At 64.9% G+C, this 53,910-nt stretch carries 56 protein-coding genes, 2 tRNA genes and 1 pseudogene (1 of these 59 only partly in view); 34 read left to right on the forward strand and 25 right to left on the reverse strand.

The window, feature by feature from the left end:
- Positions 1-249 precede the first annotated feature (249 nt).
- From XI08_RS16630 to adhP, 3 genes are all read left to right on the forward strand, one after another.
- A complete protein-coding gene (locus tag XI08_RS16630) occupies positions 250-639 on the forward strand; it encodes a DUF4189 domain-containing protein (RefSeq protein WP_271575217.1) in 390 nt (129 codons plus the stop codon).
- Between the two features lie 146 nt (positions 640-785).
- Positions 786-1,196, forward strand: a complete 411-nt coding sequence (locus XI08_RS16635; protein ID WP_271575218.1) for a DUF2000 family protein — start codon at positions 786-788, stop codon at positions 1,194-1,196.
- A gap of 146 nt (positions 1,197-1,342) precedes the next feature.
- A complete protein-coding gene (adhP, locus tag XI08_RS16640; protein ID WP_271575219.1) occupies positions 1,343-2,368 on the forward strand; it encodes an alcohol dehydrogenase AdhP in 1,026 nt (341 codons plus the stop codon).
- A gap of 10 nt (positions 2,369-2,378) precedes the next feature.
- On the opposite strand, the gene XI08_RS16645 is transcribed toward adhP, so the two are convergent.
- From XI08_RS16645 to XI08_RS16655, 3 genes are read right to left on the reverse strand one after another with little or no spacing between them, the layout of a single operon-like run.
- Positions 2,379-2,792 (reverse strand): GFA family protein, encoded by a 414-nt coding sequence (locus XI08_RS16645; protein ID WP_271575220.1) that lies wholly within the window; start codon positions 2,790-2,792, stop codon positions 2,379-2,381.
- Positions 2,793-2,804: 12 nt separating this feature from the next.
- Positions 2,805-3,269, reverse strand: a complete 465-nt coding sequence (locus XI08_RS16650) for an SRPBCC family protein (protein ID WP_271575221.1) — start codon at positions 3,267-3,269, stop codon at positions 2,805-2,807.
- Positions 3,266-3,601 carry an ArsR/SmtB family transcription factor gene (locus tag XI08_RS16655; protein ID WP_027548708.1) on the reverse strand — a complete coding sequence of 112 codons (336 nt, stop codon included), beginning with the start codon at positions 3,599-3,601 and terminating at the stop codon, positions 3,266-3,268. Before XI08_RS16655 ends, XI08_RS16650 begins: the two co-directional genes overlap by 4 nt.
- Positions 3,602-3,709: 108 nt before the next feature.
- Here XI08_RS16655 and XI08_RS16660 point away from each other — a divergent pair, with 108 nt between their 5' ends.
- From XI08_RS16660 to XI08_RS16705, 10 genes are all read left to right on the forward strand, one after another.
- Positions 3,710-4,390 (forward strand): TetR/AcrR family transcriptional regulator, encoded by a 681-nt coding sequence (locus XI08_RS16660; protein WP_271575222.1) that lies wholly within the window; start codon positions 3,710-3,712, stop codon positions 4,388-4,390.
- Positions 4,387-5,304 carry an HlyD family secretion protein gene (locus XI08_RS16665; protein ID WP_271575223.1) on the forward strand — a complete coding sequence of 306 codons (918 nt, stop codon included), beginning with the start codon at positions 4,387-4,389 and terminating at the stop codon, positions 5,302-5,304. Before XI08_RS16660 ends, XI08_RS16665 begins: the two co-directional genes overlap by 4 nt.
- Positions 5,301-6,233, forward strand: coding sequence for an ABC transporter ATP-binding protein (locus XI08_RS16670; protein ID WP_271575224.1), 933 nt, complete (start codon positions 5,301-5,303; stop codon positions 6,231-6,233). The genes XI08_RS16665 and XI08_RS16670 overlap by 4 nt, the downstream gene beginning before the upstream one ends.
- Positions 6,230-7,393, forward strand: a complete 1,164-nt coding sequence (locus XI08_RS16675; RefSeq protein WP_271575225.1) for an ABC transporter permease — start codon at positions 6,230-6,232, stop codon at positions 7,391-7,393. Before XI08_RS16670 ends, XI08_RS16675 begins: the two co-directional genes overlap by 4 nt.
- Before the next feature lie 105 nt (positions 7,394-7,498).
- Positions 7,499-8,806, forward strand: a complete 1,308-nt coding sequence (locus XI08_RS16680; RefSeq protein ID WP_271575226.1) for an adenylate/guanylate cyclase domain-containing protein — start codon at positions 7,499-7,501, stop codon at positions 8,804-8,806.
- Between the two features lie 145 nt (positions 8,807-8,951).
- A complete protein-coding gene (locus XI08_RS16685) occupies positions 8,952-9,155 on the forward strand; it encodes a hypothetical protein (RefSeq protein ID WP_135174215.1) in 204 nt (67 codons plus the stop codon).
- Between the two features lie 132 nt (positions 9,156-9,287).
- Positions 9,288-10,019: a GntR family transcriptional regulator gene (locus tag XI08_RS16690; RefSeq protein WP_271575227.1), complete on the forward strand. Its 732-nt coding sequence runs from the start codon at positions 9,288-9,290 to the stop codon at positions 10,017-10,019.
- 49 nt (positions 10,020-10,068) lie between these two features.
- Complete coding sequence (locus XI08_RS16695; protein ID WP_271575228.1) at positions 10,069-11,310, forward strand: MFS transporter; 1,242 nt, start codon at positions 10,069-10,071, stop codon at positions 11,308-11,310.
- 22 nt (positions 11,311-11,332) lie between these two features.
- Positions 11,333-12,226 carry an amidohydrolase family protein gene (locus tag XI08_RS16700; RefSeq protein WP_271575229.1) on the forward strand — a complete coding sequence of 298 codons (894 nt, stop codon included), beginning with the start codon at positions 11,333-11,335 and terminating at the stop codon, positions 12,224-12,226.
- 121 nt (positions 12,227-12,347) lie between these two features.
- Positions 12,348-13,262 carry a PhzF family phenazine biosynthesis protein gene (locus XI08_RS16705; protein WP_271575230.1) on the forward strand — a complete coding sequence of 305 codons (915 nt, stop codon included), beginning with the start codon at positions 12,348-12,350 and terminating at the stop codon, positions 13,260-13,262.
- Between the two features lie 124 nt (positions 13,263-13,386).
- On the opposite strand, the gene XI08_RS16710 is transcribed toward XI08_RS16705, so the two are convergent.
- Together XI08_RS16710 and XI08_RS16715 are read right to left on the reverse strand one after the other, a co-directional pair.
- The gene (locus XI08_RS16710) at positions 13,387-13,848 is read right to left on the reverse strand and encodes a DUF488 domain-containing protein (protein ID WP_271575231.1); all 462 of its coding nucleotides are present in this window, start codon (positions 13,846-13,848) and stop codon (positions 13,387-13,389) included.
- 9 nt (positions 13,849-13,857) lie between these two features.
- Positions 13,858-14,694: a DUF72 domain-containing protein gene (locus tag XI08_RS16715; RefSeq protein ID WP_271575232.1), complete on the reverse strand. Its 837-nt coding sequence runs from the start codon at positions 14,692-14,694 to the stop codon at positions 13,858-13,860.
- A 106-nt stretch (positions 14,695-14,800) separates the two neighbouring features.
- Here XI08_RS16715 and XI08_RS16720 point away from each other — a divergent pair, with 106 nt between their 5' ends.
- The 4 genes from XI08_RS16720 (at position 14,801) to XI08_RS16735 (ending at position 18,356) form a co-directional block, all read left to right on the forward strand.
- Positions 14,801-15,178 (forward strand): hypothetical protein, encoded by a 378-nt coding sequence (locus XI08_RS16720; protein ID WP_271575233.1) that lies wholly within the window; start codon positions 14,801-14,803, stop codon positions 15,176-15,178.
- A gap of 89 nt (positions 15,179-15,267) precedes the next feature.
- Positions 15,268-15,468, forward strand: coding sequence for a hypothetical protein (locus XI08_RS16725; protein ID WP_027548722.1), 201 nt, complete (start codon positions 15,268-15,270; stop codon positions 15,466-15,468).
- Positions 15,469-15,713: 245 nt separating this feature from the next.
- Positions 15,714-16,847, forward strand: coding sequence for a glycosyltransferase family 2 protein (locus XI08_RS16730; protein ID WP_271575234.1), 1,134 nt, complete (start codon positions 15,714-15,716; stop codon positions 16,845-16,847).
- Positions 16,848-16,853: 6 nt separating this feature from the next.
- On the forward strand, positions 16,854-18,356 hold the full coding sequence (locus tag XI08_RS16735) for a glycosyltransferase family 39 protein (protein ID WP_271575235.1): 1,503 nt from the start codon (positions 16,854-16,856) through the stop codon (positions 18,354-18,356).
- 175 nt (positions 18,357-18,531) lie between these two features.
- Here XI08_RS16735 and XI08_RS16740 read toward each other — a convergent pair whose 3' ends face one another.
- Positions 18,532-20,418: a CHASE2 domain-containing protein gene (locus XI08_RS16740; RefSeq protein ID WP_271575236.1), complete on the reverse strand. Its 1,887-nt coding sequence runs from the start codon at positions 20,416-20,418 to the stop codon at positions 18,532-18,534.
- Between the two features lie 56 nt (positions 20,419-20,474).
- Positions 20,475-20,996, reverse strand: coding sequence for a FecR domain-containing protein (locus tag XI08_RS16745; protein ID WP_271575237.1), 522 nt, complete (start codon positions 20,994-20,996; stop codon positions 20,475-20,477).
- A gap of 686 nt (positions 20,997-21,682) precedes the next feature.
- On the opposite strand from XI08_RS16745, the gene XI08_RS16750 reads away from it, so the two are divergent.
- A complete protein-coding gene (locus XI08_RS16750; protein WP_271575238.1) occupies positions 21,683-22,765 on the forward strand; it encodes a DUF2778 domain-containing protein in 1,083 nt (360 codons plus the stop codon).
- A gap of 27 nt (positions 22,766-22,792) precedes the next feature.
- Here XI08_RS16750 and XI08_RS16755 read toward each other — a convergent pair whose 3' ends face one another.
- The 3 genes from XI08_RS16755 to XI08_RS16765 form a co-directional block, all read right to left on the reverse strand.
- Entirely contained in the window at positions 22,793-24,136 is a 1,344-nt protein-coding gene (locus XI08_RS16755; protein WP_271575239.1) for a caspase family protein, read from the reverse strand.
- A 110-nt stretch (positions 24,137-24,246) separates the two neighbouring features.
- Entirely contained in the window at positions 24,247-24,885 is a 639-nt protein-coding gene (locus XI08_RS16760) for a glutathione binding-like protein (protein ID WP_271575240.1), read from the reverse strand.
- Positions 24,886-24,897: 12 nt separating this feature from the next.
- Complete coding sequence (locus XI08_RS16765) at positions 24,898-25,491, reverse strand: cysteine hydrolase family protein (RefSeq protein WP_271575241.1); 594 nt, start codon at positions 25,489-25,491, stop codon at positions 24,898-24,900.
- Positions 25,492-25,619: 128 nt separating this feature from the next.
- Between XI08_RS16765 and XI08_RS16770 the strand changes: the two genes are divergently transcribed.
- The 7 genes and pseudogenes from XI08_RS16770 (at position 25,620) to XI08_RS16800 (ending at position 29,984) form a co-directional block, all read left to right on the forward strand.
- Complete coding sequence (locus tag XI08_RS16770; protein WP_271575242.1) at positions 25,620-26,453, forward strand: LysR family transcriptional regulator; 834 nt, start codon at positions 25,620-25,622, stop codon at positions 26,451-26,453.
- 141 nt (positions 26,454-26,594) lie between these two features.
- The gene (locus XI08_RS16775) at positions 26,595-26,882 is read left to right on the forward strand and encodes a GIY-YIG nuclease family protein (protein ID WP_271575243.1); all 288 of its coding nucleotides are present in this window, start codon (positions 26,595-26,597) and stop codon (positions 26,880-26,882) included.
- Positions 26,883-27,082: 200 nt separating this feature from the next.
- Positions 27,083-27,150, forward strand: a tRNA-Ala gene (locus tag XI08_RS16780).
- A gap of 4 nt (positions 27,151-27,154) precedes the next feature.
- Positions 27,155-27,220: transfer RNA gene (locus XI08_RS16785), tRNA-Asn, on the forward strand.
- Between the two features lie 335 nt (positions 27,221-27,555).
- On the forward strand, positions 27,556-28,719 hold the full coding sequence (locus XI08_RS16790) for a slipin family protein (RefSeq protein WP_271575244.1): 1,164 nt from the start codon (positions 27,556-27,558) through the stop codon (positions 28,717-28,719).
- Between the two features lie 163 nt (positions 28,720-28,882).
- Positions 28,883-29,629 (forward strand): signal peptidase I, encoded by a 747-nt coding sequence (lepB, locus tag XI08_RS16795; RefSeq protein WP_271575245.1) that lies wholly within the window; start codon positions 28,883-28,885, stop codon positions 29,627-29,629.
- A gap of 75 nt (positions 29,630-29,704) precedes the next feature.
- A pseudogene (locus XI08_RS16800) lies at positions 29,705-29,984 on the forward strand (GIY-YIG nuclease family protein).
- A gap of 128 nt (positions 29,985-30,112) precedes the next feature.
- Here XI08_RS16800 and groL read toward each other — a convergent pair.
- On the reverse strand, positions 30,113-31,753 hold the full coding sequence (gene groL / locus XI08_RS16805; protein WP_135174232.1) for a chaperonin GroEL: 1,641 nt from the start codon (positions 31,751-31,753) through the stop codon (positions 30,113-30,115).
- Positions 31,754-31,797: 44 nt separating this feature from the next.
- Positions 31,798-32,112 (reverse strand): co-chaperone GroES, encoded by a 315-nt coding sequence (locus XI08_RS16810; protein ID WP_011088371.1) that lies wholly within the window; start codon positions 32,110-32,112, stop codon positions 31,798-31,800.
- Between the two features lie 378 nt (positions 32,113-32,490).
- Here XI08_RS16810 and XI08_RS16815 point away from each other — a divergent pair, with 378 nt between their 5' ends.
- A complete protein-coding gene (locus tag XI08_RS16815; protein ID WP_011088370.1) occupies positions 32,491-32,778 on the forward strand; it encodes an usg protein in 288 nt (95 codons plus the stop codon).
- An 8-nt stretch (positions 32,779-32,786) separates the two neighbouring features.
- On the opposite strand, the gene XI08_RS16820 is transcribed toward XI08_RS16815, so the two are convergent.
- Complete coding sequence (locus XI08_RS16820; RefSeq protein WP_333927539.1) at positions 32,787-34,913, reverse strand: O-linked N-acetylglucosamine transferase, SPINDLY family protein; 2,127 nt, start codon at positions 34,911-34,913, stop codon at positions 32,787-32,789.
- Between the two features lie 216 nt (positions 34,914-35,129).
- Here XI08_RS16820 and XI08_RS16825 point away from each other — a divergent pair, with 216 nt between their 5' ends.
- The gene (locus tag XI08_RS16825) at positions 35,130-35,657 is read left to right on the forward strand and encodes a cupin domain-containing protein (RefSeq protein WP_271575247.1); all 528 of its coding nucleotides are present in this window, start codon (positions 35,130-35,132) and stop codon (positions 35,655-35,657) included.
- Between the two features lie 149 nt (positions 35,658-35,806).
- Here the strand turns inward: XI08_RS16825 and XI08_RS16830 are convergent, their stop codons facing one another.
- Positions 35,807-37,057: a NupC/NupG family nucleoside CNT transporter gene (locus XI08_RS16830; protein ID WP_271575248.1), complete on the reverse strand. Its 1,251-nt coding sequence runs from the start codon at positions 37,055-37,057 to the stop codon at positions 35,807-35,809.
- A 176-nt stretch (positions 37,058-37,233) separates the two neighbouring features.
- Here XI08_RS16830 and XI08_RS16835 point away from each other — a divergent pair, with 176 nt between their 5' ends.
- Entirely contained in the window at positions 37,234-38,457 is a 1,224-nt protein-coding gene (locus XI08_RS16835) for an MFS transporter (RefSeq protein ID WP_442869833.1), read from the forward strand.
- 212 nt (positions 38,458-38,669) lie between these two features.
- Here the strand turns inward: XI08_RS16835 and XI08_RS16840 are convergent, their stop codons facing one another.
- The 6 genes from XI08_RS16840 to XI08_RS16865 all read right to left on the reverse strand — a co-directional run bounded on the left by XI08_RS16840 (position 38,670) and on the right by XI08_RS16865 (position 44,156).
- On the reverse strand, positions 38,670-39,428 hold the full coding sequence (locus XI08_RS16840) for an SDR family oxidoreductase (protein ID WP_027547017.1): 759 nt from the start codon (positions 39,426-39,428) through the stop codon (positions 38,670-38,672).
- 26 nt (positions 39,429-39,454) lie between these two features.
- Positions 39,455-40,213 carry a proteasome-type protease gene (locus XI08_RS16845; RefSeq protein ID WP_011088363.1) on the reverse strand — a complete coding sequence of 253 codons (759 nt, stop codon included), beginning with the start codon at positions 40,211-40,213 and terminating at the stop codon, positions 39,455-39,457.
- A gap of 107 nt (positions 40,214-40,320) precedes the next feature.
- Positions 40,321-40,728 carry a carboxymuconolactone decarboxylase family protein gene (locus XI08_RS16850; protein WP_271575250.1) on the reverse strand — a complete coding sequence of 136 codons (408 nt, stop codon included), beginning with the start codon at positions 40,726-40,728 and terminating at the stop codon, positions 40,321-40,323.
- Between the two features lie 89 nt (positions 40,729-40,817).
- Positions 40,818-41,660, reverse strand: coding sequence for a transglutaminase family protein (locus tag XI08_RS16855; RefSeq protein ID WP_271575251.1), 843 nt, complete (start codon positions 41,658-41,660; stop codon positions 40,818-40,820).
- 128 nt (positions 41,661-41,788) lie between these two features.
- Complete coding sequence (locus XI08_RS16860) at positions 41,789-42,733, reverse strand: alpha-E domain-containing protein (RefSeq protein WP_027547020.1); 945 nt, start codon at positions 42,731-42,733, stop codon at positions 41,789-41,791.
- Between the two features lie 4 nt (positions 42,734-42,737).
- On the reverse strand, positions 42,738-44,156 hold the full coding sequence (locus XI08_RS16865) for a circularly permuted type 2 ATP-grasp protein (RefSeq protein ID WP_092191572.1): 1,419 nt from the start codon (positions 44,154-44,156) through the stop codon (positions 42,738-42,740).
- 277 nt (positions 44,157-44,433) lie between these two features.
- On the opposite strand from XI08_RS16865, the gene XI08_RS16870 reads away from it, so the two are divergent.
- The 3 genes from XI08_RS16870 (at position 44,434) to XI08_RS16880 (ending at position 46,460) form a co-directional block, all read left to right on the forward strand.
- Positions 44,434-45,171: a competence/damage-inducible protein A gene (locus tag XI08_RS16870; RefSeq protein WP_271575252.1), complete on the forward strand. Its 738-nt coding sequence runs from the start codon at positions 44,434-44,436 to the stop codon at positions 45,169-45,171.
- 38 nt (positions 45,172-45,209) lie between these two features.
- On the forward strand, positions 45,210-45,737 hold the full coding sequence (gpt, locus tag XI08_RS16875) for a xanthine phosphoribosyltransferase (protein WP_027547023.1): 528 nt from the start codon (positions 45,210-45,212) through the stop codon (positions 45,735-45,737).
- A gap of 105 nt (positions 45,738-45,842) precedes the next feature.
- The gene (locus XI08_RS16880; protein WP_271575253.1) at positions 45,843-46,460 is read left to right on the forward strand and encodes a hypothetical protein; all 618 of its coding nucleotides are present in this window, start codon (positions 45,843-45,845) and stop codon (positions 46,458-46,460) included.
- On the opposite strand, the gene XI08_RS16885 is transcribed toward XI08_RS16880, so the two are convergent.
- Together XI08_RS16885 and XI08_RS16890 are read right to left on the reverse strand one after the other, a co-directional pair.
- On the reverse strand, positions 46,457-46,681 hold the full coding sequence (locus XI08_RS16885; protein ID WP_271575254.1) for a hypothetical protein: 225 nt from the start codon (positions 46,679-46,681) through the stop codon (positions 46,457-46,459). The two genes, XI08_RS16880 and XI08_RS16885, sit on opposite strands and share 4 nt — an antisense overlap.
- Before the next feature lie 5 nt (positions 46,682-46,686).
- A complete protein-coding gene (locus tag XI08_RS16890) occupies positions 46,687-47,709 on the reverse strand; it encodes a methionine synthase (RefSeq protein ID WP_271575255.1) in 1,023 nt (340 codons plus the stop codon).
- Positions 47,710-47,843: 134 nt separating this feature from the next.
- Between XI08_RS16890 and XI08_RS16895 the strand changes: the two genes are divergently transcribed.
- The 3 genes from XI08_RS16895 (at position 47,844) to XI08_RS16905 (ending at position 50,262) form a co-directional block, all read left to right on the forward strand.
- Positions 47,844-48,545 carry a glutathione S-transferase N-terminal domain-containing protein gene (locus tag XI08_RS16895; RefSeq protein WP_271575256.1) on the forward strand — a complete coding sequence of 234 codons (702 nt, stop codon included), beginning with the start codon at positions 47,844-47,846 and terminating at the stop codon, positions 48,543-48,545.
- A 131-nt stretch (positions 48,546-48,676) separates the two neighbouring features.
- A complete protein-coding gene (locus XI08_RS16900) occupies positions 48,677-49,285 on the forward strand; it encodes a 2-hydroxychromene-2-carboxylate isomerase (protein WP_271575257.1) in 609 nt (202 codons plus the stop codon).
- A complete protein-coding gene (locus XI08_RS16905) occupies positions 49,285-50,262 on the forward strand; it encodes an NADPH:quinone oxidoreductase family protein (protein ID WP_271575258.1) in 978 nt (325 codons plus the stop codon). The genes XI08_RS16900 and XI08_RS16905 overlap by 1 nt, the downstream gene beginning before the upstream one ends.
- 118 nt (positions 50,263-50,380) lie before the next feature.
- Here XI08_RS16905 and XI08_RS16910 read toward each other — a convergent pair whose 3' ends face one another.
- The 3 genes from XI08_RS16910 to XI08_RS16920 all read right to left on the reverse strand — a co-directional run.
- Positions 50,381-51,271 (reverse strand): crotonase/enoyl-CoA hydratase family protein, encoded by an 891-nt coding sequence (locus XI08_RS16910; RefSeq protein WP_027547030.1) that lies wholly within the window; start codon positions 51,269-51,271, stop codon positions 50,381-50,383.
- Positions 51,272-51,399: 128 nt separating this feature from the next.
- Positions 51,400-52,821, reverse strand: a complete 1,422-nt coding sequence (locus XI08_RS16915; RefSeq protein WP_271575259.1) for an amidase — start codon at positions 52,819-52,821, stop codon at positions 51,400-51,402.
- A gap of 2 nt (positions 52,822-52,823) precedes the next feature.
- Positions 52,824-53,910: the 3' portion of a M20 aminoacylase family protein gene (locus XI08_RS16920; protein WP_271575260.1), read on the reverse strand. It continues 77 nt past the right edge of the window; the window shows 1,087 of its 1,164 coding nt (coding positions 78-1,164); its start codon lies beyond the right edge, outside the window; the stop codon is at positions 52,824-52,826.

Raw genomic sequence — 53,910 nt, forward strand, 5'->3', positions numbered from 1 at the left:
TGGAACACTGAAGCTTCGCAACCTCAGCTTCCTCGGTTCAGACCAGATGGACAACCTCCTGAGACACCAAAGTTAGCGCAGCGTAACCCGCCATGCTTCAGCGATAGCGGAACGAAGTTGGTGGATTACGCTTCGCTAATCCACCCTACGGCATCTCCCAAGCCCGCCGATTTCAACCCTCCGTTCACCATCTGGAAACGACCGCAGCTTAGAGTCGCCTCCACCTGCCTTGGGGGGAGGGGTTTTTCCATGGCTTCGAATGTCGTCGCGCGCCGTTGCGCGATGTTTTTCTTTGCGTTGTCTGTTTGTGTCGCGGGCGCTCGCCACATCACGGATGCACATGCCGCCGGCGCGTTTGCGGTCGGCAAGTGCGGCGCCTATGGCCAGGCTTTCGATTACGGCGCCGAGCACGAGGCCCGCGCCGTGGCGCAGAAGCAGTGCAAGGGCGATTGCACGACGGTGACGATGAAGCGCGCCTGCGCTGCGATGTCGGTCGACCTCGCCAACCCCTGCGGTGCGTACGGCTATGCCGTCAAGCCGAAGATCTCCGCCTCGCTCAATGCCGCCACGCGCGAATGCTACAAGTACGGCGGCAAGGAATGCGTGATCCGCGCCTGGGCCTGCGACGCGAAGGGATAATTCTTCGAGCGCTGAATTTCTCTTGCTGTCATTCCGGGGCGATGCGTAGCATCGAACCCGGAATCCATTCGTCCACCGACTCTGTGGCCCGATGGATTCCGGGCTCGCGCCTTCGGCGCGCCCCGGAATGACAGTTCGAGGTATTCATGCAGTTCGACACCAAGATCGCCGTCGTAATCCGCTCCGATCTTCAGGCCTGGCAGAAGCTCAACGTGGCGGCTTTCCTCACCAGCGGCATCGCCGCGGCTTTTTCCGAATGCATCGGTGAGCCCTATGAGGATGCCTCGGGTACGAAATATCACGCGCTGATCGGCCAGCCGATCCTGATCTACGGCGCCGACGGTCCGGCGCTGTCGCGCGCGCTCGACCGTGCGCTCACCCGCAACGTGGTGCCGGCGGTCTATACCGAGGACATGTTCAAGACCACGCATGATGCCGCCAATCGCGAGGTGGTGAAGGCGGTGGCGCGTGCCGATCTCAACCTCGTCGGTATCGCTGTTCGCGCCGAGCGCAAGGTGATCGACAAGATCGTCGACGGCCTCAAGTTCCATAGCTGACACGTCCCCGCGCCTCGCGCCGCATCGTCATCGCGATGTCACGATGGCGCGAGCGTTTGCGCAAACTTTGTGCGGTTTGATTCCAATCAAAGGGGGAGCCTTGCGGCCTCGCTAGTCTGCGCCGCGTAATGCAAGGGAGCAGACCGATGCCGACCATGAAAGCCGCAATCGTCAGACAATTCGGCAAGCCGCTGGTGATCGAGGACGTGCCGGTGCCGCAGCCCGGTCCCGGCGAGGTTCTGGTCAAGGTCAAGGCCTGCGGCGTCTGCCACACCGATCTGCACGCCGCCTCCGGCGACTGGCCGGTGAAGCCGGTTCCGCCCTTCATTCCCGGCCACGAGGTTGCCGGCATCGTCGCCGCGCTCGGATCCGGTGTGAAAAATCTGAAAGTGGGCGATGCCGTCGGCGTCGCCTGGCTGCATGACGCCTGCATGTCCTGCGAATATTGCGAGACCGGCTGGGAGACGTTGTGCGAGCACCAGCACAACACAGGCTACAGCGTGAACGGCGGTTTTGCCGAATATGTCATCGCCTCGGCTGCCTTCGCCGCCAAACTGCCGGCGACGATCGATTTTGCCGGCGTCGCGCCGATCCTGTGCGCCGGCGTCACCACCTACAAGGGCTTGAAGGAGACGGAGGCAAAGCCCGGCGAGTGGGTCGTGATCTCGGGTGTCGGCGGGCTCGGCCATGTCGCGATCCAGTATGCCAAGGCGATGGGGCTCAAGGTCGCCGCCGTCGACATCGCCGAGGACAAGCTCAAGCTCGCCCGCGAGACCGGCGCCGACCTCGCGGTCAACGCGCTCGCGGCCGATGCCGTGGACAAGGTGTTGGCGACAACCGGGGGAGGGGCGCACGGTGTGCTGGTGACGGCGGTCTCGACCGCCGCCTTTGCCCAGGCACTGAAGATGGTGCGGCGGAAGGGCACCGTCAGTCTCGTCGGCCTGCCGCCGGGCGAATTCCCGACGCCGATCTTCGACGTCGTGCTCAAGCGCATCACCGTGCGCGGCTCCATCGTCGGCACCCGCCGCGACCTCGACGAAGCCATCGCGTTCGCCGCGGACGGCAAGGTCAAGGCCGAGGTGACGAAAGTGCCGCTCGCAGAGATCAACGACGTCTTCGACCGGATGAAGGCCGGCAAGATCGACGGCCGCATGGTGCTCGACTTTGGCTAGTGCCGGCGCCTCACGGCGGCGGCATGGTCTCGAACTTCGGCAGGTCCGGATCGAGACGATCCCATTCATGGCCGCGCGCGGCGTAGGTTACCACCTGCGGCTTGTAGCGGGCGGGCTCGTCGAGGCTTGCGGCGCGGATGGTGAAGATGTCGGGCATGGCGGCAAAGGTCAGGTAAACAGGCACGCCGCACTGGGGGCAGAAGCCGCGCGTCTTCACATTGCCGCTGTCGCCGACCATGTCCCAATGCTTCGCCTCGCCGCTGAGCGTGACGCCGGCGCGCGCGAAGGTCGCGTAGGAGCCGTGGCCGCTGCCGCTTTCCCGCTGGCAGTCCCGGCACTGGCAATGATTGCTGAACAGGGGCTCACCGAGAATCGAATAGCGGATCGCGCCGCAGGCGCAGCCGCCGGTATAGGGCTTGTCCATCGTGATGACTCCTTACTTGTCTTCGCCGCTGATTTCGTCGAGCTGTCGGACGACCTTCTTCCAGCCGCCGCTCATGATCGTGTAGGCACTGTCGTTCCTGGGCAGCACGAAGCCCGCATGAATCAGCTGGATCCGCGTGCCGGCCTCGACCGGGGTGAGGGACCAGGTCACGACGGTGTCGAGCGGTGCGCCATAGCCGGTGTTGCGCTCGTCGCCGCCCTTCCAGGCGTAGACGAGGCGCCTGTTGGCCACGACCTCCAGAACGCGGCAATGAATGACGCCGTCCCAGTCGCCACCCGGTTTGGTCTGGAACGTGAAGGCCTTGCCTTCGACGGCCTCGAAGCCGGTCGGCTGCATCAGCCAGCGCGCGATCAGCTGCGCGCTGGTCAGCGCCTTCCAGATCGTCTCGGCCGTGTGAGGGAAGACCTCGTCGATGACGATGTCTTTGGTTTCAACTTTCAACTCGGCAGCACTCACGAATCGATCTCCTTCAAGAGGTCACGCAGGTTCTGGAAGCGCTCGCGCCAGAAGACGCCGTAATGATCCATCCAGGTCACCAGCGGCTCGAGTCCTTGCGGCGCAGCGCGGTAGTAGACGTTGCGGCCCTCCGCGCGCTCGGCAACGAGGCCGGCCTGCTTCAGCGACTTCAGGTGCTGCGAGATCGCACCCTGCGTCACGCCACTGCCGCGCGTCAGCTCGGCGACGCTGATCTCCTTGCTCTCGAAGACGCGCTCGAACACGGCGCGGCGGGTCGGATCGGCGAGGGCGCGCATCACGGTGGTGACGGGGTTTGGGGCGGCTTCGATCATGCCGATAAATTAGCGAAGGCTAATGCATTAGTCAATGCTAATTTAATTTGGTCGTCCCGGTCCGACTCTTCGATTGACTATGACTGACTAGTCAGTCATGAATTATGAATGACAAAGAAGCCCTCCAAAGCCGCCTCGGCATCTGTGGTTCATGCCGGGAGCCACATGCCCGAAGCCGCGCCCGCCTCGAACCGTGCCATACGCGCGGCGGAGCGGCGTGCGGCGATCGTGGAGGCGGCGATGGAGGAGTTCATCGCGCGTGGCTTTGCCGCGACGCGGCTCGACGACATTGCGAAGCGGGCCGGAGTCGCGAAGGGCACGATCTACCTGCACTTCAAGGACAAGGAATCGATGTTCGAGGAGCTGGTGCGCGTCGTGATCGTGCCTGTGGTGGCGCGGCTGACGACGTTGCCGCCGCCGGTGGGCTCGGTGCGCGACCTCATCGAAGCCTTCGCCGGCAACTTCCTCAAGGAGGTGATCGGCACCAGGCGCGGCGATCTCGTGCGCCTGATCGTGGCGGAGGGGCCGCGCTTTCCCTCCGTCGCCGACTTCTACTATCGCGAGGTGGTCTCGCGCGGGGTCGCCGCCATGCGCGCGCTGATCGAACTCGGCATCGCCCGCGGCGAGATCCGCGAGAAGGACCTTGCGCGCTATCCGCAGATCCTGATTGCGCCTGCGATGATCGCGGTGATCTGGCAGAGCCTGTTTGAGCGTCACGCGCCGCTCGACGCGCGGGACATGCTTCGCGTCCATCTCGATTTGATTTTTGGCGAACGGAGGACGACATGAGGTCGTCGCGAACCATCTCTCACCTCATCCCGTGGAGCGCGGAACGCGCGTCTCGAAGGATGCAGGCCCCACTGTGGCTCCTCGCGCTTCGAGACGCCGCTTCGCGGCTCCTCAGGGTGAGGGGTCGACAGGGGTATCTGCCGCGCCTCTGTTCGATCGCGGTTCTGGTGCTCGCAACCGCTCTGGCGGCTTGCAACGAGAAGCGCGATCCCGGCTTCCAGGGTTGGGTCGAGGCCGACATGATCTTCGTCAGCCCGGATGAAGCGGGCCGGGTGACGAAGCTGAGCGTCCGCGAGGGCGACGAGGTCAAGGTCGGCGACGCCCTCTATTCCATCGATGACGATCTCCAGCTTGCCGATCTCAACCAGAACAAGGCGACGCTGGCGAACGCGCAGCAGACCTATGACCGTGCGGCCTCGCTGAACAAGACCGGTTCGGGCACCCAGGCCAATCTCGATTCCGCCGTGTCCGCCTTGCGCGTGGCGGAAGCGCGGGTTGCGACGTCGGAGACGCGGATGGCGCGGCGCAGGGGCTTTGCGCCGGTCGCCGGCACCATCCAGCAGATCTATTTCCGCGAGGGCGAGATGGTGGCGGCGCAGCGGCCGGTGCTCTCGATCATGCCGCCCGGCAACATGAAGCTGCGCTTCTTCGTGCCGGAGACCGAGCTGCCCAAGCTTGCGATCGGCGACACGGTCCGGATCGGCTGCGACAATTGCGCCGCCGATCTGACCGCCAAGATCTATTTCATCGCGACCTCGGCCGAATACACCCCGCCGGTGATCTACAGCCTCGATGAGCGCAACAAGCTCGTTTACCTGATCCAGGCGCGGCCCTCGCGCCCCGATGCCTTGCGCGTCGGGCAGCCGATCGACGTTTATCTCAATCCAAAAACTCCGATGGCGGACAAGCGATGAACGGCGGCAACGGCATCGCAATCGACGTCAAGGGCCTGACGAAGTCGTTCGGCGGCCGCGAGGTCGTGCACGATCTGTCGATGCAGGTGAAGCGCGGCTCGATCTACGGCTTCCTCGGTCCCAACGGCTCGGGCAAGACCACCACCATCCGCATCCTCTGCGGCCTGCTGACGCCCGACAGCGGCGAGGGCACCTGCCTCGGCTACGACATCCGGCGCGATGCCGAGAAGATCAAGCGCCAGGTCGGTTACATGACCCAGCGCTTCAGCCTCTACCAGGACCTGTCGGTGCGCGAGAACCTCGAATTCGTCGCGCGGCTCTATGGCCTCGCCGATGCACGCGGCGCGGCGCGTGACATGGTCAAGCGGCTCGGGCTCTCGGGGCGCGAGGAGCAGCTTGCCGGCGAGCTCTCCGGCGGCTGGAAGCAGCGGCTGGCGCTCGGGGCCTGCACGCTGCCCAGTCCGAAGCTGCTGCTGCTCGACGAGCCGACGGCGGGTGTCGATCCCAAGGCACGGCGCGATTTCTGGAACGAGATCCATGCGCTCGCCGCCGACGGCCTCACCGTCCTGGTCTCGACCCACTACATGGACGAAGCCGAACGCTGTCACGAGATCGCCTACATCGCCTACGGCCATCTGCTCGCGCACGGCACGGTGGAGGAGGTGATCGCGAAATCCGCGCTCTCGACCTACACTGTGACCGGCGAGGACCTCAACGAGCTCGCGGCTGCGCTCACCGGCAAGCCCGGTGTGGACATGGTGGCGCCGTTCGGCACCTCGCTGCACGTCTCGGGGCGCGACGTTGCCGCGCTCGAAGCCAGCATCGCACCGTGGCATGAGAAGAGCGGCCTGCACTGGCAGAAGTCGAATCCCTCGCTGGAAGACGTGTTCATCGAACTGATGGGCCGGTCCAAGGACAATTTCCAATGAGCGTCGTCGATCATCTGGCTCCCGCACGCGAAATCCGCGAGCGCTTCGGCTTCCTGCGGCGCTCCTATGCGATGCTGATCAAGGAGTTCATCCAGCTCAAGCGCGACCGCGTCTCGTTCGCGATGATCGTGATGCTGCCGGTGATGCAGCTCATGCTGTTCGGCTATGCCATCAACACCACGCCGCACAATTTGCCCAGCGCCGTGCTGCTCCAGGAGGACTCCGATCTCGCCCGCTCGATCCTGAAGGCGCTGGAGAACACCGCCTATTTCCGCTTCCTCTACGAGGTGCACGACGTCGAGGACTTCGACAATCTGCTGAAATCGGGCAAGGTCCTGTTCGGCGTCGAGATCCCGCGCGGCTTCGAGCGGGCGGTGCGGCGCGGCGACAGGCCGGCGCTGCTGGTCGCGGCCGATGCCACCGATCCCGTTGCGGCGAGCTCGGCGATCGGCTCGCTCGGCATGGTCGTGCAGACCGCGCTCAAGCATGATCTCTATATCGGCGATCCCCCGGAGATGCCGTTCGAGATCCGCGCGCATGCGCGCTACAATCCGGCCGCAGCGTCAAGCCTCAACATCGTGCCGGGTCTCGTCGGCACCATCCTCACCATGACCATGCTGATCTTCACCGCGCTCTCGGTCACGCGCGAGGTCGAGCGCGGCACCATGGAGAGCCTGCTGTCGATGCCGATCAAGCCGGTCGAGGTGATGTTCGGCAAGATCATCCCATACGTGCTGGTCGGCTTCGTCCAGGCCTTCCTGATCATCAGCATCGGCGTCGGCCTGTTCGGCGTGCCCGTGTTCGGCAATCTGTTCCTGCTGGCGCTGCTGTCGACGCTTTTCATCACCACCAACCTGTCGATCGGCTACACGATCTCGACCTTGGTGCAGAACCAGCTCCAGGCGATGCAGATGTCGATGATGTTCTTCCTGCCGAGCATTCTGCTCTCCGGCTTCATGTTCCCGTTCGCGGGCATGCCGGCCTGGGCGCAATATGTCGGCGAGGGCCTGCCGCTGACCCATTATCTGCGCATCGTCCGCGCCATCATGCTGAAGGGCGCGACCATGGAGAATTTGCGCTATGACGCGCTGGCGCTGGCGGTCCTGATGCTGATCGCCATGACCATCGCCGTGACGCGCTTCCGCCGTACGCTGGATTGAGGCAAACTGTCCCTTGATGTCATTCCGGGGCGCACGAAGTGCGAACCCGGAATCTCGAGATTCCGGGTTCACGCTGCGCGTGCCCCGGAATGACTGGGGGATGGGATGGTTAGGTTTGCGAGCAGGAAGGCGCGGCAGCACGCCGCCTTGTCGGAGGATTTCGAGCGCGAGCTGACGCGGGAGGTGCTGCGCACCGAGCTGTTGCGGGTGCGGACACTGATCATCACCGGCTGCGTCATGATCTTGTTCCTCACCTCAACCTTCCTGATCGACCCGGCCCTCGTGAACCGGGTCTGGCGCGGGACGGAGGGCCTCGTCCGCGAATACATCCTCTTGGGAGGCTTCATCCTCTTCGAAGTCTGGATCCACAGCCAGATCAGGCGAAACCTCAAGCTCGATCGCGACCTGCCGGTGATCAGGCGCTATATCGGCGCCTTTATCGAAACGTCGCTGCCGACGATCATCCTGATCCTGCAGATCCGCAGCATGGGTGCGAGCCAGGCGCTCGGTTTCGTGCTGCCCCTGGTCTATTTCATCTTCGTCATTCTTTCGACACTGCGGCTCGATTTCTGGCTATCCACCTTCACGGGATTTGTGGCCGCAGCCGAACTCCTGGCCGTCGCGCTGTATTTCAATTCGGCCAGCGACGCAGGCGAACCCCTGATCTACTTCCACGCCGTGCGCAGCACCATCATCCTGATCTGCGGCGTGCTTGCCGGCTCCGTCGGCGCGCGGCTCCGCCGTCAGTTTGCCGCGAGCATCGCGGCCGCCACCGCGCGCGACCGGGTGACGAACCTGTTCGGCCAGCATGTCTCGCCGCAGGTGGTGGAGCGGCTGATGGCGGAGGGGACGAGCGCCGCCCGCGACCTCCGCCGCGTCGCCGTGATGTTCGTCGATTTCCGCGGATTCACCGCCGGGGCGCAGTCGCGCACCCCGCAGGAGGTGGTCGACCGGCTCGACGGCGCCTTTGCCGTGCTCGTCGACATCCTCGATCGCCAAGGCGGCATCGTGAACAAGTTTCTCGGCGACGGCTTCCTCGCGCTGTTCGGCGCGCCGCTGGAGGCCTCCGACGCTGCGCACCGCGCGGTCGCCGCAGGCCGCGAGATGCTGACCGCGATGGACCACATCAACGCGCAGACGAGCTGGCCGCTGCGGATCGGCATCGGCATCCATTTCGGCGAGGTCGTCGCCGGCAATATCGGCTCGCCCCGGCGCAAGGAATATACCGTGATCGGCGATACCGTGAACTTCGCCTCGCGGCTGGAGGCGCTGAACAAGGAATTCGGTTCGCAGCTCCTGATCTCGGCGTCCGTGCGCGAGGCGCTCGGCGATGACGGCAACGATGCCGTCGCGCTCGGCGAAGTCGAGGTGCGCGGCTACGAGCAGAAGGTGGCGGTGTTTCAACTGGGATAGCGCGCGTTCAAATGTGAGTCGCGTTTGGTTGAAGCGCGGTCGCGTTCCGTTGAAGGCGCGTGATGAAATATCTCTGCTAGCTTTCGGGTCTTGCACAGTGGAAGCCGAAACAGCTCGGCTTCCGTTTGTCACCCGGAGAAAGCCAATGACCCGACTGACCCTTGTTGCGGCCGCCCTGATCGCCGCCGCCGTCACCCAAACCCAAGCCGCATCCGCGCGCCACGTCGCCCCACCGCGCGCGACAACCGAGGCGACGGCCGACTACTGCGTCAGGGCTCCGGCGGAGGGCGCGTATGCCACGGCGCCCTACAAGCGGCCGCCGTGCCTGCCCAACACGACGACGTACTGACGACCACGGCAGACGAAGCCGGGCTGGTGAAATCCGCCAGCCCGGCGTCGCGAATGTCCATGGCAGCTCCTGTCGTTGGCGGTATTTTAGTAGCGCTTGACTCGCATCTCATCTAGTCATCTATATGACTATATGAATTTAGCGCCGTTCGACGACCGCCTGCCACGCTACCAGCGCCTGCGCGACGACCTCGCCGCGCGGATCAACCGCAATGAGTGGCGGCCAGGCGAGCCGATCCCGTCGGAGGCCGAGCTCGGCGCGCATTACGGCGTTGCGATCGGCACCGTGCGCAAGGCGATCGACCAGCTCGTCGCAGATGCCGTGCTGGAACGGCAGCAGGGCCGCGGCACCTTCGTGCGCCGCGCGCGCTTCAACTCCTCGCTGTTCCGCTTCTTCCGCTTCCAGTCCGAGAGCGGCGAGCGGCGCGTGCCGAAGAGCCGCATCATCAGGCGCAAAAGCGTGCCGGCGACATCGGCGGTCGCATCCGCACTCCGCATCCCGGTCGGCGAGCCCGTGATCAGCCTGTCGCGCCTGCGCCTGATCGACGATGTCCCACTGCTCGCCGAAGAGATCTGGCTGCAGCAATCGCGCTTCGCGCCGATCCTCGACATCGACACCGCCGAATTCGGCGACCTGCTGTACCCGCTCTACGAGGAGCGCTGCGGCGAGGTCGTGGTCTCCGCCGAGGAAATCCTGACGGTCGAAACCGCCAACGAGATGCAGGCGCGCCTGCTGCGGCTCGAGGCGCATGCGCCTCTGATTGTCATCGAGCGCCTCGCGCTCGACCTCGAACGGCGGCCGATCGAATGGCGCCGCTCGCGCGGGCCGGCCGACCGCTTCCGCTATCACGCCGAGATCAGGTGAAGCGGCCTTTCAACGACACCAAGCAATAACGAGTACAGGGGTAGGAAACATGTCGAACTGGTACAGCGAAAGCTCGCCGCTGGAGCGGCGCACGTTCTGGGCAAGCTTTGGCGGCTGGGCGCTGGATGCGCTCGACGTCCAGATGTTCGGCCTCGCGATCCCCGCGCTGATCGCCGCGTTCGGCATCAGCAAGGCCGACGCGGGCCTGCTCGGCTCGGTCACGCTGTTCTTCGGCGCGTTCGGCGGCTGGCTCGGCGGTGCGCTCGGCGACCGCTTCGGCCGCGTCAAGGCGCTCCAGATCACGGTTCTGACCTTTGCGCTCGCGACCTTCGCCTGCGCATTCGCGATGACCTACACCCAGCTCTTGGTCCTGAAGGCGATCCAGGGCCTCGGCTTCGGCGCCGAATGGGCCTGTGGCGCGGTGCTGATGGCCGAGATCATTCGCCCCGAACATCGCGGCAAGGCGCTCGGCTCGGTGCAGAGCGCCTGGGCCGTTGGCTGGGGCGCAGCCGTGCTGCTCTCGGCGCTGGTCTTCACCTATGTACCGGCCGACATCGCCTGGCGGCTGCTGTTCGCGCTGGGGCTGTTGCCCGCGCTCCTTATCATCTTCATCCGCCGCGGATTGAAGGAGCCGCCGCGGGCCGTAGCCGCCGAGAAGACGCCGTTCTTGGCGACACTCTCGGGCATCTTCCATCGCGACGTGCTGCGCGCGACGCTGATCGGCGGCCTGTTCGGCATTGGGGCGCATGGCGGCTACGCCGCGCTGACGACGTTCCTGCCGACTTACTTGCGCGAAGTGCGGCATCTGTCGGTGCTGGGCTCCAGCGGCTATCTCGCCGTCATCATCGTCGCCTTCTTCTGCGGCTGCGTGGCGAGCGGCATCATCAGCGACCGCATCGGCCGCCGGGTCAATGTCGCGTTCTTCGCCAGCGCCTGCATCATCACCGTGCTGATCTACATCTTCGCGCCGCTGACCAACGGCGAGATGCTGGTGCTCGGCTTTCCGCTCGGCTTCTTCTCCGCCGGCATTCCCGCCAGCATGGCGGCGCTGTTCAGCGAGCTCTATCCGGCCGGCGTGCGCGGCACCGGCGTCGGCTTCTGCTACAATTTCGGCCGCATCGTCTCTGCCGCGTTCCCGTTCCTGGTCGGCTTTCTCAGCGACCACATCGGGCTCGGGCCGGCGATCGGCATCGATGCGGCCTTCGCCTATTCGCTGGTGCTGATCGCGGTGCTGATGCTGCCTGAGACGCGCGGCAAGGTCTTTGAACAGACCGCTGCGACGCGCGCCTGACGCGGGATGGGGAGGAGCAGCCATGACATCGTCCCAGCGCGGCCTGACGCGCCGCCAGTTTGGCGCGGGCCTCGCGTCGCTCGTGACGGTGGCCGCGACCACAGCCAGCAGTGAGGCGGCCTTGCGGACGATCGATACCCACGCCCATGTCTTTCATCGCGGCCTCAAGCTCGCGCCGGGCCGGCGCTACGCGCCGGATTACGACGCGCCGCTGTCGCTCTATCTGGAGCAGCTCGACCGCAACGGCATGACCAATGGCGTGCTGGTGCAGCCGAGCTTTCTCGGTACCGACAACTCTTATCTGGTCGCTTGCCTGAAGGAGGCGCGCGGTCGCCTGCGCGGCATCGCCGTCGTCGACCCCGCTGTCTCCGCGGACGAGCTGCGCACGCTCGACCGCGCCGGAATCGTCGGCATTCGCCTCAACCTCGTCGGTCAGCCTTTGCCCGATCTCGCTGCCGGCGAATGGAAGACGCTGCTCGCAGGGGTGAAATCCATGGGCTGGCAGGTCGAGGTCCAGCGCAACTCCTCCGATCTCGCTGTGCTTGCGCCGCAGTTCCTCGATCACGGTGTCACCGTCGTGCTCGATCACTACGCGTTGCCCGACTCAAAACTTGGCGTCGCCGATCCCGGCTTCCAGTCTGTGCTGAAGCTCGGCACGTCGCGGAACGTCTGGGTCAAGATCTCGGCGCCGTATCGCAACGGGGCTGCGGGCGAGGATTTCGCGAACGCGGCCTATCCGCTGCTGCGCAACGCCTACGGTCTCGATCGCCTGCTGTGGGGCAGCGACTGGCCGCACACGCAGTTCGAGGCGTCGCAGGCTTACGAAAAGAACCGGCGATTTCTCGATACGCTGATCATTGACCAGAGTGAGCGCGCGCAAGTGCTGGCATCGCCGTATCAGCTCTTCCGCTTCTGATACGTCATCTGCGATTGCTCCGATTGCTCCGAATTTTGGGGCATGACGGACGATGTCGCTCGCTTGTAGACTGCCGGCGATGCAGCCGGTTGCGGCTGCGATCTGAGTGAGGAAAGCGAAGATGCAGCGCCGCTACATCACCGTCGACGTGTTCACCGACCGCTCCTTCGGCGGCAACCAGCTCGCCGTGGTGCTCGATGCCGGCGGCTTGTCGACGGCGCAGATGCAGGCGATCGCGACCGAGTTCAACTATTCCGAGACGACCTTCGTGCTGCCGCCGCGCGACAAGGCCAATGACGCCGAGGTGCGCATCTTCACGCCGGTCCGGGAGATGCCCTTCGCGGGGCATCCCAACGTCGGCACCTCCTTCGTGCTCGCGGGCCTTGCGAAGGAGCCGAAGCCGCGCCTCTTGTTCGAGGAAAAGGCGGGCCTTGTTCCGGTCGACATCTTTCGGGAGCAGGGAAGGGTGGTCAGCACCGAGCTCACCGCGCCGCAGCCGCTCTCGCGTCTGGCGGAGCTTTCCGCCGCCGACGTTGCGGCCTGCATCTCCCTGACGGCCGACGACATCAGGACCGATCACCACGCGCCGCAGGTCGTCGGCGTCGGAACTCCGTTCGTGGTGGCGGAAGTGAGTTCGCGCGATGCGCTGAAGCGGGCAAGGCCGGACGCGGCCGCCTTCGGCAGGGTGCTGCCGCGCGACGACGCCCGCTCGGTGTGGTTCTATACCCGCGATGTGCCCGCGTCGGAGGCTCCGAGCGAGCGGCAGGCGCGCATGTTCATGCGCGGCGCCGGCGGTCTCGCCGAGGACCCCGCCACCGGCAGCGCCACGGTTGCCGCGGCCGCGCTGTTTGCCGATCTCGATCCCACACGCGACGGCGAGTTAAAGCTCACGGTCGGCCAGGGCTTTGATATGGGACGGCCAAGCATCCTCCGGACGCGCGTGCGCAAGCAGGACGGCAAGATCGTGTCGGCGCATGTCGGCGGCAGCTGCGTGCAGATGATGGAAGGGACGTTCCGGCTGGCGGGAGAGGGGTAGGTCCATCAACCCGTCATTCCGGGGCGCGACAAAGTCGCGAACCCGGAATCCATTCCTCCACTAGCTCTGCGGCCCGATGGATTCCGGGTTCGCGACTTTGTCGCGCCCCGGAATGACAGCGCAGCTAAACCTGCCGCCCGGCCAAATTCCTCACCGTCACGCCATCCCGCTCCGCAATCACCTCCGCGATCATCTGGCGGTGACAGTGGGTGTGGTCGCGCTCGTAGCAGAGCAGGCACACGGGCCCGGCCTTCTTCACCAGTGCCGACAGCTCGTCCATTTCTTCCCTGGCCTGCGGCGTCTTCAGGTGCCTTGAATAGATCTTTTCCAGCACGTCGTACTGGCCGCTGCGCGCCGCAAGGCGCCCCTCCTTGGGCGTGCCGAGTGCGGCGAGATGGACATAGGCGATGCCGCGTTCGTCCAGTCCTGCGGAAAGCTGCTTCTTGGAAAAGCCCGGCCGGCGCGACGAGGTCACCGCGCGCACGTCGACCACGAGCTTGACGCCGGCCTGCTCCAGCTCGTCCAGCACGGCTTTGGGCGGCGTCTGTTCATAACCGATCGTGAAGAGCTTCTTCGCCTTTGCCATCGACCACCCTCAGCTCACCCGTGCGATCAGTTCCATGGCGCCGGCCGGCGCGCGCACCTTGCCTTCGTGGATGACGTAGGCGAACACGTCGCGCGGTTCTTTCTTCGGCTTGGCCTTGTCGACCTTCGGCAGATCGTCGGGTTCACTTCCCTCGGCCCAGTCCTGAAAGCGCTTGGCCCAGGCATCGAGTTGCTTCGGCGGATAACAGGTCTTGATCTCGTCATTGCCCTTCTGGAGCCTGGCATAGACGAAATCGCCGGCGACGTCGGCGATCGCCGGATATTTGCCGTGCTCCGCAAACACGACCGGCGTCTCGAACTCGCGGATCAGCGCAACGAAATCCGGCGCACAGAAACTGTCGTGGCGGACCTCGACGACATGGCGCAGCGCGCGTCCGTCGAGCTTGCGCGGCAGCAGCTCGAGGAACTTGCCGAAATCGGCACCGTCGAATTTCTTGGTCGGCGCGAACTGCCACAGCACCGGCCCGAGATGGTCGCCGAGTTCCAGCACGCCGGAATCATAGAAGCGCTTGATGGAATCGCCGGCTTCCGCGAGCACGCGGCGGTTGGTGGCAAAGCGCGGCCCCTTCACCGAGAAGACAAAACCCTCGGGCACTTCGCTGGCCCATTTGCGAAAGCTCTCCGGCTTTTGCGAGCCGTAATAGGTGCCGTTGATCTCGATCGAGGTCAGCTTCGAGGCCGCATAGGACAGCTCCTTCGCCTGCGTCAGCTTCTCCGGATAGAACACGCCACGCCAGGGCTCGAAGGTCCAGCCGCCGACGCCGATGAAGATATTGCCGGATTTCTTGGACACGGTTTTTGCTTTGGCCACGGAAGGATCTCGCATCGACGTGGAGGGGAGGCCGGCATCCTAGTCAAACGAGTTGTGATTGGCCAGTTGCCGCGGCCCGTCTAAGCTTCGAACCAGATCATCTGCGAAGAAGGAGAACAAGATGCGGATGCTGATGCTGGGAGCGGCGCTCGTGATGACATCTGCTGCCATGACATATTCTGCCATGGCGGATGACGACGATGCCAGGGGCGCGCAGAAGCTCGCCATGCAGGGGCGCGACGATTACTGGCATTGCCTGGCGCGGGAATATTCGCGCGACAGCAATCAGGGCCTGTCGGAACAGGATTTTGGCCGCTCGGTTGCGGGCGCCTGTCCGTCGGAGCGGCAATATTACCGGGTGGCATTGCTCGACTATCTCTCCACGCAATACCCGAGCATCGATTCCGGCGCCCATCTCGCGACCGCGAACAGGGCGGTGGAGTCGGCGCAGAAGGACATCGTGACGGCCTTCGTCAAGCGCAGGCCGCCGCAGAAATGATTCGAAAGGCCGTTGCGGTCCCGTGGCTCTTCCGGCTGCGCGCTCATCCGTGGTATCAATGATCGCATCTGGAACAGGAATGGGCTTCCATGTCGTCTGAGTCGGTGGGTGGCATTTTGGGCGCGATCGTCGCGGCGGTCGTGCTTGCGGCCGCCGTCGTCCTCGGGCCGATCGGCCAGTACGGCAAGCCGCCCAAGCCCGCCAAGGTCGATCCGGCCTCGGCCGCCGCGCCGGCAGCCCCTGCCGCACCCGCGCCGCGCGGCCCGGTGATCAAGGAAGTCCCGAACTAGTCGTCGGCCCGAAAGAGGGTGCTTTTGCCCCTTGAAAAGCGGTCTTGCAGTCCCCATCTAGCCTTTAACGGCGACGTTGAGAGAAAAACTCCGTTGCTGGAACGACCTTGGAATAGCTCAGGCTGCGCCGGATGTACGCGCGGTCCGCCGTTCCGGGGTCGTTGGCATTTTGGGACCCTTTTTGGCCCTTCCCCTTGGAAACCCCGGCTTGGCAGCGCAGGACGCGGCGGATATACGCTGCCGTCATGAATGAAGCGATCAGACCGGGCTCCGACAACCGGCCCCAGGCTCAAGAGGGGCCGGAACTGTCGGTCATCGTCCCGACCTTCAACGAGCGCGACAACGTCACGGTGCTCTACCGGCGCCTGGAGGCGACGCTCCCCAACGTCGCCTGGGAGGTCGTGTTCGTTGACGACAATTCACCCGACGGCACCTGGGACGTCGTACGCGCGCTGGCGCAGCGCGACAGCCGCGTGCGCTGTGTCCGCCGCATCGGCCGCCGCGGCCTGTCCGGCGCCTGCATCGAGGGCATCCTGGCCTCAAGCGCGCCCTTTGTCGCCGTGATCGACGCCGACCTTCAGCACGACGAGACGCAGCTGCCGAAGATGCTGCTGCTGCTCGCCAGCGACCAGGCCGATCTGGTGGTCGGCAGCCGCTATATCGAAGGCTACAAGAGCGAAGGCTTCAACAAGCAGCGCGCCGGCGCCAGCGCGCTGGCGACCGAGGTCGCCCGGAAGATGCTGCGGGTCGAGATCGCCGATCCCATGAGCGGCTTCTTCATGGTCCGCCGCGATCGTTTCGAGGAATTGGCGCCGAAACTTTCGGTGCATGGCTTCAAGATCCTGCTCGACCTCGTCGCCACCGCCCACGGCAGTTTGCGGGCGGTCGAGATTCCCTACACTTTCGGCGCCCGCCAGCACGGCGAGAGCAAGCTGGATTCCATGGTCGCGCTCGACTTCCTTGGCCTGGTGCTGGCCAAGCTGAGCAACGACACCGTTTCGCTGCGCTTCATCCTGTTCGCGATGGTCGGCGGCATCGGTCTCGTGGTGCACTTGACCACGCTGTTCATCGCCCTTCGGGTCTTCAAGGCGCCGTTCGCGGAAGCGCAGGCCGCAGGCGCTATCGTCGCCATGACCAGCAATTTCATCCTCAACAACTTCCTCACCTATCGAGATCAGCGGCTGAAGGGCTTCGCGCTGCTGCGCGGCCTGATCGCGTTCTACATCGTGTGCAGCGTCGGCCTGCTCGCCAATGTCGGCGTCGCCTTCTCGGTCTACGACCAGGAGCCGATCTGGTGGCTGGCCGGCATGGCCGGCGCGCTGATGGGCGTGGTGTGGAACTACGCGATGTCCGGACTGTTCGTCTGGCGCAAGAAATAGCTCACGATGGGTGGAGCTGACGCGCGGGTCGTCCGCAATACCGCGCTGGTGATCCTTGCGCTGGTGGCCCTGCGGCTCGTCGCGGCCGCCTTCACGCCGATCACCTTCGACGAAGCCTATTACTGGATGTGGTCGAAGAATCTGGCGGGCGGCTATTACGACCACCCGCCGATGGTTGCCTACGTCATTCGCGCCGGCACGATGATCGCCGGCGACACCGAGCTCGGCGTCCGCCTCGTCTCGATCCTGCTCGCGCTGCCGATGAGCTATGCGATCTATCGCTCGGCCGCGATCCTGTTCGGCGGCGCCCGCCTCGCGGCCAACAGTGCCATCCTGCTCAACGTGACGCTGCTGGCCGCGGTCGGCACGCTGATCGTCACGCCCGATGCGCCGCTGCTGGTCGCCTCGAGCTTCGTGCTGTTCTTTCTCGCAAAAGTGCTCGAGACCGGCCGCGGCGTCTGGTGGCTCGCGGTCGGTGCAGCCGTCGGTGCGGCGCTGCTGTCGAAATACACCGCGATGTTCTTCGGGCCGGCGATCCTGATCTGGCTCGCGGCCGTGCCGAAACTCAGGCGCTGGTTCCTCTCACCCTGGCCCTATCTCGGTGGCCTCGTTGCCCTTGCGCTGTTCTCGCCGGTGATCCTCTGGAATGCGGATCATCAATGGGTCTCGTTCGCAAAGCAGCTCGGGCGCGCCAGGATCGAGGATTTCCGCCCCGTCTTCATCGCCGAGCTGATCCCGACCCAGATCGCGTTCGCAACGCCGCTGGTCTTCATTCTCGGCGCGATGGGGCTGCACGCGCTGACCTGGCGCCGGGCCGGCGCGCTGGCCTCGCGCGTGCTGATCGAGTCGCTGTTCTGGACCATCGTCGCCTATTTCGCCTGGCATTCGCTGCATGCCCGCGTCGAGGCCAACTGGTTCGCGCCGGTCTATCCGCCCTTCGTGGTTGCGGCTGCGGCCGCCGCCAACCTCGTGCAGTGGAAACCGCGTGCTCGCCGCCTGGTCGACTTTTGTCTGCGCTGGGCTGCGCCTGCCGGCATCGTGATGTTCGCAGCCCTCATTGTGCAGGCCAACACCGGCTGGCTGTCCGGCTATCGCCGCGATGCGACCGTGCGCAGTGTCGGCGTCGGCTGGCGCGAGCTCGCCGCGGAGATCGAAGCCGTGCGCGCCCGCACCGGCGCGACGTGCGTGCTCGCGCCGGATTACGGCACCACGGGCTGGCTCGCCTTCTATCTGCCGCGCGGCACCTGCGTGGTGCAGCAGAACCAGCGCATCCGCTGGGTCAACATGCCCGAGCCCGATCCAAAGCTGCTTGCCGGCAAGCTGATCTATGTCGATGAGCTGCGTAGTGGCGGCCATCCCGCCGTCAACGATCTGTTTGCGCAGGTGACGCAGGTTGCGCAATTGCAGCGCAAGCGCGGGCCGCTCGTGGTCGAGACCTACGGCATCGATCTGCTCGAAGGCGCCAAGGGCGACGTGCTGGACCGCTCGCCGCCACCGGAAGCGCGGTAATCACCGTCGTCCCGGCGAACGCCGGGACCCATACCGCGTGATCTATCGATGAGCGCAGGCGCTGTACCGCGTGAAGACCTGTTCACTGCCAGTCTTCGCCAAACCTCTCCCTGGGGGTATGGGTCCCCGCTTTCGCGGGGACGACGGCGGAGTGTTTGGTGGGGCGGCCAGGGCCTCAATCGATCATCTCGGCCTTGGTCGCGGCCTGGCTAGGCCCGTTTCGGTCGCGCCAGAACCAGACGGTCACGACGCCGGAGCGGCCGCGGACCTGCGTGAGCAGGGGGCCTGTCAGGACGCCGTCGGGCGCGCCATGGAAGTCGGCGGCATCCAGCAGCGTATCGGTCAACGCGAGCCGCGCATCGTTCTGGGCGGCGACCTCCATCAGCCGGCTTGCGACGTTGACGGTGTCGCCGGTCGCCGTGATGTGCTGGTGGCTTTCGCCGAGACGGGAGGCGACGATCGGGCCGAAATGCGCGCCGATCTTGAAACCGACCTGGCCCCCGATTGCTGGGGGCAGTGAGGCGATCCAGCGCTCGACGCCGCGATGCAGGTCGATCGAACATTTCAGCGCGCGCGCCGCGTCATCCGGCATTGCGTGTGGCAGTCCGAACAGGATCATGGCGCCGTCGCCGAGAAAGCCGGTGACCATGCCGCCGCAATCGACTGCCGCCTTGTCGATCAACGCGTGAAACGCCTTCAGGAGATTCGTGAGCGCGTCCGGATCGGTCCGCTCGCTCAGCGCCGTGAAGCCGGAGAGATCGATGAAGACCACGGCGGCATCCTGCCGGACAGGCTTCGACAGGAAGTTCGGGTCGCGCGCCAGCCACTCCTGCACGGCGGGTGCCTGGAATAGCGCGAGCGATCTGCTCTTGGCGGCGAAATACTGCGTGCGGCGGCCTCCCGCCCACAGCTGGACGCCGGCAAAGATCGCAACAGGCGGAACCGCGGCTGCGAGCGTGGTCGCGCCATTGAGCCAGATGCCATGGGTGAACGCGAACAGATTGAGCCCGGCCCAGGCGATCATCACTGCAGCCGCCGCGACGACGCCGAACGCGCTCCGCCGCCAGGATAGCAGGCCCACCAGCAGCATCGGCAGCAGGATGGCGGCGAGCGCGTCGGCGATGTGCACCTTGCGGTCGCGCACGATGCCGTCGCCGGCGATGAGATGGGTGATCGCGGTGGAGATCACCTCGACGCCGGGCATGAGGGAATCGAACGGCGTCGGATAGAAATCACCGCCGCCGGCGACCGAGGCGCCGATCACGACGATCCGGTTCTCGATGGCGGCGCGACTGAGCGTGCCGTCGAAGATGCTCTGCGCGCTGACGGTGCGGATGGTGCGGCGCGGACCGTAATAGGTGATCGGCAGCGCGAAGTCGGTGTCGGTCGGCACCGCGCGATCGCCCAGCATGAGGTGATCCGGCGCGATCGTCAGCGGCTTGTCGAGCGCGCGGGTCGCGACGCGCAAGGGGAATGACAGCTCGACCTTGTCGTGCGTCCGGAACAGCATCGGTACCGAGAGCGGCGAGCCGGATTGTCCCGTCGCGACGTTGACGACGCCGACCTCGGCGTGAGCGGCAAATGCGGGCAAGGGCAGCAGGAAGCGCTCGGCTTGCGGCAGGACGGCGAGGGGACCCTCGCTGCTGGGCGCCACGGTCTCGCTGGCAGTCGGGAAGATCGCCGCGGCGGCGAGGACCATGGGACCGGTGGCGAGCGTGTTGGCCAGCGTGGCATCGCCGATCGCGGCGCTGCGGTCGACCAGCAAGAGGTCGATCGCGACGACCTTCGGCTTGAACTGCACAATGGTGTCGACGACACGGGCGAGATCGGCGCGCGGCAGGGGATAGCTGCCGCCGCGTTTGACGACGGTGTCGTCGATCGCGACGATGGTGACGAGATCGGGCGGAACCTGCACGCCGCGGATCTGCGTCCGCAGGTCGGTCAGCGTTGCTTCGAGGTGGTCGAGAAAGCGCAGATGGCCGTTGGCGTGAGCGGCATAGATGCCTGCACCCCACAGCGCGGTGAGGACGAGTGCCACCAGGATCTGAACGCGTCTAGTCATTACGTGCTGCAATCTTCTTTACGTACTGCAATCTTCTTCGTTTTGTCGTCCGGGCCTTATTGACCCAGTCTTGCCATCAGCGCGTCGACGCGCGGCTGGCCCCATGTCTTGACGGTCAATGGACCGGTTGCCTCGACATCGACGCCTTCGCCAGGACCTAGAACGACGCCGCGTCCGCGGCTCCTGCGGCTCACGCCGACACGACCGTCGGCGACGAAGACCGAGGTTTTTGCATCGGCGACGTCGACGGCCCATTTGGTGCCGCGCACGGCGGCGATCGCCTGCGGCGTCAGCACCTTGAAGGGATTGCCCCCGGGCTTTTTGGGCACCTCGACCAGCAGCGCTTTGCTGCTCAACTCCACGGAGTCTATATGTCCGTCGCGGTTGGCGTCCTTAAGTTCAAATCTGGCGCCGTTTTCCGCAACGATGGTGATGCCGTTGTCGCAGCGCCAGGTCTGCGTGCCGGCGGCGGAGAGCGACGCCGTGCAGCCCGCATTGGCAGGCTGAGCGGCCACGTATCCCGTCAACAACGACGACCACGCCAGAGCCAAAAACCCGGCACGTGCGATCCCTATCATGCCAGCCTCCGTTTGCGTGGCACAGTTCAAGGCGATGTTGATACGGTACCGTATCACGCGCAGAGGCTGCTGAAAAGTGCCGCTTCTCGCAGGTATTTAGTTGCCGCGGCCTTTTCCAGACCGGCGCGATCAACTTTCAGTCAGGGAGCCGTGCTGCGTGAGCGCTTGGTGCCATGTGTGATGTGTGATGTGCGTGAGCGTTGCCGTCATGTCGCTGACGTCGGTGCGCCGAAAGACGGAGGGGACGCCCGCGCGCGCCAGCCTCGCGCAATGCTTCGCCGCTATGGTCCGGCGGTATTGAAGACCACGAAAATGACTTGGTTGGATGCGCCTACAGAGGCCGTCGAAGACGTCCGCTGAGCTCACCGATCAGGCCGAGAATTATAGTTAACAGACGCGGCTAAGTCCGTAGTTCTGCGGACTTTTTTCTCGAAATGGGACAGCGCTAACGCGGTGCCTCATATCTGCCCGAACTTAATCTGCATTTAACTAAAAGTCGCCTTAATGACGCTCCGACCGCCTGCGAGATGCTGTTCCCGGATCGTGACCAGCGGCACTTCGAAGGGGGACTGAGTGACACCGTCCTGGACGCAAGGCGAATGAGTACGAGTATCGCTGCGCAGAGTAACGCGGCACGGAAGTCCAAAAATCCTGGCAAGAATTCACATCGGAAGCCTTCCCGGAAAATGACCACCCAAAACGTGCTTGGCGCCGCCTTGATCGGCTGCGTCGTGCTTGGCGCCGGCTGGACCGTCTACAGCAACATCTTCGCCGCCAGCGTCTATCCGACCGTCGGCAGCAACGGTTACGACGAGCCCGTGGTCAAGCGCGCGCCCAAGGTCGCGCTGCGCGAGGCGGGCGACGCCATCAAGGAAGCCTTTGCGCTCCTGCCGGACCGTTTGCAGGTCGCAGCCCCCATCTCGCGCGAGATGTTCAACGAACGCTTTGCCGCGGCTGCGACGCAAGGCGTGGAATCCAATGCGGCGAGTGCCGTGGCTCAGGCGCCCGCAACCAAGGTTGCCGAGGCCCCGAAGCAGAGCGTAATCGCGAAGGTCGCGGAAGCGCTGAAGCCGGCGGCCCCGGCCAGGGTTGCCGACAAGACCGCGGACAAGGCCAAGCGCGCTCCGGATGCGCAGATGCAACTGGCTTCGGCCGATCCGGCCGAGATCGTGCCGGCGCCCGAAGCGAAGCCAAAATCATTCGCCGACCGCGCCAAGGCCGCGGTGATGTCGATCACCGGGCCGCGCCAGTCGATGGTCGAAAAGCTCTGGGGCAAGCGCGAGCCCTCCGGCGGACTGCTGGCCTATGCCTCGGCCGATGCCAGTGTGACCGCGTCGATCGCGCCGAGGGAGCAGAACCCCATGCTCGGCGGTTCGGCGCCCTATGAGCGCGACACCGCGGTTTACGACATCACCGCCAAGACGGTTTATCTACCCGACGGCACCAAGCTCGAGGCGCATTCCGGCCTCGGCTCCAATCTCGACGATCCCCGTTCCTCGCGCGTCCGCATGCGCGGCGTGACGCCGCCGCACATCTACACGCTGAAGCCGCGCGAGGCGCTGTTCCACGGCGTGCCGGCGCTGCGCCTGACCCCGATCGGCGGCGAGAGCGCGATCTACGGCCGCGACGGCCTGCTCGCACACACCTTCATGCTCGGGCCGAACGGTGACTCCAACGGCTGCGTGTCGTTCAAGGACTACTACGCGTTCCTCGACGCCTACCGCAACAAGGGCATCCGCAAGCTCGCGGTGCTGGCGCGGGTGGATTGAGGCGCTCCCGGGCGCCGTTCCGGAGCTCTATCGCTTCACGAAGGTGAAAGTGCAGGGACGAAGCTCGTTGCGCTTGCCGCTGCCGCGGGTGCGCTCGAATTGCGCGTCGATCGTGTACGCATAGGGCGAGCCGGGCGGAGCATTGTTGACCGTATAGGTGCTCTGGCCTGTCAGGCCCCGGGCACTCAGCGTGGTCTTACCGTCGGGTGGTATCTGGCCGTCGATCAGAAGCGTGTTGGTCGTTCGCTGGTCCGGATCTTCGGCGTGTAACGCGCCGTTCGTGACGGTGGCTGACAGGGCTCTCGTGTAGCCCTGTGCCTTGCCGGAAGAGGTGCAGCTCACGGTGACGTCCCACTTGCCGTCAAAGTTCTTGGTCTCGCCGGCTGCCGGCGCCAGCGCCGTCTTCTGTTTCAGGCCTTCAATTCGCGCCCTGGCGAGGGTGGCGAAGATGCAATTGGGAAATCGGGCGAGATGGTCTTCGTAGGCACCCAGCGTGCCGATGCCATCCGCAGCCTTCCAATGGGCCTCTGCGGCCGCGCAGGGATCAGGCCGCGGCGCGGCTTGCGGGGCCGCTGGCGCGACCGTGACCGACACCGGCCCGTTCAGGTAGAACTTGCCGATGATCGAGAGCGACAGCTCCGGCAGCTGGGTCTTGCCGCTGCTGTCATAGACGTCGCTGCTGATGTCGCGAAAGACGTCGCCGATCTCCTGCGGCTCCTCGATGTGCTTCAGGAACGCCGTCGTGTAGGGGCTGTTGCGACCGGTGCCGTCGGCGGCGACCTGCCCTGATTGCGTCGAGAACGACACGATCGTGCCGCGCGGCGCTTCGACCTTCGACAGCCCGCGTCCGATCGAGGCGGCGCGTGTCATGCCGGCGGAGCGCTTCAGGCTTTCCGCCAGCGGATTGTCGCGGCAGGAATCGAGCACGAGGATGCGCAGGTTCTTGGCCTGCTGCAAATCGTTCACGATGTCGTCGACCCGCACGAAGCGCTTGAGGTCGGCTTCATCGGTCAGCACGGCATCGACGGGCATCAGATAGTTCACGCCGTTGTACTGCATCGCATGGCCGCTGTAGTAGAACATGGCGACGTCGGCCCGGCTCGCGGCGCGCGCGAAGCGGATGGTCAGGTCCTGCATGTCGGCCTGGCGCAGGTCGATGCCCTGAAGCACCTCGAAACCGCTGCGCTTGAGCGAGTTTGCTACGTCTTCGGCATCGTGCGACGGGTTGGGAAGCTGCGCCGTCGAGGCATAGGCGCCGTTGCCGATCACCAGCGCCACCCGCGTCTCCGCCGATGCGGGACCCAGGCACAGCCAGCATGCGAGGAAAAGCAGGCAGAGTTCGGCCAGGCAAAATCTGGAAAGAGCACGCATGAATGCCTTCCAAGGAAATATTGAAAAATATCCCTCCAGATTAGCGCATGCCGCGCGGGCATCAATGCCCTCGCTGTGGAACCGTCAGATTGGTCGTCCGTGACATCCTGTCACGCCGGGCTCGCCGCCACGGTCTTGCGCAGCGCCATCTCGGTTGCGATCGCCTCCCTCACGGCGGGCCGCGCCTGCATGCGTTCGAGATAGGCCGACAGGGATGGCCATTGCGCGATGTCGACCCCTGCGGGACGCAGCAGCAGCAAGGCCCAGGTGAGGTGGGCATCCGCGACGGTGAAGCTGTGACCGACGAGGAATTCGCGGCCCGCAAGGTGCGCTGATGGTACCGACAATGTCTGCGTGATGCGGGCACGCGGCTTGGCGAGCGAGCCGTCGTCCTTGTACCAGAAGGTCGGAAACAGGAACGCCTTGTGGATCTCGGTGCCGATGAAGCTCAGCCATTCCTGGAGGCGATAGCGATCGGGATCGCCGAACCGCGGCGCGAGCCCCGTCTCCGGCTTCAGATCGGCGATGTATTGCAGCACCGCCGCGCACTCGGTCAGCCGTTCGCCGTTCTCCAGCACCAGGACCGGCACCGCGCCCTTCGGCGAGGCGCCGCGGAAATCGCTGCCGTCGTCCACGACCTGCTTCGTCAAGAGATGCACCTGATGATAGCGCGCATCGAGGCCGGCTTCCATCAGCGCGATGCGGCTCGCAAGCGAGCAGGCCATCGGCGAGAAATAGAGTTGCAGCATCGCGTTGCTCCGCTATTTCAGCGCATCGCCGCGCGCGATGATCGCGAAGCGGTCGGATAGCTCGGCGAGTGCAACCTCGTGGATGGTCCGGGCGTTCAGCGTGCCGCCGCGGCCGTCGGGCAGGTCGCGCGTGGCGCAGGAATCGGCGTCGATGGTCGTGCGAAAGCCGAGGTCGAGCGCGGCACGGGCGGTGGAGCTGACGCACATATGCGTCATGAAGCCGGCCAGCACGATGTTCTTCCTGTCGGTTGCGGCAAGGCGCGCCTGCAAATCAGTGCCGGCAAACGCATTCGGCAACTCCTTCTCGATCACCAGCTCGCCGGCACGGGGGCTCAGTTCGGCGACGATGGCGCCGCGCTCAGCGCCGCGATCGAACAGGCTGCCGGCCTTGCCGCGATGGGCGATATGGATGATCGCGGCTCCGCTCTCGCGTGCCCGTGCCAGGAGCGCAGCCGCCCGCGCGATCGCAGGTCCCGCGTCGGGCAAAGCGAGAGGACCTGCGAGATATTCGTTCTGGATATCGATCAGCACCAGCGCGGCGTCGCCAAGACGCGGCGGGTTGAGATCGGCACCGGCGAGCTGCAGCAGGGTCTTTGCGGTCGTCATGGTTTTGGAAATCTCCGGAGCAAAAGGCTCTGCGAACATAGCCCCGGGAATGCCTGCCGATATGCAGGGATATTGCAGCGGGTGGCTGCAATATTGCAGGCTGCGCCCGGCCGGTATAACCTCGCACGATGAACTGGGACGATCTGCGCATCATCGCTGCCGTCAGGGACGAGGGCACCTACGCCGGTGCCAGCGCGCGGCTGCGCATCGACGAGACGACGGTCGGGCGCAGGCTGTCGCGCATCGAACGTGCGCTCGGTTTGCGTCTGTTCGAGGCCGCCGACGGCGTCCGCAGGCCGACGCGGAGTTGCGAGGCGGTGCTGGCGCATGTCGAGGCGATGGCCGCACATGCCGCCGAGATCGGTCGCGTCGGCGAGAGCCTGGCAGGTCCGGTGGGGCGCCTGCGCATCGCCTCCACCAACACGGTCGCCGAGGAGGTGCTGTCGCCGCGCGCGAGCGACTTCCTGCGCGCCAATCCCGGCCTGACGCTGCAATTCCTCACCTCGAGCGAGAACGTCAAGTTCTCGCGCTGGGAGGCCGATCTCGCCATCCGGCTGCGCAAACCCGACAAGGGCGACTTCGCGATCTCCAGGCTCGGCGACGTCAAGCTCTATTATTTCGAGCCTGCTACGACCGAGGGCGAGCCGCTGCTGTGCGCCTATCCGGACGAACTCGGTGCCATTCCCGAGATGCAATTTCTGCGCACGAAGAAAGCTCGCGCGCGCTGCGTCACCGACAACGTTCGCGTCATCCGTAATCTGATCCGCGCGCATCAGGCCGCCGGCGTGTTGCCGGAGTATAGTTGCGCGGACTTGCTCGGCGATCGCCGCCTGCGTGCCACGCTGCTGCCGAAGCGGCGCGACGTCTGGCTGCTCGTGCAAAACCACCTCAAGCGCGACGCCGCAACGCGCGTGACGATCGACTGGGTGAGGGCGAGTTTCCAGGAGATGTCGCGCAGTTGACGTTAGGCGTCGATCTCGCGATGGCACATTTGGTTGCACATCGTTTGGTTGAACTAGTTTCCACTTGCCCCTAACATCTGGTCGTCATTCCGGGGCGGCGCGAAGCGCCGAGCCCGGAATCCATAACCACAGGCAGATGGAATGGCGTACTACGTCTACATCCTGGCAAGTAAGAAATACGGCACGCTGTACATTGGCGTAACGAGTGACCTTGTGCGACGCGTCCACGAGCACAAGACCAAGGTCGTCCCGGGATTCACTAAGCGATACGGGGTCGACAAGCTGGTTCTGTTTGAGATTTTCGATGACCCGGCAAATGCAATTGCCCGAGAGAAAGAGCTCAAGAAATGGCGGCGCGATTGGAAGACGCGATTGATCGATGAGCAAAATCCAAACTGGGATGATCTCTACAACGGTATCTCCAGTTAGAGCTGTGGTTATGGATTCCGGGCTCGCGGCTTCGCCGCGCCCCGGAATGACGAATAAAAAATCTTGCGTCACCCCCTTGCACCCCGAACGTGCTTCGTCTATTAGCCCGCTCCTTCGCTAGGCCATGGGTTCGGGCTCGTTGAGATCCCGACTGGCGCGATCCGGTTTCCGGTCTCGTGTTCCGCCGAACGAAGAAAACCGCAGGACGTAGCTCATGGAGAGCGTCGGGTTGCACCCGAAGGCATCGGTTCGATTCCGGTCTCTTGCACAAGGGATAGCTCAGTTAGGTAGAGCAGATGACTGTTAATCATCCTGTCGCGGGTTCGAATCCCGCTCCAGCGCTCCGTTTCAGCCTGAAAAGCTGATACCTCTGACGAGGACCGGACGCGCGCTTCAGTCGCAGTCCGGCCGTTTTGCCGAAAGGCTTTCCGTCCGAACCTAGACACTGTGAGACCGGCTTTGCGCCGCGGGTAGATACCGCTTGCGCTGATGCCGGGTGGCTCCGCATGACCGCTCGACACGCGTCGAGCGATCGCGCGCGTGCGCCCGTCGTCATGCAAGCTCAAGCCCCGGCCCGCCGATTTCCCGGGAAGCGTCGTCCGCGTCCTCACGTCCTTTGCAAACGAAACCTGTTGTTCGGCATCCGGCCGGGCGCAAACGAAGGAGGCGTGTCATGACTTCTGAAAAGACCTGGCACTTGCTGATGCTGAACGTGACGGTGAAGGATGGCGAGCGTGCGTTGCTCGGGCGCAACGGGCAGCTCGTGCGCGTGCTCGCGCCCGGCAAGCATCGCCTGTTCGATCCCCTGCACGAGCTGAAGGCCGAGGTGCTCGACGTGGTCCGCAGCGAATTCCCTGCGGATCGCTACGCGGTGCTGAAGGCCGCGCGGCCCGATCTTGCCGCCGAGCTGTTCGAGGCGGTCGAGACCAAGGCGGACGAGATCGCCATCGTCAGCCTCGACGGCCGGCCCGTGCATCTGATGACGCCCTGGCAGGTGCGCGTCTACTGGAAGGTCGCGACCCGCATCGATGTCGAGCGCATCGATGTGTCCGCTGATCCCCGTGTCGGCGCGCGCCACCTGACCATGATCGAGCGCAACCGCTCGACCGTCGTGATGGAAGCGGTGGTCGAGAACCACGAGGCGGGCCTGCTCTATGTCGAGGGTCGGCTCGTGGAGCGGCTTGCGCCCGGCCGGCACGCCTTCTGGACCGTCGGCCGCAAGATCGAGGTGAAGCGCCTCGACCTGCGGCCCCAGGCGGTCGAGATCACCGCGCAGGAGATGCTGACCAAGGACCGCATCGCGCTGCGGGTGACGCTGACGGCGTTCCGCCGGATCGTCGATCCCGAGCGCACGGTTGCGACCGTGCCGGACGTGGATGCGTGGCTGTACCGCCTGGTGCAGTTCGCGATCCGCGAGGCGATTGCGGGCCGGACGCTGGACGAGGTGCTGTCTGCAAAGGCGGCGCTGGATGCGGAGCTGCGCGACTATGTGCGCGCACGCCTCGCGGAGTCCGGCGTCGAGGTGACCGATCTCGGCGTCAAGGACGTGATCCTGCCCGGCGAGATCCGGGAGCTGGTGAACAAGGTGGTGGAGGCGGAGCGGGTTGCGAAGGCGAACCTGATCCGTCGGCAGGAGGAGACCGCGGCGACGCGTTCGCTCCTGAACACCGCCCGCCTGATGGAGGAGAACCCCCTGCTGCTGCGGCTCAAGGAGCTGGAGTCGCTGGAGCGGCTGGTCGAGAAGGTCGGCCGCATCGACCTCCACGCCGGCAACGGCGAGGGCCTCGATGCTCTCCTGACCCGGCTCGTGCGCCTCAAGGCGCCCGAGAGCGCGTGAAGCAGAAGGGCCGCCCACGGGCGGCCCTTCATATCTCCGTTGTCCTCGCTTGCGGTGAACGCGCAAGCGGGCCGGTGCGACCAAAATCCTGCGAGGGGATTGCGCGCCCGCAACGGTTGCGTAATCTCGCGATGACGATCACGGTCTTGATCAGGGCAGGCCCATGACCACTCTTGAGCAAACGATCCGCCCCTCGGCGCAATCGCGGGAATGGAAGGCGATCGTCATCCTGATCCTGCTGGTCCCGGTGCTGTGGTCGCCGCCGTTCCTGTTTCGCTTCTTCCTGTACCAGCCGTTCAACATCCCCTCCAATTCGATGGCGCCGACGCTGTTGGTGGGCGATTACGTCTTTGCCGCGAAATCGGCCTACGGCTACGACCGCTATTCGTTTCCTTTCGCGCCGTCCTGGATCTCGGGCCGTTTCCATGCCGCCGATCCCGACTACGGCGACGTCGTCGTGTTTCGCACGGCGAAGGACGCCTCGGTGGACTACGTCAAGCGTGTGGTGGCGCTGCCGGGCGATCGGGTCCAGATGCGCGACGGCCGGCTCGTCCTCAACGACAGGCCGGTGACCCGCGTTGCGCTTGCGAGCGTGCCTGGCGCCTCCACCTGCGGGCTCGAGCCCGGCGCGAAGGTCAAGCGCTGGCGCGAGACGCTGCCGAACGGCGCGAGCTATCTGACCTACGATTGCGTCGACAACGGCTACCTCGACAACACCAGCGTCTACACGGTGCCGTCAGGCCATTTCTTTGCGCTCGGCGACAACCGCGACAACTCCACCGACAGCCGCATGATGTCGGTGATGGGCTTTGTCCCGATGGACCATCTCGTCGGCCGGGTGACGCGGATCTTCTGGTCGCTCGACGAAGACGGCCGGTTGCGAGGCGAGCGGATGGGGAAGGTGTGGTGAGGCCCGACTGTCTCACCTCGTCATTCCGGGGCGCGCGAAGCGCGAGCCCGGAATCCATAACCCCAGGCGGATGGAATGGCCTATTACGTCTACATCCTCGCAAGCAGGAAGCACGGCACGCTCTATATTGGCGTGACCGATGACCTTGTGCGCCTAGCACAGGACCAAAGCCGTCCCCGGCTTCACGACGAAGTACGGCGTCGACAAGCTCGTCTTGTTCGAGATCTACGACGACCCCGCGAGCGCCATCGCACGCGAGAAGGAGCTCAAGAAGTGGCGACGGGATTGGAAGGCGCGCCTGATCGAGGAGCAGAACCCGAACTGGGATGATCTCTATTCGGGGATAGCCAACTAAGGTTCGTGGTTATGGATTCCGGGCTCGCGCTTCGCGCGCCCCGGAATGACGAGGTGGAGAGAGTTGCGCCACAAACAAAAACCCCGGCATCGCTGCCGGGGTTTCGTAGTCCTTGAGGTGGTTGGACCTTAGAAGTCCATGCCGCCCATGCCGCCGCCCGGAGGCATCGCGGGGCCGGCGCCGCCCTTCTTGGGCAGCTCGGCGACCATGGCTTCCGTGGTGATCAGCAGAGCCGCAACCGAGGCTGCGTTCTGGATCGCGGTGCGGACCACCTTGGTCGGGTCAATGATGCCCTTCTTGACGAGGTCGCCGTATTCGCCGGTCTGGGAGTCGAAGCCGTAGGCGTACGACTTGTTTTCCAGCACCTTGCCGACGATCACCGAGCCGTCTTCACCGGCGTTGATCGCGATCTGGCGAGCGGGAGCCGACAGCGCCTTGCGCACGATCTCGACGCCGGTCTTCTGGTCGTCGTTCTTGGTGCGCAGGCCCTTGAGCTGCTCGGAGGCACGGAGCAGGGCGACGCCGCCGCCCGGGACGATGCCTTCTTCCACGGCCGCGCGGGTCGCATGCATCGCGTCATCAACGCGATCCTTGCGCTCCTTCACCTCGACCTCGGTCGCGCCGCCGACGCGGATCACCGCGACGCCGCCAGCGAGCTTGGCGAGACGCTCCTGGAGCTTCTCACGGTCGTAGTCCGAGGTGGTCTCCTCGATCTGCGCCTTGATCTGGGACACGCGCGCCTCGATGTCGGCCTTCTTGCCGGCGCCGTTGACGATCGTGGTGTTCTCCTTGTCGATCATCACCTTCTTGGCGCGACCGAGCATGTTGAGCGTGACGTTCTCGAGCTTGATGCCGAGGTCTTCCGAGATCGCCTGGCCGCCGGTCAGGATCGCGATGTCCTGCAGCATGGCCTTGCGGCGATCGCCGAAGCCCGGAGCCTTGACGGCCGCGACCTTCAGGCCGCCACGGAGGCGGTTCACGACCAGGGTGGCGAGGGCTTCGCCTTCGACGTCCTCGGCGACGATGACCAGCGGCTTGCCGGTCTGCACCACGGCCTCGAGCAGCGGCAGCAGCTCGTTCAGCGAGGAGAGCTTCTTCTCGTTGATGAGGATGTAGGCATCGTCCATCTCAACGCGCATCTTGTCGGCGTTGGTGACGAAGTAGGGCGAGATGTAGCCGCGGTCGAACTGCATGCCCTCGACGACGTCGAGCTCGGTCTCGAGCGACTTGGCTTCCTCGACGGTGATGACACCCTCGTTGCCGACCTTCTTCATGGCGTCGGAGAGGAACTTGCCGATCTCCTGGTCGCCGTTGGCCGAGATGGTGCCGACCTGGGCGATCTCTTCGTTCGAGGTGACCTTCTTGGAGTTCTTGACGAGGTCCGCAACGACGGCTTCGACCGCGAGGTCGATACCGCGCTTGAGGTCCATCGGGTTCATGCCGGCGGCAACCGACTTGGCGCCTTCACGCACGATGGCCTGGGCGAGCACGGTGGCGGTGGTGGTGCCGTCGCCGGCCGCGTCAGCGGACTTGGAAGCGACTTCGCGCACCATCTGGGCGCCCATGTTCTCGAACTTGTCCTCGAGCTCGATCTCCTTGGCGACGGTGACGCCGTCCTTGGTGATGCGGGGAGCGCCGAACGACTTGTCGAGCACGACGTTGCGGCCCTTCGGACCGAGCGTGACCTTCACCGCGTTGGCGAGAATGTCGACGCCGCGCAGCATCTTGTCGCGCGCTTCAACCGAGAATTTGACTTCTTTAGCTGCCATCTGGATTTTTCCTTAGGTGTTTGGCTGGGGGCGAGAGGGGGCTCTTAGGCCGCCTTCTTCTTGGAAGCGGGGACGTCGAGGACGCCCATGATGTCGCTTTCCTTCATGATCAGCAGATCGACGCTGTCGATCTTGACCTCGGTGCCGGACCACTTGCCGAACAGCACGCGGTCGCCGACCTTCAGGTCGATCGGGATCAGCTTGCCGGCTTCGTCGCGGCCACCGGGGCCGACGGCGACGACTTCGCCCTGGGAGGGCTTTTCCTTGGCAGTGTCGGGAATGATGATGCCGCCAGCGGTCTTCTCTTCTGCGTCGATGCGCTTGACCACGACGCGGTCGTGAAGCGGACGGAATTTCATGCAGTCCTCCTAAGCAATTGCTCGGGTTGATGATTTCAGATTGTTAGCAGTCTGTGCCCGCGAGTGCTAGCACAGGCGAAGCTGAAATAGGACAGGAATTTTGCGGGGGCAAGGGCTTCTAGCAGAAAAATCGGCACTCGGAAGCGCGCTGTGCCAGAATCTCTTTTCCATCGTTAACCGTCAGCCGGACCGTATTAGCACGGAGCCGTCTCTGCTGCTAACGCATTGAATTTCAACAGCTTGTTAAACTTTTGGGCTTGAGATGGATTATCAGTTTGCGTCACATTTCTCTCATGTGAGCGCATCTCCACCGGGTGGCTCGTAAGCAGCGTACCGGATCAAGCCGCCCCTGAATGCGCTCCTGCAAAGGAGGTTGGCATGGTCTCGCGGGTTGGGGTGGTTTCCGACGACTTCCGGAAACAGGTGCTGGGTTACGGGCTGACGACGGCTGAAATTCTCTATCGGATGCCGGATCATCCCTCGCTGCTTCAGACCTATGTCTGGCAGAACTACGATCTCTTCCCGAAATTCCCGGCGCTGACCGACTTCCTGGCGTTCTGGCAGCAGAAGCTCGACGGTCCCCTCTATTCGGTCACCGTCGCGCATTCCAAGCTGATCAAGCCGGCCGAGCTACGTGCGGTCGACGGCGTGTTCAGGCTGCATTGACGCAGCGATCAGGCGTCGCTGCTGCAATAGCGCTTCCACATCGCGCGATAGGCCTCGTCCACCGCTTGCGCGTAGGCGACCGGGTTGCAGGCGGGCGCAGCCCTGACCTGTCCGGGCAGCTCGCGGCGCAATTTGTCGAGGTCGCCGACCTGCGCCGCGCGGCTCGCCGCGATGTCGACATATGCCTCCTCGCTGTCCGTAACCCAGTCCGGCAGGCCAAGCGCGGTGAGGATGGAGCCGCCGGCACGGCTGGGCAGACTGTTCCCGAGCTTCGCCACCACGGGCACGCCCATCTGCAAGGCTTCCAACGTGCTGACGCCGCCGTTCTGCGGGAACGGGTCGAGGGCAATATCGACGCGATGGAATGATCTCAGATGATCGATTCGCAAGGTGGTTCCGAGCAGATCGACGCGTTCGGCCGGCACTCCGCAAGTTGCAAGCCGTGCCAGCAGATTGTCGCGGACCAGTTGATCGTCCAGCGCAAGATCCTTGATCAGCAGCCGTGACCCCGGCACTCGCTCGAGAATCCTGGACCAGGCCTGCGCGGCCGCGTCCGAAATCTTGCTGATGCGGTTGAAGACACCGAATGTGACGAAGCCGTTCGAGGTCGCCGGCGTTGACGCCCGCGCAAGCTCGATCGGCAGCGGCTCCAGCGTGACAAAGCACGGCAGATCGACAACGGTTTCCGCAAACAGATGCCGAACCGCGGCAGGAATCGCGACCGGGTCCGAGAACAGATAATCGATCGTTGGCAGACCGGTGCCGGTACCGTGGCCCCAGCCATGCACCTGGATCGGCGCCGGCTTGAGCGCAAATACGCCAAGGCGGTTTCCTTTGGTATGGCCGGACAGATCGATCAGGATATCGACGCCATCGGCGCGGATCTGATCGGCGAGGCGTTCGTCGCTCCACTGCGAGGCGTCGCGCCAGCGATCGGCGATCTTATGAAATTCGTCGGTCGCCGCATCCGCTTTTGATGAACAAGAGTAGCACACAATCTCGAACTGTTCCCGGTCATGGTATTGCAGGACCGGCTTGAAGATGAACGCGGCCGAATGCGCGTTGAAGTCCGCCGAGACATAGCCAAGCACCAGAGGGCGATCCGGATCGCGGCTGTTGTCGTGCGATCTCGCCGCTTCCGAAGCGACTTTCGCGCCGATCTGATCCCACCATACTTGCCGCGCTTGCTGATGCTGCTCAACGCTGGCATCGCCCAAGAAATCAAGTGCGAAGATCTTGTTGGAGATTGCGCTCGCGAAGTCAGGCGTAATGGCAAGAGCCCTGTCGAAACTGGCCAGGGCTTCGTCGACTCGGCCAAGTCCGGTGAGACAAAGGCCCAGCACCAGGTGAGCTTGAGCGGACTCGGGATCGATCGCGAGGGCCTTCTCGCAATCGGGCAATGCTTCGGCCATTTGCTTCATCTGGAGCCAGACGCTGGCCCGCCAGAGCCACCCGTTCGCGTCGTCGGGTGCCAGGGCGACCGCCCGATTGCAATCCGCCATGGCTTCGTCAAATCGCAGCAGCTCCTGCAATGCGACGGCGCGGTTCGCCAGCGCTGAGGCATAGTCAGGCTTGATCGATAGCGCGCGGTTCAAGCTTGCGATGGCCTCGTCAAAATTGCGCAGACGGCAGAGCGCCCAACCCCGGCCGTTGTGGGCTTCGGCAAGGTTTCCGTCAATTGCGAGCGCCTTGTCGTAGCACGCGAGCGCTTCCTGAAGATCGAGGGTCACGCTTGCGTTACCGAGATTGGACAGGGCGAGGGCGTAGTTGGGGCGCAAGGCGAGGGCCCTTCGATGGCTCTCGCAGGCCTCGTCGTGACGTCGTAGCCCGTTCAGCGCGACGCCCAGGCTCATATGAGCTTCGGCAGATCGCGGATCCGCGGCAACCGCCCGGCTCAGCAGAATCTCAGCCTGCTGATAGCTCTTGGCGTCGGACTCCAGGACGCCGAGCATATGCAGCGCGATGAACTGGTTGGGCGCGAGTTGCAGGAGTTGGCGATAGGCCGCCTTGGCCTCGGGGAGAAGCCCTTTCTTTTGCAGCTGGAGGGCGTTCCCGAGCAATGGCAGCACGTCGGCCTCCTGCCGTTTCCGAAGCCGGGCATTTTGAAATGCACGCTGACCTACGCTGTTGCTCATGAATCAATTCCCCCAGAATCTCGCAGCGAGATTAAATCGCCGAGGGAACGAATACGAGACGACGGCCGTTCGCGACGACAGCTTCGGACAAGCTACGAACGACGCGTCGTCGCGTGACCAGCCCGAACCCGCGATTGCTGCCTCGTCCAGGACTGGATAGTCTGCCTTCGGGTTGTACCCGTCCGGCGGGCGCGGCTCAGATCAGGGAGGCAGACAATGGCCAGGCAAAAGGCATCAAGACCCGCAACCAAGGCAGCGGCGAAAAAGCGGAGCGGCACCAAGGCGGCGGCACGATCCTCGGCGCGCAAGACGGTGAAGGCAAAGGCGCGCACGACCGCTCCGAAGAAGCCCCTACGTCCCCGGCAGCGCGTCGCGATCAGCCATCACCGCGAGGAAGACTTCAAGGCCGATGGCCTGCGCGCTTATGCGAAATATCGCGATCTGGGCATTGCCGATGCGAGCCATGGGCTCGCGCAAGCGCATGTGATCCGGCTGCAGGGCCCCTGCAATCCCGCAGAAGTCTCAAAGCTTCACTTCCACGACGTCGAATTCCAGATGGTCTATGTCCTCAAGGGCTGGGTGAAGACCTACATGGAGGGGGAGGGCGAGACGCTGATGAAGCAAGGCAGCGCCTGGACCCAGCCGCCGAAGATCAAGCACATGATCCTGGATTATTCCGATGACGTCGAGCTGCTGGAGGTGATCCTGCCGGCGGAGTTCAAGACGGTGGAGCTGAAGGCGTAGATTGACGCGCAGTCGCGCGTTGTCGTTCTCCGCTGTCATTCCGGGGCGCGCCTCTTGGCGCGAGCCCGGAATCCATTTCACCCCGAGTGCTGCGGCCAGATGGATTCCGGGCTCGCGCTACGCGCGCCCCGGAATGACGGTGGAGAGACTTACGCCAACACCCCCACGATCGCCCCCATGAGGCACGTCGTCAGCGTCCCCGAGACGATCGACTTCAGCCCGAGCGCGTTGATCTCCTCGCGGCGCTCCGGCGCCATCACTCCCAAGCCGCCGATCATGATGCCGAGGCTGGCGAAGTTGGCGAAGCCGCACATCGCGTAGAGCATGATCAGGCGCGAGCGTGTGTCCAGCACATCCGGCGCGAGCTTCGACAGGTCGACATAGGCGATCAGTTCGTTGAGCACCGTTTTCGTGCCCATCAGGCTGCCGGCCGTCACCGCCTGATCCCAGGGCAATCCCATCAGCCAGCACACCGGCGCCATGACGAGGCCAAGCAGGCGCTGCAACGAGATCGCGGCGCCGGCGACATTCGGCAACAGGCCGAGGATGGCGTTGACGAGGTAGACCAGCGCCACCAGCACCAGCAGCATCGCGACGATGTTGATCAGCAGCTCAATCCCTGCGCTCGTGCCCTTCACGATCGCATCCATCGTGCCGGAGACCTCCATCTCGGGATCCTCCAGCGTGCCGCCGGTGCGCTTGTCTGATGTCTCCGGCACCATGATCAGGCTGACGAGGATCGCAGCCGGCGCGCCCAGCACCGAGGCGATGACGAAATGCGCCGCGGCGTCGGGGATGAGGGGAGCAAGGAGCGTCGCATAGAGCACCAGCACCGTGCCGGCGATGCCGGCCATGCCGCCGGTCATCACCAGGAACAATTCGCTGCGCGTCATCTGCGCCAGATAGGGCCGCACGAACAGCGGCGCCTCGACCATCCCGAGGAAGATGTTGGCCGCGGTCGAGAGCCCGACCGCGCCGCCGACGCCGAGCGTGCGCTCGAGGAGCCAGGCCATGCCGCGCACGATCGGCGGCAGCACCCGCCAATAGAACAGCAGCGTCGTCAGCACGCTCATGACCAGGACGATCGGCAGCGCCTGGAACGCCAGGATGAAGTCGGCGCCGGGCACCTTCAGGTCGAAGGGCAGGGGGCCGCCGCCGATATAGCCGAACACGAAGGAGGAGCCGGCGCGCGAGGCCGCGGAGATCGCGCCGACCGCGTCGTTGATGGCGCCGAAGGCATGGGCGACGACCGGCAGCTTCAGGAGCACGGCCGCGGTGACGAAGGTCACGACAAGGCCGATCGCCGCCTGGCGCAGCGAGACCGCGCGGCGATTCTCTGCCAACGCCCACGCGATCAGCAGCAATGCGAAAATGCCGAGTGCCGATTGCAGCCGCAGCATGATGTCCCCAAACCCTCCATGATTATGGCCGCGCGTGCGTTGCAAAGGCAATGCCGGAAGCGCACCGGAGCCGCCCGCTGTTGACAAGCCGGTCCGCGTCAGCCACGCGGGGGCTCGTAACGATCAGGCGCGGACGGTCCAAAAGGGTGAGTCAGGAGCTAAGTGAAGAGCAGCCATTGCCGGCCAATTCGCCGGTCAGCGCCGGCGCGCTGCTTTCCCACCGCGCCTTCCTGTTCTTCCTGCTTTCGCGCAGCCTGTCGCGCTTTTCCAGCCAGATCGCGGCGGTCGCGATCGGCTGGCAGATCTACGACCTCACCGGTTCGGCCTTCGACCTCGGCATGGTCGGGCTCGTGCAGTTCCTGCCCACCGCGCTGCTGGTGTTCGTCGCCGGCCACGCCGCCGACCGTTTTGAGCGCAAGCGCGTGGTCCAGCTCTGCCAGCTCGTGGAAGCGGCGACCGCGCTCTATCTCGCCATCATCACCTATCTCGGTGCCGTCAGCGAAGTGCAGATCTTCATCGCGACCTTCGTGCTCGGCATCGCCGGCGCCTTCGAAAGCCCGACCACCGCGGCGCTGCTGCCGCTGATCGCGCCGCAGGGCTCGCTCCAGCGGGCAACGGCAGTCGCGAGCGGCGCGGGGCAGGTCGCGACCATCACGGGTCCCGCGCTCGGCGGTTTTGCCTACGCGGTCGCGCCGCATCTTGCCTATGCCGTGATGCTGCTGTTCTGGATTCTCGGGATGATCTTGACAGGCTTCATCCAGCCGCGCCCGCAGGCGGTGGCCAGGGAGGGGACGGGGTCGGACAACATCTTTGCCGGGGTCCGCTTCATCCGGCGCAATCCGGCGATCCTCGGCACCATCTCGCTCGACCTGTTCGCGGTGCTGTTCGGCGGCGTTACCGCGCTGTTGCCGATCTATGCCCGCGACGTCCTCCAGACCGGTCCGGTCGGGCTTGGCGTGTTGCGCGCCGCGCCCGCGGTCGGCGCGCTGCTGATGACCATGGTGCTGGCGCGTCACGCCATCTCGCGGCATGTCGGCTTGCGCATGTTCCAGGCCGTGATCGTGTTCGGCATCGCGACTATCGTGTTCGCGCTGTCGTCATGGATGTGGCTATCGGTGCTGTCGCTCGCGATCCTCGGTGCCGCCGACACGATCAGCGTCGTGATCCGCTTCTCGCTGGTGCAGCTGTCCACGCCGGACGAGATGCGCGGCCGGGTCGGCGCGGTGAATTTCCTCTTCATCAACGCCTCCAACCAGCTCGGCCAGTTCGAGAGCGGAGTGGCAGCCGCGCTGCTCGGTGCGATGCCGGCGGCAGTGTTCGGCGGCGTCTGCACGGTCGCGGTCGCGCTGCTCTGGATGAAGCTGTTTCCGAGCCTGCGGCGAGTGGAGAGTTTGGAGTAGGGGCTCGCTCTCTCCACTCGTCATTGCGAGGAGCTCTTGCGACGAAGCAATGCAGAATCCTGCCGCAGCGGCAGTCTGGATTGCTTCGCTACGCTCGCAATGACGATTGTGGAGATGGCGCAGGGGGTTACGTTGTCTCACCCCGCTTGCCGAAGGCAGGCCACAACCCCACGCCGCCTACTGTGCATGGGGTTGTTTTCGCGTTTTTTGGCTCAGCCCCGTCCGACGAACGGCATCTTGGTTGCCATCACCGTCATGGTCAGCACGTTGGCATCCAGCGGCAGGCCGGCCATGTAGGCGACGGCATCGCCGACCGCCTTGGCGTCCATGCGCGGCTCGTGCTTGGTGGTGCCGTCGGGCTGGAGCACGCCGGGGCCATTGACCATGCGATCGGTCATGGGGGTTGCCGCATTGCCGATATCGACCTGGCCGACCGCGATGTCGTACATGCGGCCGTCGAGATTGCTCGCCTTGGTGAGGCCGGTGATGGCGTGCTTGGTCGAGGTGTAGGCCGCCGAGAACGGTCGCGGCGCGTGCGCCGAGATCGAGCCGTTGTTGATGATGCGGCCGCCGCGCGGGGTCTGGTCCTTCATGATGCGGAAGGCGTGCTGGGTGCACAGGAACGGGCCGGTGAGGTTGGTGTTCACAACCGCCTGCCACTGCTCGAGGCTCAGATCCTCGAAGTTCACGGCCGGCGCGCCCATGCCAGCATTGTTGAAGAGCACGTCGAGGCGGCCATAGGTCGCCTTCACCTTGTCAAACAGCGCGGCGATCGAGTCCGGCTTGGTCATATCGGCGGTGACGCACAGGCTCTTGCCGGCGGGGCCGAGCTTCGCCGTCTCCTCGAGCATGTCGAGCCGGCGCCCGACCAGCACCACGGTGAAGCCGGTGTTCATCAGCGCCAGCGAGGCCGCGCGTCCGACTCCGGTGCCGGCGCCCGTCACCACTGCGATCTTTTTCGCTTCACTCATCGTTTCCTGCCTTTTCTCTCAAGTTGTCAGGTTTTGGGTTCTTTTTCGTTCTTGTAGGGCGGGCGCGGAATGTTCTGATGCGCGGCGCGCAAGGCTGCCGACCAGCGCGAGCGCAGATCGTGGAAATAGGGCTCGCCCGCCTCGATGCGGTGGTTGAGATCGGCATCGCAGGCGTCGGCGCGCACCACCAGCACGTCGATCGGCAGGCCGACGCCGAGGTTGGAGCGCATGGTCGAGTCCATCGAGATCAGGCCGGTCTTCAGCGCCTCGTAGAGCTCGACGTCGTAGTGCATGGCGCGGTCGAGCACCGGCTTGCCGTATTTGTGCTCGCCGATCTGCAAGTAGGGCGTGTCGGTGGTGCACTCGATGAAATTGCCGGCGGTGTAGACCATGAACAGGCGCATGCGCGCCCCCTTGATCTGGCCGCCGAACAGGAAGGAGACGTCGAACGAGACGTCCTCGGACTTCAGCGCCGGGCCTTCGGTCGCATGTACCGCCCGGATCGCCCGGCCGATGCGCTGGGCGGCCTGGAACATGGTCGGCGCGTTCATCAGCGTCTCGATCTCGCCCGTGTTGGGATCCTCGAGGCCTTCGGTCAGTGTGGACAGCACCGACTGGCTGATGGCGAGGTTGCCGGCGCTGGCGATCGCCATGATGCGGTCGCCGGGCTTGGAGAAGATATGCAGCTTGCGGAAGGTCGAGACGTTGTCGAGGCCGGCATTGGTGCGGGTATCGGCGATCATCACCAGACCGTCCCGAACCAGGATTCCGCAACAATAGGTCATTTCCAGTCCCCGAACGCGTTTGCGCGGAATTACTAGCCAATTTCGGGGAGGCATGAAACCCCCGATTCCCGCGGGGAGGGCGTCATTCCGGGGCGCGACTGCTGACCTCAGTCAGCGGCATCGACGAGAAACGCCTCGTCCACGGGAACGCCGAGCGCCGTGACCAGCCGGTTCGTCTCCGCGGCCATGCCGACGATGGCGAGCAGTTCGCCATATTCGGCCTCGGTCATGCCCTTGGCCCGTGCGCCGGCAGTGTGCGAATGGATGCAGTAGCTGCAGCCATGCGCCACCGAAACCGCGACATAGAGCATTTCCTTGACCTTGGGATCGAGCGCCCCCGGCGCCATCACCTCCTTGATGCTCTCCCAGGTCCGCCGCAGCGTCTTCGGATCGTGCGCCAGCGCGCGCCAGAAATTGTTGACGAAATCCGACTGTCGAACCTTGCGGATGTCGTCGAAAACGGCCCGCGCTTCGCTGGAGAGCTCATCGTCCGAAAGCAGCCTTACGGTCGCCATGGGTACCTCGCGGGTCGGGTGTGACCTTGCGATTGTAGCACGGCTCATGCGGTCGGCCGGCAGCACGTCGTGGCGAGATGCGGCTATGCCTAGCTCTGCCGCTGTGACTGTGATTGCCCGCCGCGGCCGGCCTGCTCGACCTTGACGGCCACAGACAGCGTTTCCGTGCCGCCGCCATAGCGGGTGCCGCGCACGGGGGCTGCGCCGAGATAGTCGAGCCCGATCGCGACGCGGACATGGGCGTCGGTGGCGCAAATGCTGTTGGCGGGATCGAAGCCGACCCAGCCGAGATCGGGAACATAGGCCTCCGCCCAGGCATGGCCGGCATCCTGGTGCAACGTGCCGTCCGAGCGCAGGAAATGGCCGGAGACGAAGCGGGCCGGCACGCCGCCGGTGCGGGCGCAGGCGATGAAGATATGCGCGTAGTCCTGGCAGACGCCGCGCTTGAGCGTGAAGGCTTCCGCCGCCGACGTACCGCTGTTGGTCGGATCCTCGTCGAACGTCATGTGGTCGCTGATCTCACTCATCAGCGCATGCAGGAAGCCGAGCGTGTCGCTCTCTGCCTCGCTGCGCAGCTGGCGTGCCACCGCCGCCATCGCCGGGTTGACTTCGGTCAGTTCCGTCGAGCGCAGGAACATGCCGGCCGGAAAGCGCTCGTCGGCGCCGCGCAGCACGCCGCCGGTGTCGTGGGTTTCGATCAGTCCCTCGGCCGTGATCTTGATGTCGCCGACAGGGCCGCAGGACAGCACATGGGTGACGTTGCCGAAGGCGTCCTCATGGGTGTCGAGCTTGGTGTCGGTCGAGACGTCGATCTGCCATTCCGCCACATACTGCCCGTCATGGCTGCACGGCGTCATGCGCAGGATCTGGATCACGCTGGTGGCCGGCGGCTCGTAGCGATAGGTGGTGGTGTGCTGGATTCGCAGGCGCATGATGGACCGTTGTTCTGGCGTCATTCCGGGGCGGTGCACAGCACCGAACTATGGTGCGCAATTGCGCACCTGAGAATCTCGAGATTCCGGGTCTGGTCCTTCGGACCATCCCGGAATGACGGCGTGTATCAGATCAAATACTGCTTCGTGATGATTTCGCCCAGCCTGGAATTGTCCGCGATGAATTCCTGAATGAATTCATGCACCCCGTGCTGGAAGATGTCGTTCATATTGCTGTGTTCGAGCCGGTTGCGGATGCCGCGGGCGTGGCGCTGGGCCGGGCCCTGGCGGCCGTAGGCGACGCCGATCTGGTCGAGATTGCGCACGAGGTTGCCGTAGCAGCTGGCCAGCGAGCGGGGCAGCGTGTCGTTGAGGATCAGGAGATCCGCGATCAGCCAGGGCTTCAGCGTCTCGCGATACACCCAGTGATAGGCGGTCAGCGCCGAGACCGAGCGCAGGATCGAAGTCCACTGGTAGAAGTCGAGCGGGCCGCCGACATGCTCTTCCTCGGGCAACAGCACGTGGTACTTCACGTCGAGAATGCGCGCGGTGTTATCGGCACGTTCCAGATGCACGCCCATCCGCGAGAACCAGTAGGCGTCGTTGCGCAGCATGGTCCGGTAGGCCGAACCATCGAAGCGCAGCGAGGTCTCCTGCACGAAGCGCAGGAACTTGGCGAGATCCTCGCGCGTCGAGGTGCCTTTGTTCCAGACCTCCTGCAATTCGATCCAGGCCGAGTTGATCGTGTCCCACATCTCGCTGGTGAGCGCGGTGCGCACCGAGCGCGAGTTCAGCCGCGCCGCCTCGATGCAGTTCCTGATCGAGGACGGATTGTTCGGCGAGAACGAGAGGTATTCGACGACGTTGTGCTCGTTGGCTTCCTCGTAGGTCTGATAGAAGCTTGCGGCGACGCCAGCGGTCAGCAGCGCCGAGTCCCATTCGTTGGTCTTGCCGATATAGGCGGCGGGAAGCGCGGTGACGCGCAGCGTCGCATCGATGGTGCGCGCGAGATATTCGGCCCGTTCGACGTAGCGGGCGAGCCAGTAGAGGTTTTCGGCGGTACGCGACAGCATCTGACTACTCGTCCAAAATCCAGGTGTCTTTGGTGCCGCCGCCCTGGCTCGAATTCACCACCAGGGAGCCTTCCTTCAGCGCGACGCGCGTGAGCCCGCCCGGCACGATCGTGGTGCTCTTGCTGCCGGTGAGCACGAACGGCCGCAAGTCGACATGGCGCGGAGCAAGGCCGGTGGCCGTGCAAGTCGGGCAGGTCGAGAGCGCCAGCGTCGGCTGCGCGATAAAGCCTTCCGGCTCGCGCTTGAGCTTCTCGCGGAAGGCTTCGATGGTCGCCTTCGTCGCGGCGGGCCCGATCAGCATGCCGTAGCCGCCGGAGCCGTGCACTTCCTTGACGACGAGCTCGCCGAGATTGTCCAGCACATAGGCGAGGTCCTTCGGCTCGCGGCAGCGCCAGGTCGGCACGTTCTTCAGGATCGGCTCCTCGCCGAGATAGAACTTCACGATGTCAGGCATGTAGGAGTAGATCGCCTTGTCGTCGGCAATGCCGGTGCCGACCGCGTTGGCGAGCGTGATGTTGCCGGCCGCATAGGCCGACATCAGCCCGGGCACGCCAAGCACGGAGTCAGGCCGGAAGGTGAGGGGATCGAGGAAATCGTCGTCGACGCGGCGATAGATCACGTCGACTCGTTTCACACCCTCGGTCGTCCGCATGAACACTTCGTTGTTCTTGACGATGAGGTCGCGGCCCTCGACCAGCTCGATGCCGAGCTTGTCGGCGAGGAAGGAGTGCTCGTAGTAAGCGGAGTTGTAGACGCCCGGCGTGAGCAGGGCGACCGTCGGCTCGCCCGAGGCGCTTTGCGGCGCCACGGAGCGCAGGGCCGCGAGCAGCTCGTCCGGATAGCGCTCGACCGGCGCCACGCGGTGGCGGGCGAACAGATCCGGAAACAGCCGCATCATGATCTCGCGGTTTTCCAGCATGTAGGACACGCCCGAGGGCGTCCGCGCATTGTCCTCCAGCACGATGAAGTCCTCGGCGTCGACCCGGACGATGTCGATGCCGGCGATGTGCACGTAGACGTCGTGCGGCACCTGCTGGCCGTTCATCTCGGGGCGGAACACCGGGTTCTGGAAGATCAGATCGTCGGGCACGACCTCGGCGCGGAGGATGTCGCGGCCGTGATAGATGTCGCGCAGGAACATGTTGAGCGCGCGCACGCGCTGCTTCAGGCCCCTCTCCAGCAGCGCCCATTCCTTGCCCGACATGATCCTGGGGATCACGTCGAAGGGGATCAGGCGCTCGGTCGATTCCGAATCGCCGTAGACGGCGAAGGTGATGCCGATCCGGCGGAACAGGAGCTCGGCTTCCTGGCGGCGATATTCGAGCGCCTCGGGAGGCGTCTCCTTGAGCCAGCGCGCCAGCTCCTGATAGGCGGGGCGAAGGTCCCCGCCGGGAATATTCATTTCATCAAACGCGACTGCCATAGATCCCGACTTGTCTCCGCAAGGCGTTGCGCCATTTCACAGGTCGTCAGGCCTTGGTGAAGACCGCAACGTCCTGGCCATGCGGCAAGAGTGCATGACTTTCAGGTGGTAGCAAGGGCCGGGCCAGCGCGATAAGCATGGACTGGCAGCATTTACCGGGGATAGCAGGCAGCTTGCCTGAAAAAATGGCTGAGGACTGCTTATTTCGGCAGCAAAACCGCGTGACTTCAACGCGTTACCTCGGCAAAGTCGGCGTTACAGGTGAGGGACTTAAGGCATGAGCGAGATCGTCACGGCGGGCATTCTGGTCATCGGGGACGAAATCCTGTCCGGCCGGACCAAGGACAAGAACATCGGCTTCATAGCCGAATATCTGACCAATATCGGTATCGACCTGAAGGAAGTCCGGGTCGTCTCCGACGACGAGGACGACATCATCGCCGCATTGGATGCACTGCGGCACCGCTACAATTACGTCTTCACCACCGGCGGCATCGGGCCGACCCATGACGACATCACCGCCGATAGCGTCGCCAAGGCGTTCGGCGTCGGCATCGACCACCACCCCGAGGTGGTCGCCCGTTTCCGCGAACGCTGGAGCGAGCAGGACCTCAACGAGGCCCGCCTGCGCATGGCCCGCATCCCCGACGGCGCCGAGCTGATCCAGAGCGCGACCATCCTCGCGCCCGGCTTCAAGATCGGCAATGTCATCGTCATGGCGGGCGTGCCGTCGATCATGCAGGCGATGATGGACATCGTCTCGCCCAAGCTGAAATCGGGCGTGCGCATGCTCTCCGAATCGGTCCGCGCCAATGCGCGGGAGGGCGACATCGGCAGCCCCTTGCGGGCGATCGCCGCCGCCCATCCCGACACCATCATCGGCAGCTATCCCTTCATGGACGAAGACTCGAAGCCGAACACCAATCTGGTCGTGCGCTCGCGGGATGCAGATAAGCTGACGGCGGCGATGGCTGCGGTGAAGGAAATGCTGGCAGGATTGAACATCACCCGGTAGCAGAAAGGCTGCCGGACGACGATTGGCAGGAGAGGACGATGGGCGGTGAAGCACCGGAACTGAGCGAGCAGGAGCGGGCAGGCAAGGCCTTTCCGGTCTCGTGGGATCAGTTCCACCGGGATTGCCGGGCGCTGACCTGGCGGCTCAACGAGGTCGGTCCGTTCCACGCGGTGATCGCGATCACCCGCGGCGGCCTGGTGCCGGCCGCGATCGTCGCGCGCGAACTCGGCGTGCGCGTGATCGATACGGTCTGCATCGCCAGCTACGACCACACCAAGCAGGGCGACCTCCAGGTCCTCAAGGGCATTTCAGAAGCTGCCATGAAGCTCGGCGGCGGTACCGGTAAGGGGCTGTTGATCGTCGACGACCTCGTCGACACCGGCAAGACCGGCAAGCTGGTGCGCGAGATGCTGCCCGACGCGCATTTCGCCACCGTCTACGCCAAGCCGAAGGGGCGTCCGCTGGTGGACACCTTCATCACGGAGGTGTCGCAGGACACCTGGATCTTCTTCCCCTGGGACACCGCGCTGTCCTACCACCCGCCGCTCCGCGACGGGGCGGCGTGAGAGACGCCGTCATTGCGAGCGAAGCGAAGCAATCCAGAAATGCATCCGCGGAAATAGTCTGGATTGCTTCGTCGCTTCGCTCCTCGCAATGACGGGCGTGCACCCATGCCCCTGCAAAACCGCGTCACGCCCGCCGGCGAGATCATCGCCACCCCGCACCGCGGCATGTTCACCGGCAATCGCGGCATCATCCACGATCCCGCGACGAAGACGCTGCTGAAGAAGCGCTGGTCGTCGCCGGCCTGGATCACGTGCCTCTGCGAATTCCGCGGCTGGCGGCGGCCGGTGATGGCGCGCCGGAGCTGGACCGAGCTGTTCTTCCTCGACGAAGCCACCGCTTTTGCCGCGGGCCATCGGCCGTGCTTCTTTTGTCGCCGCGACGATGCCAGACGCTTTCGCAGCGCCTGGGAAGCGGGGAATGCTGCAAGCGACGTCAGCGCGAAGGCGATCGACACCGTGCTGCATCGCGAGCGCCTCAATCGCGGCAAGAAGCAGCTGCATGCGCTGCCGATGCCGCTCGCAGACTTGCCCGACGGCGCGATGGTGCAGCAGGGTGAGGAGAGTTTTCTGGTGGCGCAGGGCAGGGCGCTGTTGTGGTCGCCGGCAGGCTATGCGCCTGTTAACCGCGAACTCGCCGACGCAAAGCTGCTGACTCCGCCTTCCACGCTGCGCGCGATCATGGCCGGGTATCGGCCTGTGCTGCATCCGACAGCGCGCAGCTAGCGCAGCGGCTTACCCCCTTCATCTACGGTCATCCGCGCATCGCGCAGCGCCCATTCGCGGATCACCTGGCGGCAGCGGGTCAGCTCTTCGCTGGCGATGTTCGCATCCTTCGACGCCCGCTCGACCATGGCCTTGCAGTTGACGAGCACGGAGCGGTCCTCCGCGCATGCCAATGCCGTGGTCGCGACGAGTGCAGCGATGACCATCGCTGAACGGATCACCGCAACTACCCCAGCTTCTCGCGCGCCAGCGCGGCACCGGCACCGAGCGCCATCAGCTTGGCTTCGGCGATCTCGCGCCGCATCGGCGCCATGCCGCAATTGGTGGTGGCGATGATGTTGCTCTTGGGAACGAACTTCGACACCGCGTCGATCACCTGCACGACGTCCTCGGCCGTCTCCACCGTGTCGCTGGCGACGTCGATCACGCCGGCCTGCACGATCTTGTTCTTGAGCAGCGCGAGCAGGTCGAGCGGCACTTTCGAGTTACGGCACTCGATCGCGACCTGCTGGATCGGGCTGGCGTCGATCGCGGGGAAGATCTGCTCGTATTGCCGCCACTGTGCGCCGAGCGTCTCCTTCCAGTCGGTATTGGCCTTGATGCCGTAGCCGTAACAGATGTGCACGGCGGTGGCGCAGGTCAGGCCTTGCGCGGCGCGCTCCAGCGCCTTGATGCCCCAGTCGTTGACCTCGTCCATGTAGACATTGAAGGCAGGCTCGTCGAACTGCACGAGATCGACGCCGTCGGCCTGGAGCGCCTTGGCTTCCTCGTTGAGCAGTTCGGCGAACGCAAAGGCCATCTTGACGCGGTCGCCATAGTAGCGATCGGCAATCGTGTCGATGATGGTCATCGGGCCGGGCAGTGTGAATTTCAGCTTCTTCTTGGTGTGCGTACGCGCGACGGACGCCTCAAAAGCATGGACGCGGCCCTTGAGCCGGAGCGGCGCGACCACCTGCGGCACCATCGCCTTGTAGCGGTCCTTGCGGATGCCCATCTCGACCTTGTGGGCGAAATCGATGCCGTCGAGCTTCTCCAGGAAGCCGTGCACGAAATGCTGGCGGGCCTGCTCGCCCTCGGTGACGATGTCGATGCCGGCGTCCTCCTGGATCTTCAGCCAGATCAGCGTCGCGTCGCGCTTGGCGCGGAGCAGCTCATCGCCTTGCGACTTCCAGGGCGCCCAGAGCATGTTGGGCTCGGCGAGCCATTCGGGCTTCGGCAAGGAGCCGGCGATTGTGGTTGGAAACAGCATGGCGGCCCTCCCGGCAGGTTATGTTGCGCCTCTTCCTGCCATGTCCTAACGTCAAGGTACAGAACAACAAAAGTCGCTTTCTATTCCAGCGGCGACGACGGGGAAGGCCCAAAGGAAAGGCCAACGGAAAGGTCATGATCGATCTCTATTATGCGCCGACGCCGAACGGCTGGAAAATCTCGATCATGCTGGAGGAACTCGGGCTCCCCTATCGCGTGAAGCCCGTCAACATCCGCGCCGGCGAACAGTTCAACCCCGAGTTTCTCGCGATCAGTCCGAACAACCGCATTCCCGCCATCGTCGATCACGAACCCGCTGATGGCGGCGCACCTTTCTCGGCCTTCGAGACCGGCGCGATCCTGATCTATCTGGCGGAGAAGACCGGCCGCTTCCTGGCCGGAGACTTGCGCGGCCGCTCCACCACCATCCAGTGGGTGATGTGGCAGATGGCGGGGCTCGGGCCCATGCTCGGCCAGCACGGTCATTTCGCGCTCTATGCGGCCGAGAAGATCCCTTACGCGATCGAGCGATACCGCGACGAGGCGGCGCGACTCTATGGCGTGCTCGACCGGCAGCTCGGCAAGACCGGCGCCTATGTCGCCGGTGACTATTCCATCGCCGACATCGCCTGCTTTCCCTGGACCATGACCCACAAGGCGCAGGGCTTTACGTTAGAGGACCATCCGAACGTGAAACGCTGGTACGCGGAGGTCCGCGCCAGGCCGCAGGTGCAGGCGGGGCTTGCGATCGGCAAGTTCGTCAAGGAGCCGTTCGACGAGGAATCACGGAAGATCATGTTCGGCCAGCGTGCGAAGGAAGTGTTGGGAAAGAAGTAGCGCTCGTCATTCCGGGGCGCGACGAAGTCGCGAGCCCGGAATCCATCGGGCCGCAGTGACTGCGGTGAAATGGATTCCGGGCCTGCGTCTTGCGGCGCATCCCGGAATGACAGACATACAAAGGAAACGCCATGATCGAATTCTTCTTCGACTGTTCCAGCCCCTGGACCTATCTCGCCTTCCACAACATCCAGCCGCTGGCCAGGGAGCTCGGCGCGGAGATCGTCTGGCGGCCGATCCTGGTCGGCGGCATCTTCAACACGGTCAACCCCAGCGTCTATGCGCAGCGCGAGATGCCGGTGCCGCTGAAGGCGCGCTACATGACGAAGGACCTGCAGGACTGGGCGCGCTCGGCCGGCCTGTCGATCAAGATGCCGCCGACGGTGTTCCCGGTGAACAGCGTCAAAGCGATGCGCGGCTGCATCTGGTTGGGCCAGGACGTGGTGCCGTTCGCGACCGCCGTGTTCGAGGCCTATTGGGGCGGCGACAAGGACATCTCGCAGGACGCGGTGCTCGCCGGGATCTGCAAGACGGTTGGCATCGACGAGCAGAAGTTCTTTGCCGGAATCGCGGAGCAGGGGATCAAGGACCAGCTCAAGGCCAATACCGAGGAGGTCGTCGTGCGCGGCGGCTTCGGCTCGCCGACGATCTTCGTCGACAAGACCGACATGTATTTCGGCAATGACCGCCTGCCACTGATCCGCGAAGCGCTGCTGCGCCGCAAGGCGAGCGCGGCCTGATGGTGCGCGCTGTCGTCTGCCGCGAACTCGGCGCGCCCGAAACGCTGCGGCTGGAGGAGTTTCCCTCGCGTGCTCTGAAGCCGGGCGAGGTGCGCGTCGCGATCCGCGCCGCCGGGCTGAATTTTCCCGACGTGCTGATGGCGGCCGGGGAATATCAGCTCAAGCCGGAGCTGCCGTTCACGCCCGGCATGGAGGCCGCCGGCGACGTGACCGAATTGGGCACGGAGGCGAACGGCGTTGCCGTCGGCGACAAGGTGATCGTGAAGATGCGACACGGCGCCTTCACCGATGAAGCGGTTGTCGCGCCGTCGCAGCTCACGCCGATGCCGTCGACGTTCGACTATGCTGAGGCTGCGACCTATCTCGCCGGCCACGGTACCGCCTATCACGCGCTGATCGACCGCGGCCGCGTCGAACCCGGCGAAGTTCTGCTCGTGCATGGCGCCGGTGGCGGCGTCGGCCTTGCCGCCGTCGAGATGGGCAAGATGCTGGGCGCGACCGTGATCGCGACCGCCTCCAGCGACGAGAAGCTCGCGATTGCAAAGGCGCGCGGCGCCGATCATCTCGTGCGCTACGACCGCGAGCCGTTTCGCGATGCCGTCAAGCGCATCACCGACGGACGCGGCGCCGACGTGGTGTTCGATCCGGTTGGCGGCGAGGTGTTCGAGAATTCGATGCGCTGCATCGCCTGGGGCGCGCGGCTGCTGGTGATCGGCTTCACCGGCGGGATCGGCTCGGCCAAGACCAATCTGCTGCTGATCAAGGGGGCGAGCGTGCTCGGCGTGCGCGCCGGAGAGGCCGTGCGGAAGAATCCTGCGCTCGGCGAGGTGCGCCTGAAGGCGCTGCTTCAGTGGGCGGAGGAGGGCAAGCTGCGCCCCAACGTCTCGCACCGCCTGCCGCTCAAGGATTTTGCGCAGGCGATGCGGTTGTTGATCGACCGCAAGGCGATCGGGCGCGTGGCGCTGGTGATGGAGTGACTTTCATCACCGTCATTCCGGGGCGCCCGAAGGGCGAACCCGGAATCTCGAGATCCCCAGGTGCGCAATTGCGCACCATAGTTCGATGCTTCGCATCGCCCCGGGATGACGCTTCGCGTCACTTATACTCCCGCTCCGTCCACCACGGGAAATAGTCCGGCATGTCGCTGGACACCTTGTTCTTGAACTGCGCCGGGCGCTTCTCCAGGAACGACACCACGCCTTCCCTAACGTCGTCCGAGCGGCCGCGGGTGTAGATGCCGCGGCTGTCGACCTTGTGGGCTTCCATCGGATCGTCCGCGCCCATCATGCGCCACATCATCTGGCGGATCAGGGCGACCGACACCGGCGCCGTCTTCGCCGCGAATTCCTTGGCGAGCGCGCGGGCGGTCGGCAGCAGATCATCCGGCGGCACCACCTTGCTGACGAGACGCCCCGCAAGCGCTTCCTGCGCCGGGAAGACGCGGCCCGAATAGCACCACTCCAGCGCCTGCGAGATGCCGACGATGCGCGGGAGGAACCAGCTCGAGGCGGCCTCCGGCACGATGCCGCGCTGCGAGAACACGAAGCCGAAACGCGCAGCGTCGGAGGCAATGCGGATATCCATCGCGAGCTGCATGGTGACGCCGATGCCGACGGCAGGGCCGTTCACCGCGGCGATCACGGGCTTGAGGCATTTGAAAATACGCAGCGTCACCTGGCCGCCGCCGTCGCGCACCTGCGGATCGCTGTAATCGACCTTGCCGTCGGCGAGGCGCTTCACGGGCCCGCGCCGCGCGTCGCGATCAAACGTATCGGCGCCGGAAGAGAGGTCGGCGCCCGCGCAAAAGCCGCGGCCCGCGCCGGTGACGATGATGGCGCGGACATTGTCGTCCTTGTCGGCGGCGTCGAAGGCGTCGATCAGCTCTGCCTGCATCTGCGCGTTGAAGGCGTTGAGCTTGTCGGGCCGGTTCAGCGTGATGGTGAGGATCTGCTCGGCGACCTCGTATTTGATGGTCTCATACGCCATTGGTGGTTTCCTTCCCTGTCATTTCTTGAATCAATTCTGTCATCGCCGGGCTTGACCCGGCAATCCATCTTTTTTGAAGAGGATGGATGCGCGGGTCGAGCCCGCGCATGACGAGTTGCGCTGAGGCGCTAGCGCGCAGGCGGGCTCGGCCAGGGCCGCTGCGGGCCGCGCAAGCTCTCGAAGGCCTTGGCCATGCCGAGCACGCCGATGTCGTCGAAGCGGCGGCCGACGATCTGCACGCCGATCGGAAAGCCCTTGGCGTCGAAGCCGCCATTGATGGAGACGGCAGGGTTCTCCGACATATTCCACGGCACGGTATAGGCGATGTGCTCGAACGGCTTCATCGGATCGTTGGTGGGCGAGGCCCATTCCGCCGCATAGTTCACGTTCGGCGCAGTCGGCGAGATCATATAGTCGAGCTCGCAGAACAGTTTTGAGGCCGCGGCGCGGATCGCCATGGTCTGGTTGAAACCACGGATCACGTCGACGCCCGACAGTTTTGCGCCGGACTCGCCCCATTTGAAGATGTAGGGCAGCACCTTTGCCTGATCGGCCGACGTCAGCCTGGACAGATCGTCCCACATCCGTGCGCGCCAGAAATTGTCGAGACCGTCGAGCATCTCGCGCGTGAGGATGCCATCGACCTCGGTGACAACAGCGCCGGCGGATTCAAATGCCTTTGCCGCCTTCACCGCGACCTCGCGCACCGGCTTTTCCAGCGGCAGGCCGACGCCGGGATCGAGCATCAATCCGATCCGCAATTTGCGCGGTGACTTCTCCGGCCCCTTCCAGTTGAGGGGTTCGGCAGGCAGGCTCATGCCGTCGCGCCGGTCGGGCTTTGCGATCGCGCTCATCATCAGCGCGCAATCGTCCACGTTGCGGGTCATGGGGCCGGCGACGCGGCCGACATAGGTAGGGTCGATCGGCACGCGGCCGAAGCTCGGCTTCAATCCGACGAGGCCGCACCAGCCCGCGGGAAGGCGCACCGAGCCGCCGATGTCGGTGCCGAGATGCAGGGGACCGTAGCCGGCCGCGGCGGCCGCGCCCGCACCGGCGCTGGAGCCGCCGGGATTCTTGGAGAGGTCCCAGGGGTTGCGCGCGAGCGCGTGGAAGCTGGAGAGCCCCGAGGACAGCATGCCGTAATCGGGCATGGTGGTCTTGGCGAAGATGATCGCGCCGGCCTCGCGCAGGCGCGCGGCGGGCGGGGCGTCCTTCTCGGCCGGCACGAGCTTGACGCTCGCAGCCCCCAGCGGCACGGGCACGCCCTTGGTCGCGATGTTGTCTTTCACCGTGACAGGCACGCCGTCGAGCGGGCCGGACGGCTCGCCGCCGGTCCAGCGCGCGGTCGAGGCCTTTGCGGCCTCCCGCGCGCCGTCGGGATCGAACGCATAGAGCGCGTTGAGGTGCGGCTCCCACGCAGCGACGTGCGTGAGCACGTCCTCCAGCACCTCGCTCGGCGAGAACTGCTTGGCGCGATAGCCTGCGATCAGGTCGACCGCGGACAGATCGTGCAGCGAGGTGACCGCCTCCTCGACGCTCTTTTTATGCATTGCTAGCCTACCGGCATGCGCGTTTCGATGATGCGGGCGAACATGCTGGCGCCGATCGGCAGGATCTTGTCGTCGAGCACGAAGCCGGGATTGTGCACGGGCACCGAGCCGTCGTGGCCGACCCAGAAATAGGCGCCGGGAATGGTCTCCAACATGTCGGCAAAATCCTCGCTGCCCATCTTCGGCTGGGTGCGGGTGATCACCTTGGCGGGGTCGACGACGGTGCGCGCCACCTCCTCGACCACCTTGGACTGCTCGACCTGGTTGACCAGCACATTGAAGGTGTCGCGGATGTCGACGTCGATCGCGCACTGATAGGCGCTCGCGATGCCGGCGCAGATGGTGCGGATGCGTTCGCTGACCAGGGTGCGGACTTCCTTCGAGAAGGTGCGGATGGTGCCGCAAAGATGCGCGTCGCCGGGAATGACGTTGTAGGCGGAGCCCGCATGGATCTGGGTGATCGACACTACCGCAGCCTGCAGCGGCTCGACGTTGCGGCTGACGATGGTCTGGATCGCCTGCGCCAGCGTGGTCGCGATGATCACCGCGTCCTTGGAGCGCTCGGGCATCGCGCCATGCGCGCCATAGCCGGTGATGCGGAGGTCGAAGAAGTCGGCGCTGGCCATCGCCGGGCCGGGCAGGATCGCGATCTCGCCGTGGTTGAGGTCGGGCGCGTTGTGCAGGCCGTAGAGTTCGTCGCAGGGAAACTTCTCGAACAGGCCGTCCTTGATCATCGCGCGGGCGCCGCCGAGGCCTTCCTCGGCCGGCTGGAAGATCAGGTGCACGGTGCCGTCGAAGTTCCTGGTTTCGGCGAGGTAGCGCGCGGCGCCGAGCAGGATGGTGGTGTGGCCGTCATGGCCGCAGCCGTGGAAGCGGCCGGGGATTTTCGAGCTCCATTTCACATTGGTGTTCTCTTCCATCGGCAGCGCGTCCATGTCGGCGCGCAGGCCGATGCGCTTGCCGCCTGCGCCCTTGCCCTTGATGACGCCGATCACGCCGGTGCCGCCGAGACCGCGATGCACCTCGATGCCCCAGCCCTTCAGCTTGTCGGCGACGATGCCGGAGGTGCGCACTTCCTCGAAGCCGATC

It is taken from the genome of Bradyrhizobium sp. CCBAU 11361 (assembly GCF_028128935.1).
Lineage (GTDB): Bacteria > Pseudomonadota > Alphaproteobacteria > Rhizobiales > Xanthobacteraceae > Bradyrhizobium > Bradyrhizobium niftali.

What these genes read in the sequence shown, in the direction of transcription:
- XI08_RS16750 (WP_271575238.1), top strand. Translation starts at nt 21,683, where the DNA reads ATGACCACCCAAAACGTGCTTGGCGCCGCCTTGATCGGCTGCGTCGTG.
- XI08_RS16755 (WP_271575239.1), bottom strand. Translation starts at nt 24,136, where the DNA reads ATGCGTGCTCTTTCCAGATTTTGCCTGGCCGAACTCTGCCTGCTTTTC.
- XI08_RS16845 (WP_011088363.1), bottom strand. Translation starts at nt 40,213, where the DNA reads ATGACCTATTGTTGCGGAATCCTGGTTCGGGACGGTCTGGTGATGATC.
- XI08_RS16820 (WP_333927539.1), bottom strand. Translation starts at nt 34,913, where the DNA reads ATGAGCAACAGCGTAGGTCAGCGTGCATTTCAAAATGCCCGGCTTCGG.
- XI08_RS16790 (WP_271575244.1), top strand. Translation starts at nt 27,556, where the DNA reads ATGACTTCTGAAAAGACCTGGCACTTGCTGATGCTGAACGTGACGGTG.
- XI08_RS16775 (WP_271575243.1), top strand. Translation starts at nt 26,595, where the DNA reads ATGGCGTACTACGTCTACATCCTGGCAAGTAAGAAATACGGCACGCTG.
- XI08_RS16895 (WP_271575256.1), top strand. Translation starts at nt 47,844, where the DNA reads ATGATCGATCTCTATTATGCGCCGACGCCGAACGGCTGGAAAATCTCG.
- XI08_RS16675 (WP_271575225.1), top strand. Translation starts at nt 6,230, where the DNA reads ATGAGCGTCGTCGATCATCTGGCTCCCGCACGCGAAATCCGCGAGCGC.
- XI08_RS16900 (WP_271575257.1), top strand. Translation starts at nt 48,677, where the DNA reads ATGATCGAATTCTTCTTCGACTGTTCCAGCCCCTGGACCTATCTCGCC.
- adhP (WP_271575219.1), top strand. Translation starts at nt 1,343, where the DNA reads ATGCCGACCATGAAAGCCGCAATCGTCAGACAATTCGGCAAGCCGCTG.
- XI08_RS16715 (WP_271575232.1), bottom strand. Translation starts at nt 14,694, where the DNA reads ATGCGAGATCCTTCCGTGGCCAAAGCAAAAACCGTGTCCAAGAAATCC.
- XI08_RS16760 (WP_271575240.1), bottom strand. Translation starts at nt 24,885, where the DNA reads ATGCTGCAACTCTATTTCTCGCCGATGGCCTGCTCGCTTGCGAGCCGC.
- XI08_RS16725 (WP_027548722.1), top strand. Translation starts at nt 15,268, where the DNA reads ATGTCGTCTGAGTCGGTGGGTGGCATTTTGGGCGCGATCGTCGCGGCG.
- XI08_RS16905 (WP_271575258.1), top strand. Translation starts at nt 49,285, where the DNA reads ATGGTGCGCGCTGTCGTCTGCCGCGAACTCGGCGCGCCCGAAACGCTG.
- XI08_RS16635 (WP_271575218.1), top strand. Translation starts at nt 786, where the DNA reads ATGCAGTTCGACACCAAGATCGCCGTCGTAATCCGCTCCGATCTTCAG.
- XI08_RS16765 (WP_271575241.1), bottom strand. Translation starts at nt 25,491, where the DNA reads ATGACGACCGCAAAGACCCTGCTGCAGCTCGCCGGTGCCGATCTCAAC.
- gpt (WP_027547023.1), top strand. Translation starts at nt 45,210, where the DNA reads ATGGGCGGTGAAGCACCGGAACTGAGCGAGCAGGAGCGGGCAGGCAAG.
- XI08_RS16770 (WP_271575242.1), top strand. Translation starts at nt 25,620, where the DNA reads ATGAACTGGGACGATCTGCGCATCATCGCTGCCGTCAGGGACGAGGGC.
- XI08_RS16630 (WP_271575217.1), top strand. Translation starts at nt 250, where the DNA reads ATGGCTTCGAATGTCGTCGCGCGCCGTTGCGCGATGTTTTTCTTTGCG.
- XI08_RS16915 (WP_271575259.1), bottom strand. Translation starts at nt 52,821, where the DNA reads ATGCATAAAAAGAGCGTCGAGGAGGCGGTCACCTCGCTGCACGATCTG.
- XI08_RS16670 (WP_271575224.1), top strand. Translation starts at nt 5,301, where the DNA reads ATGAACGGCGGCAACGGCATCGCAATCGACGTCAAGGGCCTGACGAAG.
- XI08_RS16870 (WP_271575252.1), top strand. Translation starts at nt 44,434, where the DNA reads ATGAGCGAGATCGTCACGGCGGGCATTCTGGTCATCGGGGACGAAATC.
- XI08_RS16730 (WP_271575234.1), top strand. Translation starts at nt 15,714, where the DNA reads ATGAATGAAGCGATCAGACCGGGCTCCGACAACCGGCCCCAGGCTCAA.
- XI08_RS16830 (WP_271575248.1), bottom strand. Translation starts at nt 37,057, where the DNA reads ATGCTGCGGCTGCAATCGGCACTCGGCATTTTCGCATTGCTGCTGATC.
- XI08_RS16710 (WP_271575231.1), bottom strand. Translation starts at nt 13,848, where the DNA reads ATGGCAAAGGCGAAGAAGCTCTTCACGATCGGTTATGAACAGACGCCG.
- XI08_RS16745 (WP_271575237.1), bottom strand. Translation starts at nt 20,996, where the DNA reads ATGATAGGGATCGCACGTGCCGGGTTTTTGGCTCTGGCGTGGTCGTCG.
- XI08_RS16910 (WP_027547030.1), bottom strand. Translation starts at nt 51,271, where the DNA reads ATGGCGTATGAGACCATCAAATACGAGGTCGCCGAGCAGATCCTCACC.
- XI08_RS16645 (WP_271575220.1), bottom strand. Translation starts at nt 2,792, where the DNA reads ATGGACAAGCCCTATACCGGCGGCTGCGCCTGCGGCGCGATCCGCTAT.
- XI08_RS16655 (WP_027548708.1), bottom strand. Translation starts at nt 3,601, where the DNA reads ATGATCGAAGCCGCCCCAAACCCCGTCACCACCGTGATGCGCGCCCTC.
- XI08_RS16825 (WP_271575247.1), top strand. Translation starts at nt 35,130, where the DNA reads ATGGCCAGGCAAAAGGCATCAAGACCCGCAACCAAGGCAGCGGCGAAA.
- XI08_RS16855 (WP_271575251.1), bottom strand. Translation starts at nt 41,660, where the DNA reads ATGCGCCTGCGAATCCAGCACACCACCACCTATCGCTACGAGCCGCCG.
- XI08_RS16680 (WP_271575226.1), top strand. Translation starts at nt 7,499, where the DNA reads ATGGTTAGGTTTGCGAGCAGGAAGGCGCGGCAGCACGCCGCCTTGTCG.
- XI08_RS16860 (WP_027547020.1), bottom strand. Translation starts at nt 42,733, where the DNA reads ATGCTGTCGCGTACCGCCGAAAACCTCTACTGGCTCGCCCGCTACGTC.
- XI08_RS16890 (WP_271575255.1), bottom strand. Translation starts at nt 47,709, where the DNA reads ATGCTGTTTCCAACCACAATCGCCGGCTCCTTGCCGAAGCCCGAATGG.
- XI08_RS16840 (WP_027547017.1), bottom strand. Translation starts at nt 39,428, where the DNA reads ATGAGTGAAGCGAAAAAGATCGCAGTGGTGACGGGCGCCGGCACCGGA.
- XI08_RS16735 (WP_271575235.1), top strand. Translation starts at nt 16,854, where the DNA reads ATGGGTGGAGCTGACGCGCGGGTCGTCCGCAATACCGCGCTGGTGATC.
- XI08_RS16685 (WP_135174215.1), top strand. Translation starts at nt 8,952, where the DNA reads ATGACCCGACTGACCCTTGTTGCGGCCGCCCTGATCGCCGCCGCCGTC.
- lepB (WP_271575245.1), top strand. Translation starts at nt 28,883, where the DNA reads ATGACCACTCTTGAGCAAACGATCCGCCCCTCGGCGCAATCGCGGGAA.
- XI08_RS16720 (WP_271575233.1), top strand. Translation starts at nt 14,801, where the DNA reads ATGCGGATGCTGATGCTGGGAGCGGCGCTCGTGATGACATCTGCTGCC.
- XI08_RS16880 (WP_271575253.1), top strand. Translation starts at nt 45,843, where the DNA reads ATGCCCCTGCAAAACCGCGTCACGCCCGCCGGCGAGATCATCGCCACC.
- XI08_RS16740 (WP_271575236.1), bottom strand. Translation starts at nt 20,418, where the DNA reads ATGACTAGACGCGTTCAGATCCTGGTGGCACTCGTCCTCACCGCGCTG.
- XI08_RS16700 (WP_271575229.1), top strand. Translation starts at nt 11,333, where the DNA reads ATGACATCGTCCCAGCGCGGCCTGACGCGCCGCCAGTTTGGCGCGGGC.
- XI08_RS16865 (WP_092191572.1), bottom strand. Translation starts at nt 44,156, where the DNA reads ATGGCAGTCGCGTTTGATGAAATGAATATTCCCGGCGGGGACCTTCGC.
- groL (WP_135174232.1), bottom strand. Translation starts at nt 31,753, where the DNA reads ATGGCAGCTAAAGAAGTCAAATTCTCGGTTGAAGCGCGCGACAAGATG.
- XI08_RS16695 (WP_271575228.1), top strand. Translation starts at nt 10,069, where the DNA reads ATGTCGAACTGGTACAGCGAAAGCTCGCCGCTGGAGCGGCGCACGTTC.
- XI08_RS16705 (WP_271575230.1), top strand. Translation starts at nt 12,348, where the DNA reads ATGCAGCGCCGCTACATCACCGTCGACGTGTTCACCGACCGCTCCTTC.
- XI08_RS16665 (WP_271575223.1), top strand. Translation starts at nt 4,387, where the DNA reads ATGAGGTCGTCGCGAACCATCTCTCACCTCATCCCGTGGAGCGCGGAA.
- XI08_RS16810 (WP_011088371.1), bottom strand. Translation starts at nt 32,112, where the DNA reads ATGAAATTCCGTCCGCTTCACGACCGCGTCGTGGTCAAGCGCATCGAC.
- XI08_RS16850 (WP_271575250.1), bottom strand. Translation starts at nt 40,728, where the DNA reads ATGGCGACCGTAAGGCTGCTTTCGGACGATGAGCTCTCCAGCGAAGCG.
- XI08_RS16815 (WP_011088370.1), top strand. Translation starts at nt 32,491, where the DNA reads ATGGTCTCGCGGGTTGGGGTGGTTTCCGACGACTTCCGGAAACAGGTG.
- XI08_RS16660 (WP_271575222.1), top strand. Translation starts at nt 3,710, where the DNA reads ATGACAAAGAAGCCCTCCAAAGCCGCCTCGGCATCTGTGGTTCATGCC.
- XI08_RS16690 (WP_271575227.1), top strand. Translation starts at nt 9,288, where the DNA reads ATGAATTTAGCGCCGTTCGACGACCGCCTGCCACGCTACCAGCGCCTG.